This window comes from Campylobacter sp. CNRCH_2014_0184h (genome assembly GCF_025772985.1).
Lineage (GTDB): Bacteria > Campylobacterota > Campylobacteria > Campylobacterales > Campylobacteraceae > Campylobacter_D.
The window spans coordinates 56,129-113,187 of record NZ_JAKMTB010000003.1; the positions used below are offsets into that span (position 1 = coordinate 56,129).

General features: G+C 30.3%; 61 protein-coding genes (2 of these 61 running past the window's edge). 36 read left to right on the top strand and 25 right to left on the bottom strand.

Annotation, left to right across the window (positions count from 1 at the left end; translation table 11 throughout):
• Both sppA and L8X36_RS03775 read right to left on the bottom strand, forming a co-directional pair.
• A protein-coding gene (sppA, locus tag L8X36_RS03770) for a signal peptide peptidase SppA (protein WP_263682592.1) crosses the window boundary here: on the bottom strand, positions 1-416 show its beginning. It extends 478 nt beyond the left edge of the window; 416 of the gene's 894 nt are visible here — the first part of the coding sequence; it begins with the start codon at positions 414-416; its stop codon lies off the left edge, out of view.
• Positions 404-1,627, bottom strand: a complete 1,224-nt coding sequence (locus L8X36_RS03775) for a metal-dependent hydrolase (protein WP_263682593.1) — start codon at positions 1,625-1,627, stop codon at positions 404-406. The genes sppA and L8X36_RS03775 overlap by 13 nt, the downstream gene beginning before the upstream one ends.
• 88 nt (positions 1,628-1,715) lie before the next feature.
• On the opposite strand from L8X36_RS03775, the gene aroQ reads away from it, so the two are divergent.
• The 11 genes from aroQ to mnmA are packed head-to-tail and all read left to right on the top strand — an operon-like array spanning position 1,716 to position 10,517.
• The gene (gene aroQ / locus L8X36_RS03780) at positions 1,716-2,198 is read left to right on the top strand and encodes a type II 3-dehydroquinate dehydratase (RefSeq protein WP_039625266.1); all 483 of its coding nucleotides are present in this window, start codon (positions 1,716-1,718) and stop codon (positions 2,196-2,198) included.
• Positions 2,195-3,220, top strand: a complete 1,026-nt coding sequence (locus tag L8X36_RS03785) for a M24 family metallopeptidase (RefSeq protein ID WP_263682594.1) — start codon at positions 2,195-2,197, stop codon at positions 3,218-3,220. Before aroQ ends, L8X36_RS03785 begins: the two co-directional genes overlap by 4 nt.
• Position 3,221: 1 nt before the next feature.
• On the top strand, positions 3,222-3,695 hold the full coding sequence (gene folK / locus L8X36_RS03790; protein ID WP_039617423.1) for a 2-amino-4-hydroxy-6-hydroxymethyldihydropteridine diphosphokinase: 474 nt from the start codon (positions 3,222-3,224) through the stop codon (positions 3,693-3,695).
• 8 nt (positions 3,696-3,703) lie between these two features.
• Positions 3,704-5,086 (top strand): flagellar biosynthesis protein FlhF, encoded by a 1,383-nt coding sequence (flhF, locus tag L8X36_RS03795; protein ID WP_039617425.1) that lies wholly within the window; start codon positions 3,704-3,706, stop codon positions 5,084-5,086.
• Positions 5,079-5,942 (top strand): flagella biosynthesis ATPase FlhG, encoded by an 864-nt coding sequence (gene flhG, locus L8X36_RS03800; protein WP_039625269.1) that lies wholly within the window; start codon positions 5,079-5,081, stop codon positions 5,940-5,942. The genes flhF and flhG overlap by 8 nt, the downstream gene beginning before the upstream one ends.
• Positions 5,943-5,956: 14 nt before the next feature.
• The gene (locus L8X36_RS03805; RefSeq protein ID WP_039617428.1) at positions 5,957-6,313 is read left to right on the top strand and encodes a hypothetical protein; all 357 of its coding nucleotides are present in this window, start codon (positions 5,957-5,959) and stop codon (positions 6,311-6,313) included.
• Complete coding sequence (locus L8X36_RS03810) at positions 6,300-6,986, top strand: RNA polymerase sigma factor FliA (RefSeq protein ID WP_114640014.1); 687 nt, start codon at positions 6,300-6,302, stop codon at positions 6,984-6,986. Before L8X36_RS03805 ends, L8X36_RS03810 begins: the two co-directional genes overlap by 14 nt.
• Complete coding sequence (fliM, locus tag L8X36_RS03815; protein ID WP_039667962.1) at positions 6,986-8,077, top strand: flagellar motor switch protein FliM; 1,092 nt, start codon at positions 6,986-6,988, stop codon at positions 8,075-8,077. The genes L8X36_RS03810 and fliM overlap by 1 nt, the downstream gene beginning before the upstream one ends.
• Complete coding sequence (gene fliY, locus L8X36_RS03820; protein ID WP_263682595.1) at positions 8,067-8,906, top strand: flagellar motor switch protein FliY; 840 nt, start codon at positions 8,067-8,069, stop codon at positions 8,904-8,906. The genes fliM and fliY overlap by 11 nt, the downstream gene beginning before the upstream one ends.
• On the top strand, positions 8,903-9,538 hold the full coding sequence (locus L8X36_RS03825) for a TIGR00730 family Rossman fold protein (RefSeq protein WP_263682597.1): 636 nt from the start codon (positions 8,903-8,905) through the stop codon (positions 9,536-9,538). The genes fliY and L8X36_RS03825 overlap by 4 nt, the downstream gene beginning before the upstream one ends.
• The gene (gene mnmA / locus L8X36_RS03830; protein WP_263682599.1) at positions 9,501-10,517 is read left to right on the top strand and encodes a tRNA 2-thiouridine(34) synthase MnmA; all 1,017 of its coding nucleotides are present in this window, start codon (positions 9,501-9,503) and stop codon (positions 10,515-10,517) included. The genes L8X36_RS03825 and mnmA overlap by 38 nt, the downstream gene beginning before the upstream one ends.
• A 170-nt stretch (positions 10,518-10,687) precedes the next feature.
• Here the strand turns inward: mnmA and L8X36_RS03835 are convergent, their stop codons facing one another.
• From L8X36_RS03835 to L8X36_RS03855, 5 genes are all read right to left on the bottom strand, one after another.
• A complete protein-coding gene (locus L8X36_RS03835; protein WP_263682600.1) occupies positions 10,688-11,110 on the bottom strand; it encodes a hypothetical protein in 423 nt (140 codons plus the stop codon).
• 66 nt (positions 11,111-11,176) lie between these two features.
• Complete coding sequence (locus L8X36_RS03840; protein ID WP_263682602.1) at positions 11,177-11,668, bottom strand: phosphatidylglycerophosphatase A; 492 nt, start codon at positions 11,666-11,668, stop codon at positions 11,177-11,179.
• A gap of 2 nt (positions 11,669-11,670) precedes the next feature.
• On the bottom strand, positions 11,671-12,831 hold the full coding sequence (locus L8X36_RS03845; protein ID WP_263682604.1) for a sulfate adenylyltransferase: 1,161 nt from the start codon (positions 12,829-12,831) through the stop codon (positions 11,671-11,673).
• On the bottom strand, positions 12,809-13,684 hold the full coding sequence (locus tag L8X36_RS03850; protein WP_039667971.1) for a response regulator transcription factor: 876 nt from the start codon (positions 13,682-13,684) through the stop codon (positions 12,809-12,811). The genes L8X36_RS03845 and L8X36_RS03850 overlap by 23 nt, the downstream gene beginning before the upstream one ends.
• Entirely contained in the window at positions 13,681-14,796 is a 1,116-nt protein-coding gene (locus tag L8X36_RS03855) for a bifunctional 2-C-methyl-D-erythritol 4-phosphate cytidylyltransferase/2-C-methyl-D-erythritol 2,4-cyclodiphosphate synthase (protein WP_263682606.1), read from the bottom strand. Before L8X36_RS03855 ends, L8X36_RS03850 begins: the two co-directional genes overlap by 4 nt.
• A gap of 107 nt (positions 14,797-14,903) precedes the next feature.
• On the opposite strand from L8X36_RS03855, the gene L8X36_RS03860 reads away from it, so the two are divergent.
• Together L8X36_RS03860 and L8X36_RS03865 are read left to right on the top strand one after the other, a co-directional pair.
• Complete coding sequence (locus L8X36_RS03860; RefSeq protein ID WP_263663592.1) at positions 14,904-16,007, top strand: Mrp/NBP35 family ATP-binding protein; 1,104 nt, start codon at positions 14,904-14,906, stop codon at positions 16,005-16,007.
• Between the two features lie 9 nt (positions 16,008-16,016).
• Positions 16,017-17,180 carry a 2,3,4,5-tetrahydropyridine-2,6-carboxylate N-succinyltransferase gene (locus tag L8X36_RS03865; protein ID WP_263682608.1) on the top strand — a complete coding sequence of 388 codons (1,164 nt, stop codon included), beginning with the start codon at positions 16,017-16,019 and terminating at the stop codon, positions 17,178-17,180.
• Here the strand turns inward: L8X36_RS03865 and L8X36_RS03870 are convergent.
• From L8X36_RS03870 to galU, 4 genes are all read right to left on the bottom strand, one after another.
• Positions 17,161-18,072 (bottom strand): alpha/beta fold hydrolase, encoded by a 912-nt coding sequence (locus L8X36_RS03870; protein WP_263682609.1) that lies wholly within the window; start codon positions 18,070-18,072, stop codon positions 17,161-17,163. The two genes, L8X36_RS03865 and L8X36_RS03870, sit on opposite strands and share 20 nt — an antisense overlap.
• 9 nt (positions 18,073-18,081) lie before the next feature.
• Positions 18,082-18,531, bottom strand: coding sequence for a Dps family protein (locus L8X36_RS03875; RefSeq protein ID WP_039667974.1), 450 nt, complete (start codon positions 18,529-18,531; stop codon positions 18,082-18,084).
• Positions 18,532-18,659: 128 nt separating this feature from the next.
• Positions 18,660-19,883, bottom strand: coding sequence for a glucose-6-phosphate isomerase (locus tag L8X36_RS03880; protein ID WP_257905858.1), 1,224 nt, complete (start codon positions 19,881-19,883; stop codon positions 18,660-18,662).
• Positions 19,873-20,703, bottom strand: coding sequence for a UTP--glucose-1-phosphate uridylyltransferase GalU (gene galU / locus L8X36_RS03885; RefSeq protein ID WP_263682610.1), 831 nt, complete (start codon positions 20,701-20,703; stop codon positions 19,873-19,875). The genes L8X36_RS03880 and galU overlap by 11 nt, the downstream gene beginning before the upstream one ends.
• 74 nt (positions 20,704-20,777) lie before the next feature.
• Here galU and L8X36_RS03890 point away from each other — a divergent pair, with 74 nt between their 5' ends.
• Entirely contained in the window at positions 20,778-21,359 is a 582-nt protein-coding gene (locus L8X36_RS03890) for an IMPACT family protein (protein WP_263682611.1), read from the top strand.
• Positions 21,360-21,378: 19 nt separating this feature from the next.
• On the opposite strand, the gene L8X36_RS03895 is transcribed toward L8X36_RS03890, so the two are convergent.
• The 3 genes from L8X36_RS03895 to L8X36_RS03905 are packed head-to-tail and all read right to left on the bottom strand — an operon-like array spanning position 21,379 to position 23,665.
• On the bottom strand, positions 21,379-21,711 hold the full coding sequence (locus tag L8X36_RS03895; protein WP_214099013.1) for a hypothetical protein: 333 nt from the start codon (positions 21,709-21,711) through the stop codon (positions 21,379-21,381).
• A 50-nt stretch (positions 21,712-21,761) separates the two neighbouring features.
• Positions 21,762-22,094, bottom strand: a complete 333-nt coding sequence (locus tag L8X36_RS03900; RefSeq protein WP_039617462.1) for a hypothetical protein — start codon at positions 22,092-22,094, stop codon at positions 21,762-21,764.
• Entirely contained in the window at positions 22,091-23,665 is a 1,575-nt protein-coding gene (locus tag L8X36_RS03905) for an ABC-F family ATP-binding cassette domain-containing protein (RefSeq protein ID WP_263674879.1), read from the bottom strand. Before L8X36_RS03905 ends, L8X36_RS03900 begins: the two co-directional genes overlap by 4 nt.
• Positions 23,666-23,718: 53 nt before the next feature.
• On the opposite strand from L8X36_RS03905, the gene L8X36_RS03910 reads away from it, so the two are divergent.
• Both L8X36_RS03910 and L8X36_RS03915 read left to right on the top strand, forming a co-directional pair.
• On the top strand, positions 23,719-24,723 hold the full coding sequence (locus L8X36_RS03910) for a GGDEF domain-containing protein (RefSeq protein ID WP_263682612.1): 1,005 nt from the start codon (positions 23,719-23,721) through the stop codon (positions 24,721-24,723).
• Position 24,724: 1 nt separating this feature from the next.
• Positions 24,725-26,092 carry a phosphomannomutase/phosphoglucomutase gene (locus L8X36_RS03915; protein ID WP_263682613.1) on the top strand — a complete coding sequence of 456 codons (1,368 nt, stop codon included), beginning with the start codon at positions 24,725-24,727 and terminating at the stop codon, positions 26,090-26,092.
• On the opposite strand, the gene tilS is transcribed toward L8X36_RS03915, so the two are convergent.
• Both tilS and rimO read right to left on the bottom strand, forming a co-directional pair.
• Positions 26,073-27,035, bottom strand: coding sequence for a tRNA lysidine(34) synthetase TilS (tilS, locus tag L8X36_RS03920; RefSeq protein WP_263682615.1), 963 nt, complete (start codon positions 27,033-27,035; stop codon positions 26,073-26,075). The genes L8X36_RS03915 and tilS overlap by 20 nt on opposite strands.
• Positions 27,025-28,341: a 30S ribosomal protein S12 methylthiotransferase RimO gene (gene rimO, locus L8X36_RS03925; RefSeq protein WP_263682617.1), complete on the bottom strand. Its 1,317-nt coding sequence runs from the start codon at positions 28,339-28,341 to the stop codon at positions 27,025-27,027. Before rimO ends, tilS begins: the two co-directional genes overlap by 11 nt.
• 77 nt (positions 28,342-28,418) lie before the next feature.
• On the opposite strand from rimO, the gene prfB reads away from it, so the two are divergent.
• The 3 genes from prfB to L8X36_RS03940 are packed head-to-tail and all read left to right on the top strand — an operon-like array spanning position 28,419 to position 31,064.
• Positions 28,419-29,519 (top strand): peptide chain release factor 2, encoded by a 1,101-nt coding sequence (gene prfB / locus L8X36_RS03930; RefSeq protein WP_263682619.1) that lies wholly within the window; start codon positions 28,419-28,421, stop codon positions 29,517-29,519.
• 19 nt (positions 29,520-29,538) lie between these two features.
• Complete coding sequence (locus tag L8X36_RS03935) at positions 29,539-30,375, top strand: universal stress protein (protein WP_263663611.1); 837 nt, start codon at positions 29,539-29,541, stop codon at positions 30,373-30,375.
• On the top strand, positions 30,375-31,064 hold the full coding sequence (locus L8X36_RS03940; RefSeq protein ID WP_263682620.1) for an ion channel: 690 nt from the start codon (positions 30,375-30,377) through the stop codon (positions 31,062-31,064). Before L8X36_RS03935 ends, L8X36_RS03940 begins: the two co-directional genes overlap by 1 nt.
• 12 nt (positions 31,065-31,076) lie before the next feature.
• Here L8X36_RS03940 and L8X36_RS03945 read toward each other — a convergent pair whose 3' ends face one another.
• A complete protein-coding gene (locus L8X36_RS03945) occupies positions 31,077-31,679 on the bottom strand; it encodes a BspA family leucine-rich repeat surface protein (protein ID WP_263682622.1) in 603 nt (200 codons plus the stop codon).
• A 206-nt stretch (positions 31,680-31,885) separates the two neighbouring features.
• Here L8X36_RS03945 and L8X36_RS03950 point away from each other — a divergent pair, with 206 nt between their 5' ends.
• Positions 31,886-33,643, top strand: a complete 1,758-nt coding sequence (locus tag L8X36_RS03950) for a hypothetical protein (protein WP_263682624.1) — start codon at positions 31,886-31,888, stop codon at positions 33,641-33,643.
• Between the two features lie 45 nt (positions 33,644-33,688).
• Here L8X36_RS03950 and L8X36_RS03955 read toward each other — a convergent pair whose 3' ends face one another.
• Positions 33,689-34,723, bottom strand: coding sequence for a YeiH family protein (locus tag L8X36_RS03955; protein ID WP_263682626.1), 1,035 nt, complete (start codon positions 34,721-34,723; stop codon positions 33,689-33,691).
• A 105-nt stretch (positions 34,724-34,828) separates the two neighbouring features.
• Here L8X36_RS03955 and L8X36_RS03960 point away from each other — a divergent pair, with 105 nt between their 5' ends.
• On the top strand, positions 34,829-35,692 hold the full coding sequence (locus L8X36_RS03960) for a LysR family transcriptional regulator (protein ID WP_263682627.1): 864 nt from the start codon (positions 34,829-34,831) through the stop codon (positions 35,690-35,692).
• Here the strand turns inward: L8X36_RS03960 and murD are convergent.
• Positions 35,684-36,883, bottom strand: coding sequence for a UDP-N-acetylmuramoyl-L-alanine--D-glutamate ligase (gene murD, locus L8X36_RS03965; protein ID WP_263682628.1), 1,200 nt, complete (start codon positions 36,881-36,883; stop codon positions 35,684-35,686). The genes L8X36_RS03960 and murD overlap by 9 nt on opposite strands.
• Complete coding sequence (mraY, locus tag L8X36_RS03970; RefSeq protein ID WP_263682630.1) at positions 36,883-37,941, bottom strand: phospho-N-acetylmuramoyl-pentapeptide-transferase; 1,059 nt, start codon at positions 37,939-37,941, stop codon at positions 36,883-36,885. The genes murD and mraY overlap by 1 nt, the downstream gene beginning before the upstream one ends.
• 78 nt (positions 37,942-38,019) lie before the next feature.
• Here mraY and gpmI point away from each other — a divergent pair, with 78 nt between their 5' ends.
• Positions 38,020-39,498, top strand: a complete 1,479-nt coding sequence (gene gpmI / locus L8X36_RS03975; RefSeq protein WP_263682632.1) for a 2,3-bisphosphoglycerate-independent phosphoglycerate mutase — start codon at positions 38,020-38,022, stop codon at positions 39,496-39,498.
• A 14-nt stretch (positions 39,499-39,512) separates the two neighbouring features.
• Positions 39,513-40,256, top strand: coding sequence for a 3-oxoacyl-ACP reductase FabG (gene fabG, locus L8X36_RS03980; protein WP_263682634.1), 744 nt, complete (start codon positions 39,513-39,515; stop codon positions 40,254-40,256).
• An 8-nt stretch (positions 40,257-40,264) separates the two neighbouring features.
• Here fabG and acpS read toward each other — a convergent pair whose 3' ends face one another.
• The 3 genes from acpS to L8X36_RS03995 all read right to left on the bottom strand — a co-directional run bounded on the left by acpS (position 40,265) and on the right by L8X36_RS03995 (position 41,869).
• Positions 40,265-40,621, bottom strand: coding sequence for a holo-ACP synthase (acpS, locus tag L8X36_RS03985; protein WP_263682635.1), 357 nt, complete (start codon positions 40,619-40,621; stop codon positions 40,265-40,267).
• Positions 40,621-41,166, bottom strand: coding sequence for a flagellar basal body-associated protein FliL (fliL, locus tag L8X36_RS03990; RefSeq protein ID WP_404842191.1), 546 nt, complete (start codon positions 41,164-41,166; stop codon positions 40,621-40,623). The genes acpS and fliL overlap by 1 nt, the downstream gene beginning before the upstream one ends.
• Before the next feature lie 64 nt (positions 41,167-41,230).
• Positions 41,231-41,869, bottom strand: coding sequence for a transcriptional regulator (locus L8X36_RS03995; protein WP_263682637.1), 639 nt, complete (start codon positions 41,867-41,869; stop codon positions 41,231-41,233).
• A gap of 244 nt (positions 41,870-42,113) precedes the next feature.
• Here L8X36_RS03995 and L8X36_RS04000 point away from each other — a divergent pair, with 244 nt between their 5' ends.
• The 4 genes from L8X36_RS04000 to L8X36_RS04015 are packed head-to-tail and all read left to right on the top strand — an operon-like array spanning position 42,114 to position 46,856.
• Positions 42,114-43,538 carry a catalase gene (locus L8X36_RS04000; RefSeq protein WP_263682639.1) on the top strand — a complete coding sequence of 475 codons (1,425 nt, stop codon included), beginning with the start codon at positions 42,114-42,116 and terminating at the stop codon, positions 43,536-43,538.
• A gap of 52 nt (positions 43,539-43,590) precedes the next feature.
• Positions 43,591-44,061: an ankyrin repeat domain-containing protein gene (locus L8X36_RS04005; protein WP_263658635.1), complete on the top strand. Its 471-nt coding sequence runs from the start codon at positions 43,591-43,593 to the stop codon at positions 44,059-44,061.
• A 60-nt stretch (positions 44,062-44,121) separates the two neighbouring features.
• The gene (argH, locus tag L8X36_RS04010; protein WP_263682641.1) at positions 44,122-45,525 is read left to right on the top strand and encodes an argininosuccinate lyase; all 1,404 of its coding nucleotides are present in this window, start codon (positions 44,122-44,124) and stop codon (positions 45,523-45,525) included.
• Positions 45,525-46,856 (top strand): anaerobic C4-dicarboxylate transporter family protein, encoded by a 1,332-nt coding sequence (locus tag L8X36_RS04015; RefSeq protein WP_263682642.1) that lies wholly within the window; start codon positions 45,525-45,527, stop codon positions 46,854-46,856. Before argH ends, L8X36_RS04015 begins: the two co-directional genes overlap by 1 nt.
• Before the next feature lies 1 nt (position 46,857).
• Here the strand turns inward: L8X36_RS04015 and L8X36_RS04020 are convergent, their stop codons facing one another.
• Entirely contained in the window at positions 46,858-47,532 is a 675-nt protein-coding gene (locus L8X36_RS04020) for a YheO-like PAS sensor domain-containing protein (protein ID WP_039617503.1), read from the bottom strand.
• Positions 47,533-47,699: 167 nt separating this feature from the next.
• Here L8X36_RS04020 and L8X36_RS04025 point away from each other — a divergent pair, with 167 nt between their 5' ends.
• From L8X36_RS04025 to feoB, 7 genes are all read left to right on the top strand, one after another.
• Positions 47,700-48,062, top strand: a complete 363-nt coding sequence (locus tag L8X36_RS04025) for a Rid family detoxifying hydrolase (RefSeq protein ID WP_012661024.1) — start codon at positions 47,700-47,702, stop codon at positions 48,060-48,062.
• Between the two features lie 3 nt (positions 48,063-48,065).
• Positions 48,066-49,505 (top strand): C4-dicarboxylate transporter DcuC, encoded by a 1,440-nt coding sequence (dcuC, locus tag L8X36_RS04030; RefSeq protein ID WP_263682644.1) that lies wholly within the window; start codon positions 48,066-48,068, stop codon positions 49,503-49,505.
• Between the two features lie 13 nt (positions 49,506-49,518).
• Complete coding sequence (gene metC, locus L8X36_RS04035) at positions 49,519-50,688, top strand: cystathionine beta-lyase (RefSeq protein WP_263682646.1); 1,170 nt, start codon at positions 49,519-49,521, stop codon at positions 50,686-50,688.
• Between the two features lie 3 nt (positions 50,689-50,691).
• Positions 50,692-52,056: an adenylosuccinate lyase gene (purB, locus tag L8X36_RS04040; RefSeq protein ID WP_263682648.1), complete on the top strand. Its 1,365-nt coding sequence runs from the start codon at positions 50,692-50,694 to the stop codon at positions 52,054-52,056.
• Positions 52,057-52,062: 6 nt separating this feature from the next.
• On the top strand, positions 52,063-53,403 hold the full coding sequence (locus tag L8X36_RS04045) for an MmgE/PrpD family protein (protein WP_263682650.1): 1,341 nt from the start codon (positions 52,063-52,065) through the stop codon (positions 53,401-53,403).
• A 93-nt stretch (positions 53,404-53,496) separates the two neighbouring features.
• Complete coding sequence (locus L8X36_RS04050) at positions 53,497-53,724, top strand: FeoA family protein (RefSeq protein WP_039625344.1); 228 nt, start codon at positions 53,497-53,499, stop codon at positions 53,722-53,724.
• Positions 53,724-55,748 (top strand): ferrous iron transport protein B, encoded by a 2,025-nt coding sequence (feoB, locus tag L8X36_RS04055; RefSeq protein ID WP_263682652.1) that lies wholly within the window; start codon positions 53,724-53,726, stop codon positions 55,746-55,748. The genes L8X36_RS04050 and feoB overlap by 1 nt, the downstream gene beginning before the upstream one ends.
• 15 nt (positions 55,749-55,763) lie before the next feature.
• On the opposite strand, the gene tenA is transcribed toward feoB, so the two are convergent.
• Positions 55,764-56,429, bottom strand: a complete 666-nt coding sequence (gene tenA / locus L8X36_RS04060) for a thiaminase II (protein WP_263682653.1) — start codon at positions 56,427-56,429, stop codon at positions 55,764-55,766.
• A gap of 145 nt (positions 56,430-56,574) precedes the next feature.
• On the opposite strand from tenA, the gene acpP reads away from it, so the two are divergent.
• The gene (gene acpP, locus L8X36_RS04065; protein ID WP_039617517.1) at positions 56,575-56,808 is read left to right on the top strand and encodes an acyl carrier protein; all 234 of its coding nucleotides are present in this window, start codon (positions 56,575-56,577) and stop codon (positions 56,806-56,808) included.
• Positions 56,809-56,836: 28 nt separating this feature from the next.
• Positions 56,837-57,059 carry the beginning of a beta-ketoacyl-ACP synthase II gene (locus L8X36_RS04070; protein ID WP_039627924.1) on the top strand. The gene runs 992 nt beyond the window's last position, so the window shows 223 of its 1,215 coding nt (coding positions 1-223); it begins with the start codon at positions 56,837-56,839; its stop codon lies beyond the right edge, outside the window.

The window sequence follows — 57,059 nt, forward strand, 5'->3', positions numbered from 1 at the left end:
AAGCTAGCAGGATTAGCGATGATCATATCAGCTCCCACCGCACTTAAGTAGCTTCCGCTTGCTATAGTTCCACCTGCATAGACTACCACAGGCTTTTTAGCTTTAAGATCTTGTATAGCTAAAGCTATTTCCATGCTTGGTGCAAAAGCTCCACCAGGGCTATCTATAAAAAGTAAAACCCCTTTTATAGCTTTATCCTCTTTGACTTTGTAAATTTGTTCTAAAAGATTACTCGCATCGCTAATTTCGCCTTTAAGGTTAATTTGTGCTAAGTTTGCATTGGAAAGTTTAGCATTATCTCCGCTTGGAGCAAGGATTAAAAATACGATAAATAAAAACACAAAGGTTTTAAAATAAGTGTTGATATAAGAAATGATTTTTCCAATTCCTTTAAAAAATGATTTTATAATTTGCATTCTTTTCCTTCTATAAAAAGTTTTAACACTTCTTTGCTTTGTAAGATAAACTGCAAAGGAAGTTGTTTTAAATTTACACTATTTGGTAAAGCAAAAAGACTAAAATCAGCTATTTTGCTTTTTTGAATTTGGCCTAGGTTTAAATTCAAGGCTTTTGCGGCTTTGTTAGTCGCCATTAAAAGCAATATTTTAGCAAAATTTTCTAACTCTAAATCATCATGTATAAGTAAATTTGCTCTCATTTCATCAAGCATGCTTAAAGAGGTATTTGAGCTTAAGCCATCAGTTCCTAAGTGGATATTAACACTATTTTTTAAAGCAGATTTTAATTTAAAAGTGTTTTTACTCAAAAGTCTGTTTGAAAAAGCACAATGCGTGATCGAGTGTAAATTTTTATCTAGCAAATCCCATTCTTTAAAATACACACAATGTGTAAATAAAGTCCTTTGGCCTTTAAAAAGCTCTAAAAAGCTTTGTGGAGTGTAAAATGGCATAGGATTTTTGCTAAATTTAGCCAAGCTCTTTTTAAAACCACCTTTTTTAAACCTTAGCCAGTTGTTTTCATGATTGTTTTCAAGAAAATGCGTACTTAGTAAATGATTATTTTCTCTAGCAAGTTTTATAGCAAATTTGGCAAGTTCTGGGTGGGTTGAGTAGGGTGCATGCACTGAAATAGCAGGGATAAATTTAGAAGTTTTAAAACTCATGCTTTTTTCATAACGGTTTAAAAATTCTTCTTTTTTAGCTTGGATAAAATTTTCATTTGAGCCTAAAATTTCATTAAAAAATACCACTCTAGCTTGTGAATTGACACAAGGAGTTAAATCACTCCCAAAACTTGAAATTTCTCCTATGGTAGCAGTGCCACTTTTTAGCATTTTATGGATATTTTGTGAGATTAATTTTTCTTTGGCTTTTTCGTTTAATTGCTCGCGGTTATTAAAAACGCTATCAAGCCATTTTAAAAAATCTCCAAAGACTAAATTTCCATTATTTGCACTAAATTCTAAATGTGTGTGCGGGTTGATAAAAGCAGGTAAAAGTAAGGTATCTTTTGGAGTTGGTATAAGCTTAGCTTGTGGGTAGGATTTTTGTAAATTTTCTAAGCTATCAATTTCTAAAATATTATCAACAAAAAGAACTGCTTTGTTTTCTAAAATATTAAAATCATCATCGCAAGTTAAGATGATTTTAGGTGCTATTATAAACATTTTACCTCCTTTAAAAAGGGAAATTGTAGCTAAAATTTAGCTTTAAAATGCTATAATATAGTAAATTTTACTAAATAAAGGTTAGATTATGAAAGTTATGGTGATACAAGGACCAAACATCAATATGCTTGGTGTGAGAGAAACTCATATTTATGGCAATATGAAAATGGAAGATATCCATGAGCAAATGAAACAAGCTGCAAAACAAGCTAATGTAGAGATTGAGTTTTTTCAAAGCAATTTTGAAGGTGAGCTAGTTGATAAAATTCAAGAATGCTTAGGTAGTGTAGATGGAGTGATTATTAATGCAGCTGCTTATGCACACACTTCTATAGCAATCCGCGATGCGATTGCAGCGATTAATATGCCTGTGATTGAAGTGCATATTAGCAATACTTATAGAAGAGAAGAATTCAGACAAAAAAGCATGATAGCGCCAGTTTGTGCAGGTAGTGTGGTAGGTTTTGGTCCTTTTGGTTATCATATGGCTTTAATGGGACTTTTCCAAATTTTTGATCAAATCAATGCATATAAAGCAGCTCAAGCAAAAGCACAACAAGCAAATCAATGAATTTTATCTTAAAAAACGAAAATGCACTTTTTTATGAGTGCGGCTATTCTTGCGATAATGCTTTGTTTTTAAAACTTGAAGATGAAGCTTTTTTCATCACTGATGCAAGATATAGCTTTGAAGCTAGCGAAATGATAAAAAATGCTAAGGTAGTTTTAGCACAAGATCTTTTTGCTAGTGTTAGAGAGCTTTTAGAAAAAGCAGAAATTGATAGGGTGAGTTTTGACCCAAAAGACTTTAGTTATTTTGAATTTAAAGAACTTAGTAAAAGTGCAAATATCGTTTTTGAAGAAAAATTAGACTTGAGTAAAAGCAAACGCATTATAAAAAATGCTAAGGAATTACAACTTTTACAAAAGGCCGTAAATTTTGGCAAAGAATGCTTTGAAGAATTTGCTAAATTTATCAGCCAAGAAGGCTATGGAAAAAGCGAAAAAGAATTACATTTTAAAGCATGTGAAATTTTTCAAAAAAAAGGTGCTTTAGGACTTTCTTTTTCACCTATTGTGGCTATTAATGAAAATGCGGCTAAAGCACATGCTTTACCTAGTGATAAATGTTTAGAATATGGAGATTTGTTATTAGTTGATGCGGGTGTAGTTTATCAAAGGTATTGTTCTGATCGCACAAGAACGGCTTGTTTTGATGAGAGTGGCATAGTTTTTGATAAAAATAAGCCAAATTTTAAAGATAAAGAAATTATGCAAATTTATGAAGTGGTCAAGCAAGCTCAGCTTCAAGCCATAGAAAAAGCACGCGTTGGTATGAGATCAAGTGAGCTTGATTTTATCGCAAGAGAAGTGATTAAAAACGCAGGTTTTGAAAAAGAATTTATTCATAGTTTAGGACATGGAGTGGGGCTTGATATACATGAGCTGCCAAACATTAGCCCAAGAAGTGATTATGAGCTAAAAGAGGGTATGGTATTTACCATTGAACCTGGAATTTATATCAAAGATAAACTTGGTATTAGGATAGAAGACATGGTCTATCTTGATAAAGAAAAGGCAGTGGTGTTATAATTTGCTAATTAAAGGAGCTAGAAGGTTAGAAAAAATTCGTTTTTTTCCTTTTTATTCAAAGGCAGATAAAAAAGGAAAATACATAGCCATTATAGGACTTGGAAGCAATATAGAAGATGAAAAAAAACGCTTTCGGAGTTTATTTAGGCTTTTAATGCAAGATAAACGCTTGCAAGTATTGCAAACATCGCCATTTTTGATTAATAAAGCTTTTGGCTTTGAAGAACAAAAAGACTTTACTAATGCAGTGATGGTTGTAAGTACAAGTTTGCATGCAAGAGCACTTTTAAAAGTTTTGTTTTTTTATGAGTTTAAATTCAAAAGAAAAAGAACTTTTAAAAATGCTCCTAGAACGCTTGATTTGGATTTGTTGTATTTTTCAAAAAAAGCGCGTAAAGATGAGTATTGCACAGTGCCTCATGTGGGGGTAAATGATAGAATTAGTGTAACTTTGCCTTTGGGCTTGTTAAGATAAGGAAAAATATGGGACAATTGATTCATACTTTTACAGTTGAAAGCACAGATGAGATTATACCTAAGGTTAAGCAAGATTATGGCGATAAAGCTTTGATAGTAACTAATAAGCAAATTCGTCCAAAAACCATCAATCAAAAACCTTTATACGAGGTTATAGTAGCGATTGAAGAAGCTGATTATGAAGAGCATTTAAAACAAAACAATTTACCTATGCCACCAAAGAAAAAACCAAACACAGCAAGTTTTCCTGAGGCTAAAATTCAAGCTCCAAAATTTGAAGATGAAAAAAAAGAAGAAGATGTAGTGCTTGATTTTTCTTCAAAAGCTAAGCAAAAACCTATTAATCCTTATTTAAATACAAGCAAAAAAGATGATAATTTTTTAAATTTAAAAAATAAACTTTCTCAGGTTAGTTCAGAAATTAGCAAGGTTTCAAACTATCAAGATTTTTCTATGCCAAATCCAAATTATGATAAAAAAATTGAAGCCTTTGAAAAGCAAATGAATAAGCTTAATGATAAAATGAATTTGCTTGTGGATATGATGTGGGATGATAAGGCAGATTTACGCAAAGAATTAGCTATACCACCTGAGTTTGCAAGTATTTATAAGCAAGCTAAGGCAAGTGGCATGCAAGAAGCGCATTTAGAAGCTATTATGAAGGCTACTATTGAAAATATGCCAAGCACTATGAAAGCAAATCAAGAAGCAGTGCAAAGGTATTTTTACTCACTTTTGCGTAATATGCTTCCATGTCGTTTAGAAAGTGAAATTAAAAAGCAAAAAATCATGATGTTAGTAGGCCCAACAGGAGTGGGTAAAACTACTACTTTAGCTAAACTTGCTTTTCGCTATGCTTATGGAGATAGACGCTATAAAACCGGTATTATAACTCTTGATACTTATAGAATAGGCGCAGTAGAGCAACTTTTCCAATATGCTAAGATGATGAAACTTCCTATTATTGATAGTATAGAGCCAAATGACTTAGATGATGCGATTAGAAGTTTAAATACTTGTGAGGTTATTTTAGTAGATACAACCGGAAATTCACAGTATGATAAAGCAAAACTTGAAAAAACAAAAGAATTTTTGTCGCATTCTAATGCACAAATTGATGTGAATTTAGTACTTTCAGCAAATACAAAATATGAAGATTTATTAGAAACTTATAATAATTTTTCATTTTTAAATATAGACACTTTAATCATTACCAAATTTGATGAAACAAAAGTATTTGGAAATGTATTTTCTTTACTTTATGAAACTAGCACTCCGATGAGCTTTTTTTCCATAGGTCAAGAAGTGCCTGATGATATAGAAGTGGCTAATAGTGACTTTTTAGTGCGTTGTGTGTTAGAAGGTTTTAGAAGGGATGAAAATGAGTAATCAAGCAGAAAAATTAAAAGATCTAGTAAAAAATGAAAACTCAAATGTAAAACATACTCATTTTATCGCAGTTACTAGTGGTAAAGGTGGGGTTGGAAAAAGTACTTTTAGTGCAAATTTGGGCAACATCCTAGCTAAAAATGGTTATAAAGTAGGGCTTTTTGATGCAGATATAGGGCTTGCAAATTTAGATGTGATTTTAAATGTGCGTGTGGAAAAAAACCTTTTACATGTTTTAAAAGGTGAATGCTCGCTAGAAGATATTTTAATAGAGGTAAAGCCAAATTTATGGCTTATCCCAGGTGAAAGTGGCGATGAAATTTTAAAATACAATGATAAAAACATTTATGAGAGATTTTTAAATCAAACAAGTATTTTAGATGATTTAGACTTTTTAATCATTGATACAGGAGCAGGTATAGGTGGTAATATAGGAAATTTCTTAGAAATGTCTGATGAGGTTATTGTCATCACTGTGCCTGACCCTGCTGCGATTACTGATGCTTATGCTACTATAAAAACCACTTCAAAGACTAAAGAAAATTTATTAATGGTGTTTAATGTTGTAAAAAATGAAAATGAAGCTTTGAGAATTTTTGATAATATTAAAAAAGTAGCAGATATTAACATTAAGCATAATTTAAATTTAGAATTTTTAGGATTTTTAGGTCAAAGTAAAGATATTAGTTCTAGTATTAAAAAAAGAACTTTATTTAGTGATGATGACACTAATGCAAGTGATGAGCTAAAAACCATAGCTTCTAAGCTTTTATATAGGTTGGAACAAAAAGTGCTTAATAATGTGGGAGATAAAAGCATTATGAGTTTTTTCAAAAAGCTTTTGGATCGTTTTTAGATTGAGGGAAAAAGATGAGACCAGAGAATTTTGTTGCTTTTTTTACTGTTTGTGGTTTTTTTATAGGATTAATGTTTACCATAGTTAATATAGAAGATGCAGTAGAGATAGTTGTATATACTTGTTTGATTACTTTTGTATTTTATGTGTTAATCCATATAGTAATTATGATTTTTGTAGATGTTAATAAAATTAGCGGTAGAAGCTTTAATAAAGAAAAATACGAAAATGAAAATAATAGTTTTATAGCAGAATTAGCCGCAAGAGAAAAGAAAATGGATTACTTGCTTGAAAAACTTCAAGAAGAGCGTGAAGACCTTAAAAAGCTTGAAAGCTCTTCAAAAAGAAAAGTAAAACATGCAGCCGCATAATGCCTATGCTTCTACGCTAAAAAAAGAACAAGATGATTTAGTCATCTCTTATATGCCAGCATTAAGAGCTATGGCTTTTAGGCTTAAAGAGCGTTTGCCTGCAAGTATTGATGTAAATGATTTAATTAGTATTGGTGTAGAGGAAATGATCAAACTCTCACGCCGTTATGATAAAGAACAAAATGATAATTTCTGGGGTTTTGCAAGAAAAAGAGTTAATGGAGCTATGCTTGATTATCTAAGAAGCCTTGATGTAATGAGTAGAAGCAATAGAAAAATCATCAAAGATATTGATGTTATCATAGATGAGTTTTATCAAGAAAATGAAAAAGAGCCTGATGATGAATATTTAGCACAAAGACTAAATTTAGAAGTAGAAAAGGTAAAAGAAGCAAGAGCGGCTCATGCTATATCGCTTGTTATGCCTTTGGATGAACAGCTAAATTGCTTTAATGATAGTAATATTATAGAACAAATAGAAAAAGAAGAATTAATAGAAAAAATCAATGCAGTTTTGGAAGAATTCAAAGAAAGAGAGAAGCTTGTAATACAGCTTTATTATTATGAAGAATTAAATTTAAAAGAAATCGCAGAGATTTTAGAGATTAGCGAGTCAAGAATTTCACAAATTCATAAGCGTTTGCTTAAGAAGATTCGAGAAAGGCTAGTTTAATGGCTGAGATACTTTCCCAAGAAGAAATTGATGCTCTTTTAGAAGTTGTTGATGATGATAGTGATGAAAGTGCAGCTTCTTCGAAATTAGAAGAGCTAGAAGATAAAAGAGATATAGTAGTATATGATTTTAAGCGTCCAAACAGGGTTTCTAAAGAACAACTTCGTTCTATTAAAGGGATTCATGATAAATTAGCAAGAAATCTTGCTTCGCAAATTTCATCTATGATGAGAAGTATAGTTGAGATTAAACTTCACTCGGTGGATCAAATGACTTATGGTGAGTTTTTAATGTCTTTGCCTTCGCCAACAAGCTTTAACGTTTTTTCAATTAAACCTTTAGATGGAAACTGCGTTTTAGAGATTAATCCAAGCATTGCTTTTCCTATGATAGATAGACTTTTAGGTGGTCAAGGAGAGAGTTTTGACACCTTAAGAGAGCTTACAGAAATCGAGCTTAATTTGCTTGATTCTATTTTGCGTATTATTATGCAAAGACTTAAAGAAAGTTGGATGAATGTTACTGAAATTTATCCAAGTGTTGAAGCAAAAGAATCAAGTCCAAATGTTGTGCAAATAGTTTCTCAAAATGAAATTGTTATCATGGTGGTAATGGAAATTATCATCGGAAATTCAAGTGGTATGGTTAATATTTGCTATCCGGTTGTGCATTTGGAAAGTATTTTGAGTCGTTTGGCAAATCGTGATATTATGATGGGTGAAACTTCGGCTAAAAAATCAAGAAATAAAGAACTTAAAACCTTGATCGGTCGTGCTGAGGTAATTTATGAAGCTATGCTTGGTAAGACTTTTATCAATGTGAATGAATTTTTGGATTTAAAACAAGGGGATATTTTAAAGCTTGATAGAAGTGCAGACGATAAAGCTATAGTAGCTATTGATAAAAAAGAAGTATTTTTAGCTCAAGTGGGGCTTCATAGATTTAGAAAGTCAATTAAAATCTTAGAACTTATCAAAACTGATAAAGATGAGATTAAAGAAATGCTTGAAAAATATGAAGATGAAAGAAGAGCAAAAGCAAATTCGTATGATGATAATGAAGAACTAGAAGAGGAAGACGATGATCAATGATTTTTTAGGCATATTCGTCAATGAATGTGTAAGTACAATAGAAGGTTTAACAGGAAAAAGTGCTGAATTTAGTGAGTATTATGAGTATGATGTAAATTCTCAAGATTCTATGATTCCACCATTAGTTAGCGCTACTTTTAGCGTTAATAATGAAATGAAAATCAAAATCCTAGCCAGTGCGGTTTTAATGAGTGCAATTGGTGAGTGGATGATGGGAGAAGAAGAAATCTCCAAAAACAGTGAGCTAAATGAAGATGAAATGGATGCAGCCAAAGAAGCTATACAAAATATCATCTCAGCATTTTCTACAACCTTAGGCGCACAAAAAGAAATTCCAAAAATGGAGTTTAGTCTAGAAAATTGTGAATTTGTTGCAGATAGCTTAGAACTTGGTGGTTTTCATAAATTATATTTATATAATGTAAAAATAGCTGATTTAGAAGAAAAAATTTCTTTGGTTTTTGATGAAAAAATTTATAAGATTTTAACCAAAACTGACTTAGAAGAAATTGTAGCAACAAGTGAAGATCATACACAAGATCATAAAGCCTTGGCTAATGTAGAAGAGCTAAGAAATATCGGTTTGATCATGGATGTACGCTTACCTATAAGAGTGCGTATAGGTAGTAAAAAAATGCTTTTAAAAGATGTTTTAACCATGGATATAGGTTCGGTTATCGAGCTTGATCAATTAGCAAATGATCCTTTAGAAATTTTAATAGGTGATAAAAAAATCGCTTACGGGGAAGTAGTTATCGTAGATGGAAACTTTGGAGTGCAAATTACTGAGATAGGCTCTAAAAAAGAAAGATTAGAACAGCTAAGATGAAAGAATATGTCATTGAAGATATTGCCTATCTTAAAGAATTAGAAAAAATTCAAAAAGGTATAACTTTTTTTGGTTCTGCGCGTTTAAAAGAAGATAATGAGTATTGTATTTTGGCTTCAAAATTAGCCCAGAAGTTAGCAGATCTTGGTTATAGTATCATCAGTGGTGGTGGCGGTGGTATTATGCAAGCTGCAAATTATGGGGCTATGCAAAGTCAAGCTTCACATTTAAAATCTTTTGGATTTAATATACATTTACCATTTGAGCAAAAAGCAAATGACTTTTTAGAGTATAATATCACTTTTAAGAGCTTAGCCATTCGCAAAATGGCTCTTATTCAAAAGAGTCTAGCTTTTGTGATTTTCCCAGGCGGCTTTGGAACATTAGATGAATTTTTTGAAATTCTTACTCTTAAACAACTTAGTTTTAAAAAGGATGTTCCTATTATTTTAGTTGGGCAAAAATTTTGGCAACCTCTTGATGAATTTATCAAAACTTCTCTACTAGGACTTGGAACTATATCTAAAAATGATGAGTTAAAGTATAGTATAAGTGATGATTTGGATGAAATTATAAGAATGATAAAGGAAAAAGATGAAAATTCTTGTTGCAATGAGTGGGGGTGTAGATAGTACTGTAACTGCTTATAAGTTAAAACAAGCAGGACATGAGATTATAGGTTGTTATATGAAGCTTCATGGAAAAGCTAATTATCATGAAGAAAATATACAAAAAGTTGAAAAAGTTGCTAAATTTTTAGACATCAAATATCATATTTTAGACTTACAAGAAGATTTTAAAAATCAAGTTTATATGCCTTTTGTTAATACCTATAAGGAAGGTAAAACGCCAAATCCTTGCGCTTTGTGTAATCGTTTTATCAAGCTTGGCAAGCTTTTAGAATTTGCTAAGAGTTTAGGTTGTGAAAAATTAGCCACAGGTCATTATGCAAGGATAGAAAATGGTTTGATTAAAACTGCGGTTGATGAGAGTAAGGATCAAAGCTATTTTCTAGCAAATGCAGATAAAGAGGCTTTAGGGTATTTGATTTTTCCTCTTGGAGAGATGAAAAAAGAAGATGTAAAAAAATTTGCTTCTACAATCGATATTTTAAAATCTTTTGCAACACAAAAGGAAAGTTCTGAGATTTGTTTCGTGGAAGATACTTATGTGCAAGTTTTAGATCAGTTTATGGATACTAAAATTCCAGGTATTGTAAGAGATAGTAGTGGTAAAGAAGTAGGAAAACACGAAGGTTATATGCACTATACCATAGGTAAAAGAAGAGGTTTTGAGGTGCGTGGGGCTCATGAACCACATTTTGTATTAAAAATTGATCCTAAGAAAAATGAAATCATAGTGGGTAAAAAAGAAGAGCTTAAGATAAGTGAATTTAACCTTGATAATATTAATTTATTTATCGATGCTAAAGAATTAGATTGTGAAGTAAAAATACGCTATAGATCAAGATCAACCCCATGTAAAGTTTTGATTAATGAAGATAAAAGTGCAAAAATTATCTTACAAGAGCCTGTTTATGGACTTGCTAGCGGACAAATGGCAGTATTTTACGATAAAGATTTAGTGCTTGCAAGTGGATTTATAAATTAACGCTAAAGGGTTGCACCCTTTTTGGCGTTCACCCTTTATACTAACTTCTTTTTAAAAATTAAAATTATTTTATTGTAATAAAAAATAAGAAAATTGTAGTTGAGGTTTTTCTAAGATAGATTAAGTAAATCTTATCTTAGAAAAATTATATTGCATTTGATAGGTTGATTTTATTCAGTCATATCAACAATTGCTCCACGATCTTCACATCTTTCTTTATTCCATTTTCTTGTATCACATGCTCCATAAACTATTTTATGTTTATTCAAATCGCCATTTTTATAGTTGATATAAACAACATCGCCATATTCTATTTCGCCTCTTGCAACATCTCCTAGCAATCCATCTTGTTCTATTTTAATACCTTCAAAATCTTCAGCTACTTCAGGATGTTTTTCTTTTAAAGCATTTAAATCAACATCTTTAAGGTTTTTTATCACAACATTAGAGCCATAATCTTTTTTTAAAGTTTTAATGAATAAATCATAACCACCTTTAGAACCTCTACTTGGATCATATTTATAATCTACTCCATTAGCACATGCTATAAAAGAAATTAATGCTAAAGCACCAAACATTGTTTTTTTAATCATTTTTTATCCTTTTTGTTTTAGTTTATGAAGTTTATCATAAATGAAGTTAAATCAAAAAATTACGAATTAAAATATCTCCATAATACTTATATCAAACCATAAAAGATCAAATTTAAGTAAAATTCCATAAATCACAGCACTAAATAATCCTGCGAAAATTCCTGCTAAAACATCATCTAGCATTACACCTAAACCGCCTTTGGTTTTTTTGTCAATTTTACCTATGATAGAAGGTTTTGTGATATCAAAAAATCTAAATAAAACAAAAGAAAGTAAAAAAGTAAAAACACTTTGCCCGCAAATTGCCAAAGCTAAAAACACTCCTACAACTTCATCTATTACAATATGGTTATCATCGTGTATACCTGTTTGTTTTTCGTATTGATCGATGATTTTTATAGAGATTAAAAAAAGCAAAATTGCAAGTAAGATCAAGGTTCCTATGCCCAAATACCTTAAAATAAAAAAAGCAGGGATTAGCGCTGCTATTGTGCCAAAAGTTCCTGGAGCTTTATTAACACTACCTGAATAAAAAAAAGTTAAAAATAATTTTTGCATGATTACACCATATATGACATTTGATGGAGTTTTATAAGTTGCTCATAAAATTCTTTATCGCCTCTATATTCTAAAATACCATGCGTAGGGAAAAGATTGCTATAGATATTTTGTTTATTATGGAAACGATTTGGAAAAAGCTCTGATAAAATCAAAGCAGAAATTTCTCTTCTTATAAAAACTGCTGGTGGAATGATACCAAGTCTGAGTAAATTTTTTAAAGAATCGCCATGATATTTCATATGATGATGAGCTCCATGTGGGCATGATTTGGTGCTTACTATCATTTTACACTCATCACAAAATACAAATTCAGGAAGTATAGTTACTTCTATATTGTAATCTTTTGCAAAATCATCAAGTACAGTAAAGGCTCTGTTTTGATTAAAATACATTCCAAGCCCTGCGTGATTTTGTCCTACAAACAGTTTATTACAATCAAAACTTTTAGCCAAAGCACACTCAAGTACCGGATTTAAATGCGAGGCAAAAATTTTGATATTATGTAAAGGTATGAGTAAAACTCTAGAAGATGGTAAATAATTTTGCGCAAAAACATCAAAGCAACGCTTTTTAAGTTTTAGGTTTAAACCATTACTTTCATAAGATTCTATAAGGAAAATAATTACTAGATCAGATTGCTCTATAGCCCATCTTAAAATTCTTTCATGCGCTCTATGAAAAGGATCAAAACTTGAAACAATAGCAGTGATATTAGAAGGGTTTAATCTTTTTTTGATTTTTTCAAAATCTTCTTTTATAGCCTTGATACGATTGTGATAAATTTCAAATTCACCACTAATGCAAATTTCTCCAAAATCATCAATCAAGCATGTATTAGGTGTAAAAATATCATTAATGTTTTTATCGTTTTTAAATTTACTTTCTAAGATGATGTGGCCTACTATTTGATCATTGCATACAAAATCTATTTTGTCTTTAACTTTGGCATTTTCTATGATTTTTTTGTTTTCATTGTGTGGAGCAAAAGTTAAGGCATAGGGAAATTTATATCCGTTTATTGCTTCATTTTTTAAAAATTTATCTCTTTCTTGTTCGTTCATCAATTTTGTAAAAGAACCAAAAATTCCTTCTTTAATGAAACATAAAACTTCGTATTCTTCTTCTGAGATTATAATGCTATTTTTTCTTTGTAATGCCATATTTTTTCCTTTTTTCCCATAAAGATTTTCTTGAAATTCCTAATTTTTTGGATAAATCCGTATCAGGAAAGATATTTTGATAACTAATGATAATATGCTTAACATAATCATCAATGGTTAAAATTCCATTACTTTCAAAACTTTTTTCATCTTCACCTAGCTCTAAAATTTGAAAATTGCTATGCTCAATATTCGTACTTGTATGTATAATAACAGCCTTTTTTAAAGCAAGGTTTAACACCTTTTCTTTTTCTAAGGGCTTTAGGGTCTGAAAATTAACCAAATAATACAAAGAATTGTCTTTGAAAATTTTATCTAAATTTTGTTGGTGTGAAAGATCTATATAAACATTTGCGATGTTGTGCTCATTAGTATAATTAAATACAAAATGATCAGCAAAAATTTGATTATTAGTTTTTAAAATCAAAGGTAATTTGAATTTTTTATAATCAAAAGTTGGTAGTTTTGCTGTTTCAAATTTATGTTTTAAATATGCTTGATAGGTGCTATTTAGCATAGTGATTTTTTTAAATTCTTGAAAATGCTTAATCTTGCGCATTAATTCTTCTATCATGAAAGGTTTTTGTATGTAATCACTAGCACCAGATTTTAAAGGAGCTAAAACAGTATCTGAACTTATGTAAGATATGAGTAAAATAATGATTTTATGCTTAAAAATTTCTATAATATGTTCAAAATTAGCCATACTAGTAGAAAGCAAAATGATTTCATAATCATGATGAGTCAGCTCATTAACATTTGCGATAATATCACAATCATAACCTATAGAATTAAGCTTTGATCCTATGCTTTGGGCTAAATAAAATTCATTTTCTACTATTAAAACTTTCATAATTTCATCCAATCAAAATATTTTAAATTTACACTTGCTAAAACAGCAATCCCTTCTTTCCTTCCTACAAAACCTAGATGTTCTGTAGTGGTAGCTTTGATATTGATTTTATTTGGTGTGGTTTTTAATGTTTTAGCTATATTAAAAGCAATAGCTTCTTTAAAATCTTTCATTTTAGGTGTTTGGGCTATGATGGTAATATCAGCATTTACAAGCTCAAAACCATAATTTTGCACCAAAGTATAAGCGATTTGTAATAAAAGCATAGAATCAGCATTTTTATACTGCATATCATTATCTGGGAAAAGTTCACCAATATCTCCAAGCCCTGCTGCACCCAAAAGCGCATCAATTAGTGCATGAGCTAATACATCTCCATCAGAATGAGCTTTTAAACCCATACTTTCATGTACTTTTACTCCACCCAAAAGCAAGGCTCTTTGCTCTCCAAATTCATGCACATCAAAACCACTTCCATTAAAAATATCCCAAGATGGTTTTGGTAAATTTAAGCTTTTCAAATCTTCTTTAAAGGTAATTTTTTTCGCCAACTCATCACCTTGTACATACCAAATTTTACCACCAATAGCTTGTATAGCTGTACTATCATCGGTGAAGTTTGAGCTTTGTTCTAAAGCTTTTTTTAGCATACTTGTGCGCGAAAGTTGAGGGGTTTGTATGAGTTTGATTTTATCTCTATCGATAGCTTCTTGAGCATAAATTGTAGTATCACTTACTTTTAAAACAGGTGTAATACAATCAGCTTTGTCATGATTTTCTATGATATTGTTAAAAAGGTTTTTAGAAATTAAAACCCTTGCAACATCACTAACTAAAACATATTCACTCTCAACCATACTTAAAGCATTGAGTAAAGATTGTGCTCTAGTTGTACCACCTTGGACAAATTTATATTCAGGGGCAAATTTTTTCATATAAGAAATATTACCAGAAGTAACAACTATTTGTTTAAAAGGATAAAAAGAACTTAAATTTTTAGTAGCATAAAGCCATAAAGGTTGTTCACCTAGTCGTAAAAACTGCTTTTTTACCGGAGCATTAAATCTTGATGATTCTCCCGCAGATAGCATAATCAAGGAAATATCTAACATTTGTTACACCTTAATTTCTTATTAATGTTACGATATTATACACCATAAAAGCCAAAATTTATATTTATGTTAGTAGAATTAATCATTTTAAATAACAAGGAGAAAAATTGAAGGAAAAAATCGAAGAAAGACTAAAACAAGTTATATATCCAGGCTTTAAAAAAGATATAGTTAGTTTTGGTTTTGTAAAAAAAATTGAAGCAAATGAAAATCAAGCTCATATAGTAGTTGAAATCGTTTCAGCTAATGCTCAAATCGCACAAGAGCTTAGACTAAATATTGCAAATGCTTTAAAAGATTTAAATTTAGAGCTTAATTTAGAAATCATTCAACCAAAAATTCCTGAAGAAAAAAGCAATTCAAGAAGTGGTAAAAATATCGCTCCACAAATTAAAAATTTCCTTATGATTTCAAGCGGTAAAGGTGGGGTAGGTAAAAGTACTACAACTTTAAATTTAGCGATTTCTTTAGCTAAAATGGGCAAAAGAGTAGGGCTTTTAGATGCGGATATTTATGGGCCAAATATACCAAGAATGTTAGGTGAGAGTAAAAGCAAGCCTGAAATTGTAGGTCAAAAAATTCGTCCTATTTTATCTCATGGGGTTTATATGATGAGTATGGGTGTGCTAATAGAAGAAGGTAAAGGTTTGATGTGGCGTGGTTCTATGATTATGAAAGCAATTGAGCAACTTTTAGCTGATGTGCTTTGGCCTGAACTTGATGTATTATTGCTTGATATGCCTCCAGGAACTGGTGATGCGCAAATTACCCTAGCTCAAAGTGTGCCAGTGAGTGCAGGTGTGTGTGTAAGTACTCCTCAAGTAGTGTCTTTAGATGATAGCAAAAGAGCGCTAGATATGTTTGAAAAATTACACATTCCTGTTGCGGGTATTATAGAAAATATGAGTGGCTTTTTATGTCCTGATAATGGCAAAGAATATGATATCTTTGGTAAAGGCACCACAGAAGAAATGGCAAAAGCTTATAAATGTGAAGTTTTAGCTCAAATTCCTATCGAAATGAGTGTAAGAGAAGGTGGAGATAGTGGTAAGCCTGTAAGTTTTTATATGCCTGAGAGTGTAAGTTCAAAAAGATATTTGCAAGCTGCTGAAAAAATCTGGGAATTTATAGAAAAGGTTAATCAAGAAGGTAAAGTAGATAATTCAGCTATTCAACCTGTAATGAATGGCAAAAGTGCGTGCTCGCAATAAGGAGAAAATATGCCAATAGAAAGTAAAGAAGAATTTTTAAATTTAATCAAGCAAATCGAACAAAGGATTAATTATAAAAAGCCTAAAGCTTTTGCTATAGCAAGGCTTGATCTAAGTCAAGTTGATCCTAGTAAAAAACTTCAAGCTAATTTTGGTGTGATTAATTTTGAGCAAAATTATGCTGCTGCAGCTGTTATGTTTGAAGCTTTTTTTAGAAGAGGGGTTGATGTTGATTTTAATGAAAGTGAGTTTGTGGCTACTTTGATTAAAGACGATTTGGATTTTGCACTTGAATGCTTTGCACCATTTTTGCAAGAGCAAGGTCATAAAAATATAGAAGCAATCAAAGCAGCAAAGGAAAATTTTAGAGAAAATGCTTTTTCTTTTGTTTGTATTTTTGAAGATGAAGCACCAAAAAGTTTAGAAAGTGTGTATTTGAAACTTTATTTGCTTTCCAATAAAAAAGTACCTTTAAGAAGCTTAAATTTAACAGGTGCTTTTGGTATTTTACCAAATGTTGCATGGAGTGATAATAAGCCTATTGATTTAGACTTTTTAAGAGAAAATGAGATTGATTTAAAAATGAGTGGAAGATATCCAAGGATTGATTATGTAGATAAATTTCCAAGATTTTTAGCTCATGTTATTCCTGAGGATAATACTAGAATTTTAGAAAGCTCTAAAGTAAGAATGGGTGCGGTTTTAGCTGCAGGCACTACTATAATGCCAGGGGCTGCTTATGTGAATTTTAATGCAGGTACAACTGGAGCTTGTATGGTAGAAGGGCGTATTAGTTCTTCAGCTGTTGTGGGCGAAGGTAGCGATGTAGGAGGCGGTGCTTCTATACTTGGTGTTTTAAGTGGTACAAGTGGTAATGCTATTAGCATCGGTAAAGCTTGTCTTTTGGGTGCAAATTCAGTTACTGGAATTCCTTTAGGGGATAATTGTATCGTTGATGCGGGTATTGCTGTTTTAGAAGGGACTAAATTTGCTTTAAAAAATAAAGAAGAACTTCAAAAAATCAACCCTGATTTTAAATTTGATAAAGATATATACAAAGGTTTAGAATTAGCAGGATTAAATGGCTTACATTTTAGACAAGATTCTCAAAGTGGAGTGATGATAGCAGCTTTTAATAAAAAGGCTGTAAAACTTAATGAAGATTTGCATTAATTCTTAGCCCTTGTGGGTTAAGAATTTTAAATAATTCATGTAGTTTATAAATACACACGCTAGGGTGATGTTTAATGCTTCCTGTGTGTAGTAAAATTTCTTTGCTATCTTTTTTATAAAGCTTTTGCACAAAATTAAAATTCCACCATTTGTAAGTTTTGAAATTTAAATTATGGGTGGTATTTATATGAAAATTTATATAAGAAAGATTTTGAAAGTTTTGGTTTAAACCAGGTGCTTGAAAGGCATAGACTTCTTTTACCATACTAGGAAAGGTTCTTGCAAAAGCTTGAGCTAGATATCCTCCTAAAGAATGTCCTATAATGATGAGCTTTTTATCAATGGTGTATTTTTGTTTAAGTTGATTGTAAAAATACTGCATGGATTGAATTTGACCTTTTGGAGTTTTGTTAAGTAAAATCAAAAAATCACTATAAAGATCTTTAAAATCAAAACACAAAGGATTTAAATCACTCCCTGCAAAGGCTAAAATATAGTTTTTTCTTTTTTTATCATAAATAAAACTAGCCCTAAAACCCATTTTAGATTGAGGGTGTGTTTCGTTGATGTGTTCAAGTATTTCATAATTTTTTACAAATTTTAAAGCTAAAAATGCATTGTTTAAACCACCTACGGGGATTTTTTCTTTTTTATAAAAAGGATTAGTTAAAGCTTTTATAATGGCTTTGTGTTTTTGCAAACCTTCTTTTTTTAAGCTTTGATTTAAATGTACATTAGCACAATAAGCTACCAAACTATAATCATATAATTTTTGCAATAAATTGATATTTTTTTCAAAATGAGTACGAAGTTTTAATAAAAGTAGTTTTTCTTGGGAAGTTAAATTTGTTTTTTGACTTAAAGCAATAAAGCTTTGTAAGTCAAAAAACATTATAAATTCTTACATAGAGCAAGTATTTTGGATAGTTGAATTAAGCATCCAAAGAACTTTTTCATATTTTGCAATATTTTCTTGAGCAAATGCTGCTGTTGTAGTATCACTTGCTTTTTCAGCTTCTTCATTTAACTTTTTAAATTCAGCCAAAAGATACTTATAATCTTCTCTAATAAGCTCTAAAACTTCTACTGGAGTAAAGCAATCTTTTTGAGCCTTAGGTGCTTTTGCATTTTCTAGTAATGTTTTTGAACAAACGATAGCTTTTTCTCCTAGTTGTAAAGCTCTCTCAGCACAATCATCAAAAAGTTCTGCCATTTCTTCATAAGCTTTTTCTGTATATTCATGAATTGAGAAAAATTGTAAACCTTTTACATTCCAGTGATAATTATGAAATTTAATCCATAAACTATGAGCATCCGCTTGTAATTGTAATAATTGTTTTGTTACTGACATGTTATCTCCTTTTTTATTTTTAAAATTATAACATAAAATTCTTATATAATAATAATTATTATATAATAAATTTTAATGTTAGTAATTATTGTATTTTCATTATACTCTTTTTTTACAATAAAGCAAATTTATTTACTTAACATATTTTTGAGTATTAATTTTCCTACCTCTACACCAGGTTGATCATAAGTATTAATTCCAAGCATAATGCCACATGCAGAAGTAAATAACTCATAATAATACATCAAATACCCACAATGATAAGCATCTAATTTCTCAAGTTCTATTACATCAACACTTAAATTTTCAGCAATTAATGCATGCATGGTTGCATCGCATTGCGCGTTTAAAAGATCATGTAAATTAACTTCATTAGTAAAATCACAATTTTGTAAATGATTAAAGCTTATATTTGGGATACTAGGAGATTTTTGACTATCTTTGATTTTTAAAAAAGTAACAGTTTTATCTTTGGGTCCATCCATGATAAGTTGTAAAAAGCTATGCTGATCTCTAGCGCCAATTAAAGCAATAGGAGTTAAACCTATACGTTTAAAGCCTTGTTTTTTACCTAGACTTTCAGCAATTAGTTGAATATACCATTCATTAAAACCTTTAAAAGCATCTCCATAAGAAAAAAGCACATTAATATGCGCACTTTTATGTGTGCAGTAATGATAAGCCTTTTGTAAAATTTGATCACATTTTTTCTCAAAAAAATCCACATAACAAGCTTTTGCACCTTCTAATAAGGCTTTAGTATCATAGCCACAAAAGCTCAAGGGAACAATACCAATAGCAGATAAAACACTAAATCTACCACCGACATTTTTAGGTATAAAAAAGCATTTTATGTTTAATTCTTCACCTAGTTTATGAAGTTTTGATTCAAAATCAGTAATAAACACAAAGTTTTCGTGTAAATTTTCATTTTTAAAATCAAAATGAGCAATGATGAGTTTAAATAAAGAAATCACCTCTATAGTTGTACCTGATTTACTTGCTATAATGAAAAGTGTTTTTTGGGGATTTATTTTTTGCATAGTTTGGGTAAAAGTATGCGAGGAAGTATTGTCAATAATAAAAAGTTTTTTTTCTTCTATTTGATCAAATAAAAGCTCTTTTAAAGCTTTAACCCCGCAACTTGATCCACCCATGCCCACTAAAACGATATTTTCTATATGAGTTTTAGTAGCGATAAATTCTTTACTTTCTTTGATTAAATCAAAGCTCGTATCTACTAAGTGATAATACCCTATATCGCCACTTTCTAACTCATCATTCATTCTATTTGCATAAGCGGTGATTTTTTTAAAATCTTGGGTTTTAAAAAATAAAGTATTATTTAGCATTTTTACTTTTCTCATAAAAATAATTTGTCGCTTCCACAAAGCCTTCTACGCTTCCACAATCAAACCTTTTTCCTTTAAATTTATAAGCTAAAACCATATTATTAGTTGCTTGTGAAAGTAAGGCATCAGTTAGTTGAATTTCTCCATTTTTACCTGCTTTGGTATTTTCTAAAATGCCAAAAATATCAGGTGTTAGAATGTATCTTCCTATGATGGCTAAGTTACTTGGAGCATCTTTTGGATCAGGTTTTTCTATCATAGAATTTACCATGATTAAATCCTCTTCCACAGCATTTCCAGCTATAACTCCATAGTTTGAGACTTGATCAGCTTCAACCTCCATCACAGCTATAATAGAGCAGCGGTATTTTTCATAAATTTTTACCATTTGAGCTAGGACATTTACCCCATCTTCATTTACGCATAAATCATCTGCTAAAATTACCCCAAAAGCTTCATCTTGCACTAAAGGCTTTGCTTTTAAAACCGCATCTCCTAAGCCTCTCATTTCATTTTGTCTTGTAAAAGTAAAAGTGCAGCGATCTATGAGTGTTCTTATTTCACTTAAAAGATATTCTTTTTTAGTGCCTGCGATTTGGTGTTCAAGTTCATAAGAAATATCAAAATAATCCTCCAAAGCTCTTTTTCCACGCCCTGTAACAAAACCCATAGTTTCCATACCAGCTTCTAAAGCTTCATCCACACCATAGTGAATTAAAGGTTTAGTTAGTATAGGCAACATTTCTTTAGGTAGGGTTTTTGTAGCAGGTAAAAATCTAGTACCATAACCTGCTGCAGGAAAAATACAAGTTTGAAGCATAGTTTATCCTTAAATTTTTATAAGTTGTTTTGATTATAATTTTATTTAAATATTATAGCTAAATTAAGGAAAATATGAAAACCATTGATCAAATTTATCAAGCAAAAATAGAAATCAAAAAATCAACTTTTTTGTCTTTTTTATGTCCTTTTGAAGATTTTCAAACTTTAATGCAAAAGCTAAGAAACGAGCATTTAAAAGCTGTGCATTTTGTATATGCTTATAGGTATTTAAATGAATTTGATCAAATCATAGAAGATAAAAGCGATGATGGTGAACCAAAAGGAACTTCTGCAATGCCTTGTTTGAATGTTTTAAGAGGGTCTTTGCTTGTTAATTGTGCGGTGATTGTGGTGCGTTATTTTGGAGGGATTAAACTTGGTACAGGTGGTCTTGTAAGAGCTTATAGTGAAGCTACAAATGAAGCTATTTTAAATGCAACGCTTTTAGAATTTGAAGCTAAAAATATTTTAATTTTAAACATTCCTTTTCATCTTTATGCAAGATTTGAGCATTTTTTAAATAAAAATAACATTTCTTATGAAAAAAAATTTCAAGAAAATGTTGAATTGATTTTAAGTGTTAATGCAAAAGAAGAGGAGGAATTTAAAAAATTTGCAAAAGAGTTTGAATTTAGCGGGCTTGTTTGGAAGTAAGCGTTTGCTTACTTCATTTTTATAAAGAACTTAAAAGATCTTTTACCATATCTTTTTGTGGTTCTTGTTTGTCTTCTATATTAGCTTGCATAGGAGTTTCGTTTTGTCCTCTAAAACGATAATTATAAATATTTGACATATTTGAGCTAAAAATTCCTGTGCTAAATTGATCTTGACTCATAGCTTTTGAAAAAAGCTCATCAAGTTTTATACTTTGCTCGTTTAAATTTTCACTATTGTTTTGACTAAGTAAAGACATAAAGTCTTCATTAGCTCCTTGAGTGCTTTTATAAGCACTACTTTGACCATACCCATATTCTTTAACCGATAAATTATCATGGTTAACTTGCATGCTTTCTCCTTTCAAAATATTACAAGGAAAAAACAAGCAAAAATCATTCCTTAATCGCCATGAGTTGGATAGTATTCAGCTTCTATTTCATTGTTTTTAATAAACTCTTCTCTAGCTTTATTACAGCGTTCATCTCTTAGTTTTCTATAGGCATTTCTACTTTCTAATTCTTGAGAAGTTAAAGGGCGATCTTCTAAAAATGAAATGTGAAAATAAGTATCATCTTCTTTGCTGAATTTTTCATAAAATTCAACATAGTCAAAATAATCTTTTTCACTTTGAAAATCAATACTTTCTTCTACATAAATAGTTGGGCCAAAACCTCTGTGATTTTGAGTAAAATGTCCAAAACCAGCTGCATATTTTATCTTAAACGAATTCATTCTAAACCTCCTAAAAATTCGTCATAACTTCCTTTAAAGTCTGTTAATTTCCCATCTTCTAAAAACCATATACGATTGGCAAAAGCACTAATTAGCTCTCTATCGTGGCTTATGCATATCACACAACCTTTGAAATTATACAAGGCTTCACCTAATGCAATGATACTTTCAAGATCTAAATGATTATCCGGTTCATCTAAAAGTAAGAAATTTCCACGTTCTAACATTAATTTTGAAAGCATTAAGCGGTGTTTTTCGCCCCCACTTAAACTAGAAGCCATTTTTTCTTGATCACTTCCACTAAAGAGCATTCTACCAAGACATTTGCGAATTTCATCTAAATCTTTGAATTTTTCACTCATTAACCATTCATAAAGTTTCAAATTTTCATTGATTAAATTTGTCGTATCTTGTGAAAAATATCCCATTTCTATGGTAGCACCAAGGTGAATATGACCACTATCAGGTTCTAATTTTGATGCAATGATTTTGGCTAAAGTGCTTTTTCCAACACCATTTGCTCCGATTAAGGCTATTTTATCACCTTTTTCTAATTTTAATTCTAAATTCTCAAATAAAGTTTTATCATAAGCTTTGCTAATACCTTTTAATTCTAAAACTTCATTTCCTATTTCTCTATTTGTTCTAAAAACTATACTAGGATCACGCCTACTTGAAGTTTTAATCTCTTCAAGCTCAAGTTTTTCTAAAGCTTTAGCTCTACTTGTAGCTTGTTTGGCTTTTGAAGCATTAGCGCTAAAACGGCGTATGAAATTTTCTAATTCTTCTCTTTCTTTTAAGGTTTTATCACGTTTGAGTTCAGCTTGTTTAGCAAGTAAGGTTGAGGCCATGTACCAATCATCATAATTTCCAGCAAAATCGCGTATTTGTTTAAAATCCACATCTAAAATTCTTGTACAAACTTTATTTAGAAAATGTCTATCATGGCTAATTACTACTAAAGTTCCCTCATGTCTTAAAAGTTCATTTTCAAGCCAAGAAATAGCTTCTAAGTCAAGGTTATTTGTAGGCTCATCTAAAAATAATACATCAGCACCTAAAAATAATACTTGTGCTAATAAAACTTTAAATTTATCCGCACTTTGCAAAGTACTCATAAGAGCATTAAAATCTTTAATATTTAAAGAACTAAGAATTTTTTCACATCTAAGTTCACAATCATAGTTTGGATCTTCTTCTGCTGTTATGATTTCAAGCTCGCTTAATCTATCATTGATTTCATCGGTAAATTCTTCACTCATATAAAGTTTTTCTTTTTCTTTTAGTGCATCATATAATCTTTTATTTGCACACATTACCGCATCTTTGATAGTGTAGTTTTCAAAAGCAAATTGATCTTGTCCTAATACAGCGATTTTTAAATTTGGATCTATACAAATTTCTCCACTGCTTGATTCTATTTCGCCTGAGAGAATTTTTAAAAAGGTTGATTTTCCTGCGCCATTTGCGCCTATAAGTCCATATCTTTCACCACGGTTTAATTTTAAATTTACATCTTCAAATAAAAGCTGGTTCGCAAAACGCATAGTGAGATTTTTTACTTCTACCATTAATATCCTTAAAATATTTTTGCTATAATTTTAACAAAAAAAGGTTTATTATTTTGGATTTTTCGTATTTATTGTTAAAAACATTGCCTAGTATGACTTTGGTTTTTAATATCTTAGCTTTATTTTTAGCTTATTTTTTTAAGCAAAATAAGATTTTTTTCTTACTTTTGTTGATTTTATGTGCTAGAGCTTTATCTTTAGTAGCAAGTGAGTATCAAGCGCATTTGTTTATCTCGGTATTTTTACCTTTTTCTTTTGTGCTTTTTGTGTTTTTGCAAGATAGCAAGCTTGTGTTTGAAAGAATTAATCTCATTAAATTTGCGTATTTAGTCTTTATGGGTTTTGTAGCGTTAATACTTAGCACAAGTACTAATTTTAATGCAAGCATTACAAGTGAGATTTTTGGCCTTTCAACACAATTTTTTAAGCCTATTAGTGAGTTAAGCTTTTGTGTGTTTTGGGCGGGAATGATATTTTTATTATTTTCATATTTTAAAAATAATGATTTTCATTTTTTACTAGCTTATATGGGCTTGAGTGTGCAGTTTTTATTTTACAATAGTGTTGATTTGGGTTATTATGAATTTGCTTCTTTAGTGTTGATAGGATTTTTAGCGTATAAAGCTTATAAAATAGCCTTTTTTGACACTTTAACCAATTTGCCAAATTTAAAAGCCTTAAGAAGATATGCACAAGGACTTGAAAATTTTCATTTAGCCTTGATTGAAGTAAAAAATATCAATGAAATTTATCATCAAAAAGGCTCAAAAATGGGCGAGTTTGTAATGTATGAGTTTGCTAGGATTTTAAAAAAAGCCTTACATACTAGGGTTTTTAAAGATGATAAGGATTATTTTATCATTGTATTTGAAAATGAAAACATGGCCTTTGTGCAAAGTAAGCTTCAAATGCTTGAAAATTTTATGCAAAAATATAGTTTTGAATTGAAAGAGCAAAATGCAAAATTAGAAATTAAACTTTGTTTATCAAGCAAAAATGAAAACATAGAAGAAAGTTTAAAACAAGCAAAATTAGAACTTAGAAGACAAAAGGATTAAAATGTTAGATTTGATTTTTAGAGAGTATGATATAAGAGGGCTTTACCCAAGTGAGTTAAATGAAAAAAGTGTAAAAGCTATAGGTTATGCTTTGGGTTTAGAAATGAAATCAAGAGGTTGTGAGAAAGTAAGTGTGGGCTATGATGCAAGATATAGTGCAAATGAACTTTTTAACTATTTAATTAGCGGTTTAAATAAAGCTAATATGCAAGTTTTCAATATAGGCTTAGCACCAACTCCTATGGGGTATTTTAGTTTATTTTTTGATGATATTTTTGATGCAAATATCATGATAACAGGCTCGCATAATCCAAAAGAATACAATGGCTTTAAAATCACGATTAACAAAGAAAGTTTTTTTGGTGCTGATTTGAAAAAGCTTTCTTTAAAAGTGCAAGAGTATTTAGAACTTGAAATCAATGATGATTTAAGATATGAAAATTATGATGCTAAAAGCTTATATATAGACTTTTTAGCTAAGCATTTTTCACATCTTAAGGGCTATAAAGAAAAAATCATTATTGATTGTGCAAATGGAGCTACTGGAGTGATTATAAAGCCTTTGGTGGAAAAATTAAATCTTAATGCACAAATTTTATTTGAAAATCCTGATGGAAATTTCCCAAATCACGCGCCCGATCCAACAGAGCTTGAAAATTTACACGCATTGCAAGTTGCGCTAAAAGAAAATGAAAATGCAAAAATGGGCTTTGCTTTTGACGGAGATGGAGATCGCTTGGTGGTTGCAAGTAAAGATTATGTATTTAAGGGCGATGAACTTTGCTATTTATTTGCTAAAAATATAAAAAATCCTAGAGTTTTAGGTGAAGTAAAATGTTCTAAAAACCTTTTTGATGAGGTAGCTAAATTTGGTTTTATCATGATGGGTAAGACCGGGCATTCTAACATTAAAAAAATGATGAAAGAGCAAAATATCGACATAGCAGCAGAGCTTAGCGGGCATATTTTCTTTAAAGATAGATATTTTGGTTATGATGATGGAATTTATGCATTTTTAAGAACCTTAGAGCTTTTAGTAAATGGTTTTGATATAGAAAAATTAGTTAAAGAATTACCAAAACTTTATGCAAGTGAAGAGATTAAGCTTAAGGTTAGTGAAGAAAATAAATTTCAAATCATAGAAAAATTTAAAGAAAAAGTAAAAGCAAATGCTTTTGAAAATGTGCTTGATTGTAATGAAATTGACGGAGTTAGAATCACCTTTAAAGAAGGTTGGGCGCTTTTGCGTGCTTCTAATACAAGTCCATATCTTATCATGCGTGCTGAAGCTACAAGTGCTGGATTTAAAGACTTTTTAGAAGCAAGAGTAAAAGAACTTTTTGAAGAAATCATAAAAGAGCTTGCATAAGCTCTTTTACATCAATATCTTTTGTGTATAAATATGCTCTTAAGAGTTTAGGGATTTTTGCTTTTCTATAAATTTCTTTAAATTCTTTTGGTATTTTCTCACAACTTATAAAAGGAAAAATCAAAACTTTTTCTTGTATATAAACAATGCCTATTTTATGCGAAATTACTCCATCGCCTTTTAATGTTTCTTGTCTTTGTTTGGCGCTTAAAAGTACTCCAAGTTTTTTAAAGCATTTTGCGATTAAACTTTCATCTTTATGAGTAATGTAAATATTTTTAAATTCACAAATATTTTCTTCTTTTAAGTCTTTTTCTAGGTATTTAAAGCTTTTTTTTACTCCATTTGGATAAAGCTTTAAAAACTCATTAGCAAAATTTTTGCGTATAAAATTTCTAAAATATTTTTCATCATCATTACTCTCATCATGAAAACAAGTGATATTGTTTTCTTTTAGGTAGATTGAAATTTCTTCTTTTGGAATTTCAAGCAAGGGTCTTATGATGGTAAAATATTTTCTTTTTTCAATATCTTTAAAACCAAGTAATTCTCTAAGCCCTGCACCTTTAGAAAATTGCATTAAAAACCATTCTAGTTTATCATTTAAATGATGAGCTAGTAAAAGATTATCATAAGAGTGATTTTTGCAAAGCTCTTCAAAAAACTCATAACGCAAAGCTCTTGCGCAAGCTTCGAAATTTTTTGTTATTTTGGGTGCGGTTTTGATATAAATTTTTTTATGAAAACGCTTGGCTAATTCTTTAGCACTTTGTTCTTCTTTATCACAATTTTCACGAGTTTTGTAGTTTATAAAAGCAAGGTCAAAATCTATGTTTTTTTCTAAAAGCATGAAAAATAAAGCACTAGAATCACTCCCATGAGAAAATGCTAAAAGATTTTTCCCTTGCTTTAAATGATTTAAATATTTGCTATCAATCATCAAACTTTCTTAAGGCTTTTGCAATGAGTTTTTTATCTAAGCTCTGCGTGATTTCACACTCATAAAGCTCACCCATTTCTAAATCTCCGCAATCACTTTCATTGATGAGAATTTCTCCATCTATATTTCTATCCCAACGCAAATCTTTTGCACCGATGAAAAATTCTCCTTCAGAGCTTTGACCTTCACAAAATGCTAAAGTCTTTTTACCAACTTGTTGATTAAAGCTTTTTTCTATGCATTCATCGACTATTTTTTCTATCACTTTTAATCTTGCATTGATGATTTTACTAGGAATTTGTTCCATGTCAAAAGCTGCGGTATCTTCTTCTTTAGAATAAGCAAAAACACTAATTCTATCAAAACCAAATTCTTTTATAAAAGTGCATAATTCTTCAAAATCCTCATCACTCTCTCCTGGGTGTCCTACTATAAAACCTGTGCGTAAAAATGAATTTGGAGCTTGTTTCATTAAATTTAAAAGCTCGATTAATTTAGCTTTATTAGCTCCGCGTTTCATGATTTTAAGCATATTATCACTGATGTGTTGCAAAGGCATGTCAAAGTAATTTACAAAAACTTTTGATTGAATGATTTTTTCTATCACTTCTTTGCTAATGCTTGTTGGATATAGATATAAAATTCTAGCAGCCTTTACACCTTGGATATTTTCTATAGCTTCAATAAGCTTTAAAAGTCCATCTTTTTGATCTTGATCAAATAAATACGAACTTGTATCTTGAGCGATAAAAGAAAAGTCTTTATAACCTTTTTTAACAAGTTCTTTTACTTCATTTATAATACTTTCTAAGCTTCTTGATTTAAGTTTGCCTTTAAAACTTGGTATAGCGCAAAATGAACATTTTTGATTACATCCTTCAGCTATTTTGATAAAAGCGTGATAATTTGATCCTGTGATCACACGATTTGTATTTTTATCTTGCAAGTAAGTAGAATTTGAAAAAAGATTAGTTTTTTTAAGTATCATTTCATCAATTTTTTCATAATCTCCCACACCGGTAAAAAGATCAACTTCAGGTAGTTCTTTCATTAATTCCTCGCGGTAGCGTTGCATTAAACAACCTGTTACAACTAACAATGAATCTTTTTTTCTTTGCTCGTGTAAGTCTAAAATCGCATTTATGCTTTCTTTTTTAGCACTATCTATAAAGCCACAGGTATTTACAATCAAAACATCAGCTATGCTTGGCTCATCACAAATTTCATAATCACTTAATCTTCCAAGCATGATTTCACTATCAACTAAATTTTTATTACAACCTAAAGACATTAAAAAAAGTTTTGGCATATTTCTCACTTTAAATGTTTTATTTTTTTGCTAAAATTATAAGATTAAATTATATCAAAATTAGAAAGAAAATTTTTATGGATAATTACGAATACAGCGAACTTTTAAAAAAATTAAAAAACAAAGTTGGAAATATCGCTTCTATTATTAAGCCTGAAGAGATAAAAACAAGATTAAAGGAAATAGAAAATTTAGAAAATTCCCCTTCTTTTTGGAGTGATGTAAAACAAGCAGGCGTTATAGGTAAAGAAAAAACTAAAATTTCAAATTTATTAAAAAACTACGAGAACGCTTTCAATGCTTTAAATGATGCAAGCGAGCTTTTTGATCTAGCAAATAGTGAAAATGATTTAGATACTATAGAAGCTTTATTTGAAGATGCAAATAAGCTAGAAGATCTTATTGTAAATCTTGAAATTTCTATGCTTTTAAGTGGGGAAAATGATGGTAAAAACGCCATAGTTTCCATTCATCCAGGAGCAGGTGGAACGGAGAGTAATGACTGGGCTAGCATGCTTTATAGGATGTATTTGAGATTTTGCGAAAGAGAAGGTTTTAAAGTAGAAACGCTTGACTTTCAAGAAGGCGAAGAAGCAGGGCTTAAAGATGTTAGCTTTTTAGTAAAAGGTGAAAATGCTTATGGGTATTTAAAAGCTGAAAATGGCATTCATCGTTTAGTAAGAACTTCTCCATTTGATAGTGCAGGGCGTCGCCATACGAGTTTTTCTAGTGTGATGGTTTCTCCTGAACTTGATGATGATATAGAAATAGAAATTGAAGAAAAAGATATAAGGATTGATTATTATAGAGCAAGCGGAGCAGGTGGACAACATGTTAATAAAACTGAATCAGCAGTGCGCATAACTCATATGCCAAGTGGTATAGTAGTGCAATGTCAAAACGATAGAAGCCAACACAAAAACAAAGCCACAGCCTTTAAAATGCTAAAATCACGCCTTTATGAGCTTGAGCTTATGAAACAACAAGATGAAGCAAATTCAAGCGAAAAAAGTGAGATAGGTTGGGGGCATCAAATCCGCTCTTATGTGCTTTTTCCTTATCAACAAGTCAAAGACACACGCTCAAATGAAGCTTTTTCGCAGGTTGATAATATCTTAGATGGGGATATTAAAAAAATCATAGAAGGTGTTTTAATAGCGCAAAAAGCACAAGATTAATACTACAAAAGGATATTAAATGGAAAAAATTCTAGTTTGTGTGGATGTTTTAGAGCCTTGTAGGGAAAGTTTGCATTATGGGGTGTATTTAGCTAAAAAGCTAGATTTACCTTTAATGTTTTTATATACCATAGAACCAAATTTTACTAATGCTGAATTAGCTTGTAGTTTTGGTATAGGTGCTAGCGGGTGCGTGATTGAAGATTTAGTAGAAGAGCAAAGCCAAAAAAATGAAAATCTTTGCAAAAAAGGGCAAAGAATTTTAGAAGAATTTTGCACTTATGCAAAAGAACAAGGTGTAAAAGAATGCTTTAGTGTACAAAGAGATGGAGATTTAGAAGAAGTTTTAAAAGAATATAATGATCAAATAAGATTAGCTATAGCAGGTTTAAAAGGCGGAGGTAAGAAAAACAAAATAGGCATTCATACAGAAGAATTAGTAAGAGCTTTAAATGTGCCTATTTTGCTTGTAAATTCTGCTTTTAAAGAGATTAAAAGTGTGATGATGGCTTACGATGGGAGTAATTTAGCTAAAAAGGCTATAGAACAAGCCATTAAAAGACCTATTTTTAAAGAAGCAAAACGTTATGTAGTAAATGTATCTAAAGATGAAAAAGCTTCTTATGAGTTATTAACTCAAGTAAGTCAAATTTTTAAAGAAGCAAATTTAAATGTGCAAACTCAGCATTTAAATGGAGAGATTACTCAGGCTTTATTTGATTTTGGTGAGCAAAATGATATAGATTTATTGATTATGGGAGCTTATTCACATCACTGGTTAAAAAGTATTTTATTTGGTAGTTTGACAAATGATATTTTAACTAAGGCTAAAAAACCTTTATTGCTGATTCGCTAATGTTGCACCATAGACTTTTAAATCATTATATTAGCATTTATCACAAAAGTACCAAACAATTTCTTTTTGTTTGGACTTTGCTTGCTATGGTGCCTTTGTTTTGTAGTTTTTTATTTGATGAACTTGCTATTTATGCAACAGGTAAAATTACTTCTGAAATTTTATTTTTAATTTTAAATATTATTCCTATTATGGTGGCTGTGGCATTGATGGTTTTTTTGCTTATTAGTATTTGGGCTGCTTTTAGTGGAAAGATTAATATTAAAGAAAAATTTTTTATTATTTTATATGCATATGTTTTGATATGGTTTGCGTATGGAAATTTGTATTATTTTTCTTGTGATGTAGATAATTACAATAGAATGTTAATTGCTACTCAAAAAAATGAAAATCTAGATATTGCGGATTTGCAAGAAAAAGTTATAGAAGTGCAATTTCAAACACCTATAAGAGGAATTCATAATTTTTGGTCTTTAAATGATGAGTTAAAACCTCAAATTCAAAATAGAATAAAAGGTTTGGTTGATTGTTATTATTTTAGCGGAGTTACTATGCTAACGATAGGCTTTGGCGATGTAACGCCTGTTAGTTCTTTGTTAAGATTATTTAGCGTATTTCAAGGATTTTTAGGGCAGGTTATTGTTGTGATTGCTATGGGGCTTTGGATTAATCAAGTAGGTAAGCAATAGCTTACCTTGTGATTAATGTTTTATAGCATATTTATTTTGTATTTCTTCATGTCCTAGTATTTTTTGGATATTACAATTTTTATCAATATCTAATTTTTTAACATCATAGTGAAAATTAGTACAATTGTGCAATAAAAACGCCATTGTTTTAGCATTATGTACATCCCATCTTGACAAATCTTGATCAAATTGTTTGCAATTTTCAAACATATGTGCCATTGTAATGGCATTATGCACATCCCAATTTTCTACTTTATGGTTGAATTTAAGACAATTACAAAACATGTATTTAGTATCTTTTACATTTGACATATTCCAAGAAGATAAGTCTTGATCAAAAGATTCACAATCAAAAAACATTCCTTCCATGTTTTCAACATTTTTAACATTCCATTTAGAAATATCATGATTAAAGCTTTTGCAGCAATAAAACATATAAGACATATCTTTAACATTTGACACATCCCATTTTTCTATACCATCAAAGTTGGTTCTAGTGGAATAATAGAATAAATAAGACATATCCGTAATTAAGCTTACATCGATTTCATCTAAGGCAATAAGCTCTTCTCTAACAAGAGCAACTAATTCACATTTAGTTTTAGGCGTAAACATGTTAGCTCCTTTTTGGATGTTTATTCCAATATAATTATAATATTATTTAAATATAAAGTAGTAAAAATAAATATTAAATTAATAAAAAAGTATAAAATACTATAATATGTTTCATTATGAAACATATTATAAATTTAATAGGAAAATTAAGATTAATTCGATATAGTAAAAATTTAAAAATGTAGCATAAAGAAGGTTGATAAATAATGAAAAAATATAATATTGTTTTACTTGGTGGTAGTAATTCTGTCATGGTTAATGGTCTGCAAAAAGGACTAAGGCAAGATAATGTAAATTTGACAAATTTAGCTTTAGGATCTACAACTTCAATTCAAAATTTATATGAACTGAAAAGAAAAAGAAATCAAAAAAGTATCAATGAAGCAGATTTGATTATTACAGAATCCAATGTGAATGAAATTGGTCAGAATATAAATAAGTATGAAAAATTATCACTAAATCTGATTTATAGTAATTTATATAATTATTATAGCGAGTTAAGTTGTTTGAATAAAAAAATTTTAGTAATTTTACTTCCAATAACTAGAGGAAATTATAAAATTATCAATAATATTCACTTGAGTTTAATTAAGCAATTTAAATTTAACTATATAGATATGAATTGTTATTACAATATAAACAGATTATATGATTTTCATAATGCAATAGATGCAGGTCATCCGCTGAGCACTATAATGAAAATTCTTGGCCGAAATATCATCAATAGTATTGAGTATTTTCAATATAGCATTAAAACAGCAAATAAGCAAAATAAATTTATAATTTGTCATGCTGGTGAATTAGAGGTATATTCAGGTAAAACATCATATGAAACTTATAAAAATTCAATGTATGAAGAAGAAGTTGTAAAAATCGATAACAGTGTTGTGTTAAAATTTCCAAAAAAATATTATGGTTGTAAAATATTAGCCATCCATACATGGAATAAACACGATTCCTTTAATTTTAATCAATGTTTAAACAATATTGTAGATTATTGCATTCAAAACAAAGATAAATATATTTTAAAATCAACTAATTTTTTAAATTCTGTAGTGGAATTACAAGCAGATATAATAATAAGTAATAATACAAAAGTTTTGCTTTGTCAAGACAAAAGAAAAAATTATACAGAGTTTTACCATGCTGCTCAAAATTGGAGTTCAGAAGTTTTATTTCATAACAATTTAAGTTTAGTAGGTTTTTTCTTGATGAAAGGTAATATGACGCCAAAGCAAATTGATTTTGAATCCTTGGCTAGTGAGATTATAGAAATTCCAAAAGAATATAATTTCAATCATTTAATACCTCCAGTAGAATTATATAAAGAAATAATAGATGAGTATTGTAAAAAAATAGATCCAAGAAAATTAGCTCCTTTGCAAACTCAAATCACAAATTTAACTAACGAAAAGCAAAGTCTAATCAATGAAAAAACAAATTTACAAAATCAATTAAGTCAATTTCAAAATACTATAAATTCCCTACCTATGAAAAAACAACAACTTGAAATTTCTAATTTAGAACAAGATTTAATCAATAAAAAATTACAAACTAAACAATTATCAAAAAAGCTTGGTATTAAAATGAATGATTTTATGCCTAAAATAATTATGATTAATCCAAATTCAGCAAAAGTTAGAATTCAAAACCAACTCTCATATAAACTAGGTCAAGCTATGATAATAAATTCTAAATCATTCTTAGGTTATATAAGAATGCCTTTTGTTTTATCTTATATCAAAGATAAACATAAACTTGAACAAAAAATCTATCAAGAAAAAATAAAAAAAGACCCATCATTAACTTTACCTCCATTAAAAAACTATCCTGATTATCAAGAAGCCTTAAAAGAAAAAGAATGTTTTACCTATAAACTCGGACAAGCTCTTATACAAGCTAACAAAAATTGGCGTGGGGGGGGGGGAGGTATATCAAGTTGCTATATGAAATTAGGAAGTTGAAAAGAGAATTTAAGAATAGATAATTTCCTAGAAAAAACTAGGAGATCACATGAGAAATTTTACAAGAATAATATTTGAAAATATAAGCCATGTAAATAACAACAATGCCATTAAAAATGGTTTAAAACCTGCATTTTTTAAAACATTTTTATGGATATTTACTCCCAAAGCTACCATAGCCATAGAAAGCAAAAGTGTATCTATAGTTTGTATGCTTGGTTTTATATAATTAAGTGCAAAATCTGTATTTAATATTTCAAGTGAGCTAATACCACAAGCAAATAAAAACCACAAAGCAAAATAAGGAATATTTGCTTTAATGGAAATTTTTTCATTATTTTTGCTTAGAAATTTCAATGAAAAAAGACTTAAAAAAATCAAAAAAGGTACTAGCATTAAAACACGCATCATTTTTTCTATGACAGCACCATCTCCTGCTTGCACAGCTTCACCTGCTGCAACAGCATGTGCAACTTCATGCAAGCTTGCTCCCATGAAATACCCCATTTGCTTTAAACTAAAAAAATCAAACCAGCCTAAATTCCAAGCCAAAGGATATAAAAACATCCCCAAAGTTCCAAACACAACCACAGTGCAAACTGCCACGCCAACTTTAGCAGAGCCACCTTTAACAATGCTTTCACTAGCCATCACAGCAGCTGCTCCACAAATGCTTGAGCCACTACTTATAAGTATGCTTTCTTTAAGATCAAGTTTAAATAATTTTCCCAGTAAAAGTCCCATAAAAAAGGTAGAAAATACCACTAAAAATGCTAGCAAAATCCCATTTAATCCAACTTTTTCTAAATCATTAAAAGTAATTCTAAAACCATAAAGTATAATCCCAAGTCTTAAAATTTCTTTTGTTGCTATGCCTAAAACTCCTGATTTTTTGAGTAAATTTGCATTTTGATGAGCTAAATTTCCTATTAAAGCTCCTAAAATCACGGCTATGATTAAAGCTGAAATTCCAAGATTTTTAAAAAAATTAAGCTCAGAAATAGCAAAAGCACAAAAAGCAAGAGTAAAAAGCAGTAAAAAAGCTTCAAATTTTCTATGTTTATATATATTTTTATGCATGAATTTTCCTTTTTTTGTTTTTTGTAATATTAATGATTTTTTTATGATAAGTAAAATTAATTTTATTTGATATAATGATTAAAAATATTTATCAAAAGAGTGCTTATGACTTTTAAACAAATAAAATATTTTCAAGTCTTGTGTAGAAATTTAAATTTAAGAGCTTGTGCTAAAGAATTAAATATAACTCAATCTGCTTTGTCTTTAGCTATATTTGAACTTGAAAAAAGTTTAAACACCAAGCTTTTTGATAGAAATGCTAAATTTTTAAGCTTAAATGAAAAAGGAAAGGTTTTTTTAAAACAAATTACACCTTTGATTTTAGAATTTGAACGCATTGAAAAAGCAATGCAAGATGATCAAAGCTATGAAATAAGTATGAAAGTTAGTCAAAATGTAGGCACTTATTTACTAGGAACTTTTTTAGATCAAAAGGCGGAAAATATCAAGTTAAATTTGTCTTTGGATAATAGTCAAAATATCATCAAAGATATTTTAGATAAAGAAATCGATATAGGTTTGATTGAAGGTATTTGCAAAGATAAGGATATAAAAAAGATTAAAATTTGTGATGATGAGCTTATTGTGGTGAGTAAAAATGACTTCAAAAAAGAATTTTTCATAGATGAGTTAAAGGATTTTAAATGGCTAAGTCGTGAGCAAGGTTCAGGTGCAAAAGAAGTATTTTTAAGTGCTTTACCTAAAGATGTAAAGCTTAATTTAGTTTATGAGCTAAACTCAACTGCTATGATAAAAGAGTTAGTTAAAAAAGGTAAATTTTTAGCAGTTTTACCTAAATTTAGCGTTAAAGAAGAACTTGAAGCTAAAAGTTTATTCGAAGTGAGATTAAAAAATTTTAAAATTTCAAGAGAGCTTTGTTTGATTTATCATAAAAATAAAGAGCCAAGCAAGGAATTTATAAATTTATGTGAGTTTTTAAAACTTTGCGTTCAAAAAGATTTAGTTTAACTCTTGAATGCATTTTTTAAAAAGCTCTCCTCTTTCTTCATAAGACTTAAACTGATCTAAGCTTGCACAAGCAGGGCTTAGTAGGGCTACTTCATCATTAGTTAAGTTTTGATTGATTTTTTCTACCGCTTTAGGTAAAAACTCACAAAAATGTGCTTTTAAATTAGCATTTTTAGCGTATTCAAGCATTTTATTAGTGCTTTTTCCTATGGCATAAAGCTCTATATTAAGCTCTTTCATAAAAGTAAATAAAGCACTTAAATCCACCCCCTTATCATCCCCACCTATGATAAGATGAATTTTTTTATCCTTATAGCGTTTAAGAGCAGCTAAACTAGCATCCAGATTAGTCGCTTTGGTGTCATTTACCCAAAGTCTATTTTTATGATCAAATATTTCTTCAAGTTTGTTTTTTTCTATCTTAAACTCGTTTAAAAGCTCATAAGAGCAACGATCTAGTATAATTTTTTCTATACTTAAGGCAATAAGTGCATCAAGTAAAAATGGGGTTTTAAAATGAATTTTTTCTAAGTCAATTTGCATTTTTTTAGCTAAATCTTGCTCATCTTCATAGCTTATAACATAAGCATGAGTTGGATAAGCCTCATACTTTTTAGGTAAAATTACCACATCATTTTCATTCATTCTTTCAAGCACGCTAAGCTTGGCTTGCTCATAATTTTCAAAGCTTTTATGCCAAGAAAGATGATCAGGTGTGATAGGTAAAAGTGCATAAATTTCAGGTTTAGCTACTTTGGTGTAAAAAAGCGAAAAAGATGAACTTTCCAAAATCCATAATTTAGCACTAATATCCATTTGTGCTAAAGGAGTTCCTATGTTTGCTCCCATTTGTGCATTGATGTGTTTTAAAAGATGGTGTGTCATTTGGGTGGTGGTGGTTTTGCCATTTGTTCCGCTTATCCAAACACTTTTTGGCATGCCATCATAAAAAAAATCATACTCACTGCTTAAATTTTTTGCTTGCTGTATGAGAGAATGATCATTTGGAAAGCCAGGACTTGGAATTTCTAAGTCACTTTTTAAAGGATCAAATTCACAAGGCGGTAAAAGTGTATTATTAAATTTATCTTTACTTATACTTGCAAAATGATCATCATAAATATCGCAATTTCCAAAACGCTGTGCAAAAGCTTTAGTTGTTTTTCCGTATCCAAAAAGTGAAATTTTCATTATCTTAACTTTATACTAATTAATGCAATAATATTTGCAAGTAAGGCTATCATCCAAAAACGCACAATGATTTTATTTTCCACCCAGCCTATTTTTTCAAAATGATGATGAATGGGTGCCATTTTAAATACTCTTTTGTTAAAGATTTTAAAACTTCCTACTTGTAAAATTACTGAAATAGTTTCTAAAACAAATACAAAACCTATAAGCAAAAGCAAAATTTCATTTTTACTTACTATACCAAGATAGCCTAAAAACGCCCCTATGCTTAAACTCCCACTATCTCCCATAAAAACTTGTGCAGGATAGCAGTTATACCACAAAAATCCCATAAGCGCACCAACTAAAGCCGCACTTATTACAACAAGTTCTCCTAGACCTTGAATTTTAGGTAAGAATAAATAAGAACTATAAATAGCATTTCCGCTCAAATACAAAAAAGCACCAAGACTTAAAAGAGAAAATATAGAAGGCACGGTTGCAAGACCATCAAGCCCATCGGTTAAATTTACAGCATTGGAGCTTGATACAATAACTAAAATCCATAAAAACAACATAAACATACCGCCATCAAAAATAGCATGTTTGTAAAAAGGTAAATAAAATTCAGTATTTATATCAAATAAATATAATAATCCAACACAAATAAAAGCAGCGCTAAATTGCCCTAGTAGTTTCATTTTTGGGCTTAATCCTGCGTGATTGTTTTTTTTTAAAATTTTCCCTAAATCATCTACTAAGCCTATAGTACAAAATAGTACTAAACATAATAATCCAACGATTACAAAACTATTATTTAAATCAGCGCTTAAAACACTTGCTATGATAGTAGCAAAGATAAAAACAAGCCCACCCATAGTAGGAGTGTGAGATTTAGCTTGGTGTGATTGTGGAGCGTATTCATAAATAGGTTGATTTGCTTTTTTATTTTGAGCCCATTTGATAAATTTTGGCATTAAATACAAACTCAAAAATAAAGCGATAAAAAATGCAAAACCAGCACGTACGCTAATATAAGAAAAAAACATATGATTTGTATATTCTGTAAGATAAAGCAAAATTTTAACCTTGTATTTGTTTTTTAAAAGCATAATTTTAGTAAAATCACATAAATAAATTATAAAAAAGAGTAAAAAATGAGTCAAAAATGTATTTTGATAATCACAGATGGTATAGGACATAATACAAATTCAAACTATAATGCTTTTTTTCATGCTAAAAAGCCAACTTATGATAAGCTTTTTGAAAATACTCCTAATGTTTTGATAAAAACAAGTGGTTTGGCAGTTGGCTTACCTGAAGGTCAAATGGGTAATAGCGAAGTAGGGCATATGTGTATAGGTAGTGGACGCATAATCTATCAAAATTTAGTTAAGATAAATAAAGCCATAGAAAATGATACTTTAAAAGATAATAAGGCTTTAAAAGAGTTATTACAAAAATGCAAAAGAGTGCATATTATAGGGCTTTATAGTGATGGTGGGGTGCATTCTATGCATACACATTTTAATGCGCTTTTAAAAATTTGTAAGCAAGAAAATAAAGAAGTTTTTGCGCATGCAATTAGTGATGGTAGGGATTGTCCTCCAAATTCAGGTTTAGAATTTATAAAATCTTTACAGGAATTTTGCGAAAAAGAAAGGATTAACTTTGCTTCTTTATCAGGAAGATTTTATGCTATGGATAGAGATAAGCGCTATGATAGGGTTAAGTCTTATTATGATGCTTTATTTGCTAAGGCACCAAAGTGTGATGATTTTGTGCAATTTATACAAAAAAGCTATGATGAAAATATTACAGATGAGTTTTTAACCCCAGTTATTAGTCAAAACTTTGATGGAATTAAGGCTGAAGATGGTGTGATTTTTATCAATTTTAGAAATGATAGAATGCGTCAATTAGTTGCTTCTTTAACCCAAGAAAGTTTTAATGAATTTTCAAAAGAAGTGCTTATAAAAAATGCTATTACTATGAGTTTGTATGATGAGAGTTTTAAACTGCCTGTGATGTTTGAAAAAGAAGAATTAGATAATACTTTAGCTTCTGTAATAGCTAATGCAAATTTAAGCCAACTTCACACAGCTGAGACAGAAAAATACGCTCATGTAACCTTTTTCTTTAATGGGGGAAAAGAAGAATTAGAGTGTAATGAAACAAGAGTTTTAATCCCAAGTCCTAAAGTAAAAACATACGATGAAAAACCTCAAATGAGTGCTAAAGAAGTCGCAGATGAAGTGCTTAAGGGTATAGAAAATGGTATGGATTTTATCATAGTAAATTTTGCAAATGGTGATATGGTAGGACATACGGGTGATTTTGAAGCTGCAGTTAGTGCGGTTGAATGTGTGGATGAGTGTTTGGGTAGGGTTATTGCTAAAGCAAGAGAGTATGAATATGCTTTTATTATTACTTCAGATCATGGAAATTGTGAAGCAATGAGGGATGAAAAAGAAAATATGCTCACTAACCACACAACCTTTGATGTTTTTGCTTTTGTAGAAGCTAAAGGAGTAGAAAAGCTTAAAGAAGGCATGGGGCTTAGTAATATAGCACCAAGCGTGCTTAAAATTTTAAACTTACCTATCCCAAAAGAAATGGATGAGGCTTTATTTTAATTTAAAGGAGAACAATGAAATTTAGTGGAAAAAATGTTTTAATAACAGGTGCAAGTAAAGGTATAGGTGCAGCAATAGCTAAAGAATTAGCAAGTCATGGTTTAAAAGTTTGGATTAATTATAGAAGTAAGCCTGAGCTTGCTGATGCGTTAAAAGAAGAGATAGAAAAAAGTGGTGGCACTGCAGCTGTAATTAAATTTGATGCAAGCATTGAAGAAGAATTTACAAGCGCTATTGCAACTATAGTAGAAAGTGATGGTGAACTTAGTTACTTGGTTAATAATGCGGGTATTACTAATGATAAATTAGCGCTTAGAATGAGTATGGATGATTTTTCTTCAGTGATTAATGCTAATTTAAATTCAAGCTTTTTAGGTTGTAGAGAGGCATTAAAAACTATGAGTAAAAAGCGTTTTGGCGCGGTTGTAAATATTGCTTCTATAGTTGGAGAAATGGGAAATGCAGGCCAAACTAATTATAGTGCTAGTAAAGGCGGTATGATAGCATTAACAAAATCTTTTGCTAAAGAAGGTGCAGCAAGAAATATAAGATATAACTGTATTACCCCAGGTTTTATAAAAAGTGATATGACTGAAGTTTTAAGTGATGAAATAAAACAAAATTATATTAACAATATCCCTTTAAAGCGTTTTGCAGATGCAAGCGAGGTAGCTCAAGCTGTGGCGTTTTTATTAAGTGATTATTCTTCTTATATCACAGGAGAAATTTTAAAAGTCAACGGTGGGCTTTATATGTAAGCAAGGTTTTAACCTTGCTTGGTTTCTATAGTCACTACTGCTATAGCAAAACCCCCATCATGTGCTACGCTTACACTTGCTGATTTGATTTTAAATTCTTGCATGACTTTTTGAGAAAAACTAATATGTGGGGCATTTTTATCATCTTTAGAGATGATGATGTCAAAAAAAGAACATTCTTTAGAAATTCCAACCCCCAAAGCCTTAGAAGCAGCTTCTTTAATAGCCCAAAATCCTGCTAGAGTGTTGGTATTTTTTATATAACTTTGCTCTTGCTTGGATAAAAATTTATCCAAGAAAAGCGTTTTATGTCTTTCATAAATTTTTTCTATGCGAGAGCATACAACTATGTCACAGCCTATCATTAAGATACTACAAAGTCAGTAAAATAAATATTTTTGATAAAACCATCAGTTAAAACCTCATTGATTTTACCAGTTAATTCATCTTTTAATCTTTCTTTGCCTTTTGTGGTGCTTACTTCTTCAAAGGTTTTTGAAGTTAAAGTTCTAATGATAATATCTCTAATAATAGCAACTTTTTTATCAAGTTCTGGGGTTAGAGTTTCAACATTTTGTTCAAGTTGAATGGTGCATTTTACATATCTTGATCCACCATCACTTAACAAATTTAGTGTAAAAGGTGCTAAAGGATACATCACTCCAATATTTGCATAATCACTTCCTCTAGCTGCTACTGCATTTGTTTTCTTAGGAGCTTGTGCAACTTGTGCGCTTTCTTCAGCTTGTGGAGCAGGATTTTCTTCAGAACCACCGCTAAACATTAAATAAGCAATCGCTCCTACAATCACAAGTAAAAATACAAATAAAAATACAACGATAATAATTACTAAAGTATTGCCACCTTTTTTCTTTGATTCGCCTTGTTCATCCATCATATCATCAGCCATATTTTTCCTTTTATAAAATTTAAAGTGTTATTGTATCAAAAATTACAATTTTTTTAAATTATGATTATTTAATCTTTTGTAAATGTCTATAAACACTAGGCTCAGAAATACCTAAAAGCTCAGCAACCTTAGGAATAACACCTTTTACATTAAACACACCTTTTTCATATAAACTAGCTATCATTTTTTGCTTTTCTTTTGGTTTTAAGCTTTTATTTTTAAAACTTTCTATATCCATACCCGAAATATCTTCGACAATTTCTTCTAAATCAAGTTTAATATATTCTTTGTTTTCTTGCTCAGGACTTTCATAAGAATTATCATAAATATTTCCAAGATTTAAAATTTCATCAGAGATTTTTTTAAACGCTGAGGTATCATGATTAATACAAAGCAAACCTTCGAGTTTTTCATCTTTTTTAATAAAAAAAGTAGAGCCTGACATTACTTGTGAGCTTTTAGCTGAAGTTTTATAATGTGTTATATAATCACGCTCTAAATAGATTTTATTTTTAATCATTTCAATGGCAAAACCAGTTAGAGGTGAGTTTATAGTTCTTTTACTAATATGGTTATTAGCAATTTCTGCTATATTGGCTCCATCTTCGCTTACATCGTGCAATACTATTTCATAATTTCTACCCAAGGCTTCTGCAAGAAATTTAACTAATTTAATATAGTAAGTTCTTGTTTCTTTATCCATAAGCTCTCCTTTTTTTATTAATTTTGTAGTAAAAATATTTAAAATAAGAATGCTTATTCTTATTTTTTAACAATTTTATTACAAAATAAAAATATTTATGCTTAAAAAAAGATTATTTTTTTAAAAATAAGAATTTTATAATCATTTTTTAAATAATGATAATTTTTATCGTTTAATTTTATTTTAATAATATAGGAATATAATTTATCAAATAATAAAAATTATTATTTAAAAAGGAGACACAATGAAAAAACTAACAAATGATTTTGGAAATATCATAGCTGATAATCAAAATTCTCTAAGTGCAGGTGCTAAAGGTCCACTTTTAATGCAAGATTATATTTTGCTTGAAAAACTTGCTCATCAAAATAGAGAAAGAATTCCAGAAAGAACAGTACATGCAAAAGGAAGTGGTGCTTATGGAAAACTTAAAATCACAAAAGATATCTCTCAATATACCAAAGCAAAAGTTTTACAGCTTGGAGAAAATACACCTTTATTTATAAGATTTTCAACCGTTGCAGGTGAAGCAGGTGCAGCTGATGCAGAAAGAGATGTAAGAGGTTTTGCTATTAAATTTTATACTAAAGAAGGAAATTGGGATTTAGTAGGTAATAATACTCCGACATTTTTTATAAGAGATGCATATAAATTTCCTGATTTTATCCATACTCAAAAAAGAGATCCAAGAACTCATTTAAGAAGTAATAATGCTGCATGGGATTTTTGGAGCCTTTGTCCTGAAAGCTTACACCAAGTTACTATTTTAATGAGTGATAGGGGAATTCCTGCAAGTTATCGTCATATGCATGGTTTTGGAAGTCACACTTATAGTTTAATTAATGATAAAAATGAAAGATTTTGGGTGAAATTTCATTTTAAAACCAAGCAAGGTATTAAAAATTTAACCAACGAAGAAGCGGCGAATTTAATAGCAAATGATAGAGAAAGTCATCAAAGAGATTTATATGAGGCTATTGAAAAAGGAGATTTTCCAAAATGGACTTTCCAAATTCAAGTTTTAAAAGAAGATGAAGCAGAAAAATTAGGTTTTAATCCTTTTGATTTAACTAAAGTTTGGCCACATAGCATTGTGTCTTTAATAGAAGTAGGTGAATTAGTACTTAATAAAAATGTACAAAATTACTTTAATGAAGTAGAACAAGCTGCATTTAGTCCAAGCAATATCGTTCCTGGTATTGGTTTTAGTCCTGATAAAATGTTGCAAGCTAGAATCTTTTCTTATCCTGATGCACACAGATATCGCATAGGAACAAATTATCATTTATTGCCAGTTAATCGTGCAAAAAGTGAAGTAAATACTTATAATGTAGCAGGAGCTATGAATTTTGACACTTATAAAAATGGCGCAGCTTACTATGAGCCAAATAGTTATGATGATAGTCCAAAAGAAGATAAAAGCTATCTTGAGCCTGACTTAGCACTTGAAGGTAGTGCGCAAAGATATGCTCCACTTGATGATGATTTTTATACTCAACCAAGAGCTTTGTTTGATATAATGAACCAAGATCAAAAAGAGCAGTTATTTAAAAATATAGCAACTTCTATGAGCGGGGTTGATGAAAAAATTATTGCTAGAGCATTAAGTCATTTTGAAAAAATTTCAAGTGAATATGCAAATGGTGTTAAAAAAGCTTTGAAAATGTAATTTTTACTTGCCACTTTAAAAGTGGCAAACTAAAGATTATAAAAGGAAAAATATGTTTAGCAACGAAGAAGAAAAAAGAATTCAAGAACTTTGTACTATGGCTTTTGATTATGCAAGAAAAAATGATTTGCAAAATTTAAAGATTATGATAGAAGCAGGTTTGAGTGTGAATTTAAAAAATCATAAAGGCGATAGTCTTTTAATGCTTGCAAGTTATCATAATGCTTATGAATGTGCTAAGTTTTTACTAGAAAATAATGCTAGGGTAGATGAGAAAAATGACAGAGGACAAACTCCATTAGCAGGGGTGTGTTTTAAAGGATATTTGCCTATGTGTAAGCTTTTGGTAGAATATGGGGCAAATATTGATGAAAACAACGGTCTTGGTATGACACCTTTTACTTTTGCACTAATGTTTGGACATAGAGATATAGTAGAGTTTTTAACAAAGCATTCTAAAAAAAGTTTTCTTAAAAAAATAGCTTTTGCTGTATTAAAAATTTTTAAAAGAAAGAAAAGTTAAACTCTTTGAAAAAATAAAAATTATAAAATTATCCTTTTATTTGTAAATAGAAGGATAAATATGTCACAAAAAGCAGAGAAATTATGGGGTGGACGTTTTGATTTGCCTACAAATAAATTAGTTGAAGAATACACTGCTTCATTATTAGTTGAGCCAAGACTTGCTCCTTTTGATATACAAGGAAGTATAATTCATTGCACTATGCTTGCAAAACAAGGCATTATAAAAGAAGATGAAGCAAAAACTATCATCAAGGGTTTAGAACAAGTTAGAGAAGAAATTCAAAATGGAACCTTTGTTTTTGATATAGCTGATGAGGATATTCATATGGCTGTAGAAAAAAGAATGACGCAAATTGTAGGCCCAGTAGGTGGAAAGCTTCACACTGCAAGAAGTAGAAATGATCAAACTACGCTTGATTCAAAAATGCATATGAGAGCCATTATAAAAGAAATTTTAAATCAAATTATTGCTTTGCAAGAAGAGATTATAAATCAAGCTCAAAAAAATATCAAAGCTATTATGCCAGGTTATACACATTTACAAACTGGTCAACCGGTGCTTTTTTCACATTGGATTATGGCATATTTTTGGATGTTAAGTAGGGATTATTCTCGTTTTGAAGATTTATATAAAAGAATGGATGAGTGTCCTTTAGGAGCAGCTGCGCTTGGTGGAACCACATTTAATATAGACAGACATTTTTGTGCCAAAGAACTAGGTTTTGCAAAACCAACAGAAAATAGCATTGATAGCGTTAGTGATAGAGATCATATGGTTGAATTTACTTCTGTGGCTGCAATGTGCTTTATGCACCTTAGTCGTTTTTGTGAAGAGCTTATACTTTTTTCAAGTCAAGATTTTAAATTTATAGAATTAAGTGATGATTTTTGTACCGGCTCAAGCATAATGCCTCAAAAGAAAAATCCTGATGTGGCTGAAAAAATGCGTGGTAAGACAGGTAGAATGTATGGCAATGTTATGGCAATGCTAACTATTATGAAAGGTATTCCACTAGCTTATAATACTGACATGAGTGAAGATAAGGCTCAAGTTTATGATTCTATGGATACTCTAATGGCAAGTTTGAAAATTATAACTCCTATGATAGAAAAAATGCAAGTAAATGCTAATAATACAAGAGCAGCAGCTGCAAAAGGCTTTTCAAATGCTACGGATATGGCTGATTATTTAGTAAGAAAAAATATACCATTTAGAGAAGCTCATAGTATAGTTGGCGGGGCTGTGAATTATTGTATTAAACATAACAAAATGCTTGAAGAACTTAGCATGGAGGAATTTCATCAATTTAATGAAAATATCCAAGAAGATATTTATGAGGCAATTGCTTTAGAAACTTGTATAGACGCAAGAGTATCTTATGGTGGTACAGGAACTAAAGTGGTATTAGAGCAAATTAAACATGCAAAAGAGCTTTTGGAGCAATATAAGGCACAAGATTAATGGATGTTATTTTTATATTAGAATTTTTCATCATTTTTTCTATGATAGCCATAGGTGGTAGATATGGCGGTATAGGACTTGGGGTTGCAGGTGGGCTTGGTATGTGTATTTTGGTTTTGGTCTTTGGTATGCAACCAGCTTCACTTCCTGTGAGTGTTGTGTTTATTATACTTGCTGTGATTACTTGTGTGAGTGTTTTACAAAGCGCAGGTGGGCTTGATTTACTAGTAAAAATAGCAGAGAAAATTCTAAAGAAAAAACCTCAAGCTATTGTTTTTATGGGACCTTTGATTAGCTCTGCTTTTACGATTTTTTGCGGTACTACTTATGTGGCTTTTTCTATTTATCCAGTGATTGCTGAAGTGGCAGCTGATGCTAAAATTCGCCCCGAAAGAGCGCTTTCGGTTTCAGTTGTAGCAGCAGGTATTGGTGTTATAGCTTCACCTATGAGTGCAGCTACTGCTGCTATGGTGGCTGTTTTAGCTTTTAGTGGTACAACAATAGTGCAAATTTTAATGGTAAGTTTGCCAGCCTTTTTTATAGGTGTGTTTCTTGCTTGTTTGAGTGTTTTAAAAAGAGGAAAAGAGCTTGAGCAAGATGAGGAATTTCAAAAAAGAGTAAGAGCAGGAGAATATCATTTTTTAAGTGAAGATTTGCAAAATAAAGATAGCGAACATGATCCTATGGCTAGAAGGTCTTTGTATATTTTTGCTTTAGGGATTTTAACTATTATTTTCTTTGGAACTTTTACGAATTTATTGCCTCATTATGAGCTTGCAAATGGTAAAATAGAAAGACTTTCTACTCCAAATTTAATCCAAATGATCATGCTTGCAACGGCTTGTTTGATTATGCTTTTTGCTAAAGTTCCTGCTAATAAGCTTGGTGAAGCTTCGGTATTTAGATCAGGACTTATAGGAGTTGTAGGGGTTTTTGGTATAGCTTGGATGACAGGAACATTTTTTGAAACTTATAAGCCTTTATTTAGTGATTCTTTATCGCATATTGTAGAGGATTATCCGTATTTATTTGGGGTGGCTTTATTTGCCTTTTCTATGGTGATTTTTTCTCCTTCAGCAACAGTGGCTGCTTTGATGCCTTTGGGTGTGAGTTTGGGAATTCCTCCTCAAATTCTTATTGTGCTTTATCCTTGTGTGAGTGGAGATTTTATAGTGCCAGGAGCTAATCAAATAGCATGTGTGGCTTTTGATAGAACAGGCACAACAAAAATAGGTAAATTCGTGATCAATCACTCTTATTTAAGACCAGGTTTTGTTTTGATTATTAGTGCGACTATTGCAGGTTATTTTATCTCTAAGCTTGTATTTTAGCTTAGAGATTGTTTTTAAGTTTTTGTAAATACCTATAGACACTAGGTTCTGATATATTAAGCGACTTAGCAACTATAGGTATGCTTCCTTTGATGTTAAAAATTCCTTTTGAATGAAGCTTTTTAATAATCTCATCTTTTTGCTCAGTGCTTAAGCTATATCCTGAATTTAAATATTTTAAGTCTATGTTTTCAGCTAAAATATCTTCTATAGAATGGCTAAGTGTTTCTATATTACTCACATTGTGTAAATTTACATTGTTTTGATTATGAATATCTAACAAATCACTAAAATCATTGATTTTTTCAAGTTCTATGATTTTGCTAATAGCATTTCTAAGCTCTGTGGTATCGTGATTTATACATAAAATTCCCACGATTTTATTTTGATTTTTAATGAAAAAAGTTGATCCAGTAACGATCTTAGACTTTCCAACCTTTGCTTTATAATCACATAAAAAATCTTTGTTTAAATACTCTTTTTCTTGTACAAGCTCACTTGCAAAAGAAGTTAATGGAGAATTAATGGTTCTTCCACTAATGTGGTTATTTGCAATGGCTGCAATATATGAACCCTCAGGTGCAATCACATGAAAAACTATTTCATATTGATCCCCAAGCACCTGTCCTAAAAACTGAGTAAGTTTGATAAATAATTCTTTTTGTTGCTCATCCATGATCTAGACCTTTTTGTTGTTTTTTGTTATTTTACATAATATTTTCATCAAAGTTGTTAATAATTATAACAATAAAAAAAATTATTATTATGATAAAAAAATATTGACAATTTATTATTATGATGATAATATTATATTATGATTTCATTTAAACACAAGGAGTATACATGGCAAATTATCCAAAGGCTATAGGACCATATTCAGCTTATAGAGAAGCTAATGGTTTGTTATTTATTTCAGGACAACTTCCTATTAATCCAGAAAGTGGAAATATAGAAAGTGAAGATGTAAAAGAACAAACAAGACAATCATTGTTAAATATTAAGGCTATATTAGAAGAAAATAATCTTTATTTTAATAATGTAGTTAAAACAACTTGCTTTTTAGCAAATATTGATGATTTTGTGGCTTTCAATGAGGTTTATTCTGAATTTTTCGCAGCTCCATATCCTGCAAGAAGTGCTTTTGCGGTAAAAGATCTTCCTAAGGGTGCTAAAGTGGAGATAGAGGTTATTGCTCATAAAGGATAGAGCATGTTGGGTTTATTTTTTGCAGGATGTTCTGTATTTTTACTTGTATTTATGCTCTATAAAAAAATCAACGCTCATATGGCGTTGCTTTTAAGTGGTTTATTCTTGCTAGCTTTAGCAGGAATTTTTGGACTTTCTCCTATTATTAGTGAAAAGCAATCTTTACATTTAGGTCTTTTTGATATTTTCCAAGTAGTAAATACCAAAATGTCAAGTACTTTAGCAGGTCTTGGACTTACTTTGATGTGTATAGCAGGATTTTCTGCTTATATGGATCATGTGGGTGCAAGTTATGCTTTATTTAAAGTATTTGAAAGACCTTTAAAGGCAGTAAAATCACCTTATATTTTATTGCTAGTTTCATATTTTGTAATCCAGTTTTTAGTGCTTTTTATACCTTCACATGCAGGTTTAGCACTTTTGCTTATGGTTACAATGTATCCTATTTTAGTGCGCTCAGGTGTTTCTAAACTTTCTGCACTTTCAATTATTGCTATTTGTCAATACATTGACCATGGCCCAGGTAGTGGTAATGTTATTTTGGCCGCAAAAACAGCTGAAATTGATCCTGCGGTATATTTTGTGCATTATCAGCTTCCTACAACTGTGCCTATTATCATAGCAGTAGGTATTGCGATTTATTTTTGCTCAAAATATTTTGATAAAAAAGAAAATTTCACATTTAACCGCGATGATGTTGAAAAAGAATTAGCAGAACATGATGGCAAAAGTGAAGAGCTTAAAAAGCCACCTAGAATTTATGCGATTTTACCTATTATACCTTTAGTGTTAATTTTGGGCTTTAGTAGTGTATTAGATAGCATTATGGTGCTAATGGGGCTTACCACTATGGAAGAGGTTAAAGCAGCTTCATCTACTGCTATTAGAATGAATGTACCAGTTGCTATGATGATTTCAACCTTTATAGCGATTATTTTTGAAATCATTCGTTATAGAAGTTTGATTGATACTTTAAATTCTATCATGGTATTTTTCAAAGGTATGGGACATTTGTTTGTAATCACAGTTTCTTTGATCGTTTGTGGACAAGTTTTTGCAAGCGGACTTTTATCAGTTGGCTTTGTGGATACTTTAATAGGTTTTGCAAAAGATGCAGGTTTTGGAGTGCTTGCTATTATTATAGCAGTTTCTATTTTGCTTGCTGTATGTGCATTTTTAATGGGTTCAGGAAATGCAGCATTTTTCTCTTTTGCGCCACTTATCCCAAATATAGCAAAATCTTTTGGCGTTGATACCATAGCTATGATAGCACCTATTCAAATCATGACAGGTTTTGGTAGATGTGTTTCACCTATTGCACCTGCTATTTTGGCGATTTCAGCTATGGCTAAAGTAAATCCATTACAAGTTGTAAAAAGAACGGCTATTCCTATGCTTGTAGCTGCTATTGTTAATGTGATTATGACTTATATTTATCTATAAAAAGGAGTACAAAATGAACAACAAAACTAAATTAATCCATCTAGGAAGAGGCGATCAAAATGCTGAAGTAAGATCAGTTAATCCAACCCTAATGCGTGCATCAACTATACTTTTTAAAGATCATGCAACTTGGCAAAAATACCGCGAGCTAAGAAAAACAGATCGTGTTTTAAGTTATGGCGCTAGAGGAACAGCTACAAATTTTGAACTTGAAAAACTAATTTGTGCACTTGAAGGAGGCCATAGAGCGCAACTTTTCCCAACAGGACTTGCAGCGCTAGCTATGGTGCTTTTAAATTATGCTAGCAAAGATGCTCATTTTTTAATCACTGATGCTATTTATGGACCTGTTAGAACAATTTGTGATTTATTTTTAACTAAAATGGGTGTAGAAATTGACTTTTTAAAAGCTGATGCTTCTGATGTAGAAGAAAAAATCAAACCAAACACAAAATTAATCCTTTGTGAAAGCCCAGGTTCTATACTTTATGAAATCATAGACTTGCCAAAACTTTGTGAAATTGCACACAAACATAACATACCAGTAGCGATTGATAATACTTATTCAAGCGGGTATTTTTTAAATCCGCTTGAGCTTGGCGTGGATATTTCAGTGATTGCCGCAACTAAGTACTTAAGTGGGCATTCAGATGTTACTATGGGTATAGTGGTAATTAATGAAAAAGAATGGAAAAATTTTGACAAATTGCCAGAAGCTTTAGGATTTACTACAAGTCCTGATGATGCTTATTTAGTGCTTCGTGGTATGAGAACTTTAGATGTAAGAATGAAAGCTCATGAAAAAAGTGCAGATGAGGTAGTAGAGTTTTTACAAAGTAGAAAAGAAGTTAAAACAATTTTTTATCCAAAATTAAAAACCCATCCAAACCATGAAGTTTTTATGCGCGATCATAAAGGTGCTAATGGTATGGTAACGATTGAATTTGCAGATGGTATTTCAAAAGAACAAGCCATTGAGTTTGTAGATAATTTAGAGTATTTTTCAATCGGTGCAAGCTGGGGTGGATATGAGAGTTTAGCTACTGTTACTACTCCACCAAGAACGGCAACAGATTGGAGTGCTAGAGGGCCTTTTGTGAGATTTCATATAGGTCTTGAAGATAGTAAGGATTTGATTGCTGATTTAAAACAAGCATTTGAAAAAATAAATTTTAAAGGATAAAACATGGGTGTGAGTGTATTTGATATGAGGTTGCTTCAAGATTCTTGGAGTACCCCTGCAATGAGAGCTATTTTTAGTGAAGAAAATAGAATTCAAAAATGGCTTGATGTAGAAGCTGCTTTGGCAAAAGCCCAAGCAAAACTTGGCATTATCCCTAATGAAGCAGCTATAGAAATAGCTAAAAAAGCGCATTATAAATTTATGGATATGGATTTTATTTTTGCTGAGTTTAAAAAGACTAAACACCCTTTAGTGCCTACTGTGCGTGGTTTGGAAAAAGCTTGTGAAAATGGTCTTGGTGAATATGTACATTTTGGTGTAACAACACAAGATATCATTGATACAGGTATAGTTTTACAATTTAAAGAAGCTATGGCTTTAATCAAGCAAGATTTAAAAGATATAGCTAAAAATTTAGCAAAAATCGCAAAAGAGCATAAAAACACTGCGATGATGGGAAGAACCTTAGCTTTGCAAGCTTTACCTATAACTTTTGGACACAAAGTTGCAATTTGGCTTAGTGAGCTTAATCGCCACTATGAAAGAATTATTGAGCTTGAAAAAAGATTATATGTGGGATTAATCGTAGGTGCAGTGGGAACTAAAGCAAGTTTAAGTGACAAAGCTAATGAAGTAGAAAAACTTACTTTAGAAAGCTTAGGTTTAGAAGTTCCTGATATCTCATGGCAGCCAGCAAGAGATCGTTTTATTGAGCTTGGTTATGTTTTAGGTAATATCAATGCAACCTTTAACAAAATCGCACATCAGCTTTTAATCTTAGCTCATAATGAAATTGATGAAATTGCTGAGCCTTTTGGAAAAGGTCAAGTAGGAAGTTCTACTATGCCTCATAAAAGAAATCCTGCAGTAAGTGAAAACGCAGTGACTGTAAGTAATGCCCTAAGAGCTAATATTGCAATTTTAAGCGATATAGAAAGACATGAGCATGAAAGAGATGGTCAAGTTTGGAAAATGGAATGGAAGCTTTTGCCAGAAGCGTTTTTAATGCTTTCAGTGGTATTAGCAAATATGAAATTTGTCTTTGATGATTTAGAAGTTAAAAAAGACAAAATGCTAAAAAATCTTGATACGCTTAATGGCTTTGTATTAGCAGAACGTGTGATGTTTGCTTTGAGTGATCATTATGGTAAGCAACATGCGCATGAAATTGTTTATGAAGATGCTATGAGAGGCATAGAAAATCATAAAACTTTCAAAGAAGTTTTACTCGAAGATGAGCGTGTGAGCAAGGTTTTAAGTGAAAAAGATATTGATGTTTTAATGGATGCTACAACTTATGTAGGTTATGCACCAAAATTAGTTGATGAGTTCTTAGAAAAAATCGCTAATGCGCCAATTCTAAAGTAGGAAAAAATGTATTTAAGTGAAAAACTAGCCGAATTTATCGTAAATTTAGACTATGAAGCTATTCCTAGTGAAGTAAAGCAAAGAGCAAAAGATCTTATGCTTGATGCACTAGGAACAGCTCTAGCTGCTAAAAATGAAGCTTGTGTTTTAAATGCAACTAAGGCTTTTGAAACTTTAAGCGTAAATCCTAGTAAAAAAATTTGGAGTGGGGATAAAAAGCTTGATGTAATTTATGCTGCGATGGTAAATGCTATTGCAGCACATGCCCTTGATTTTGATGATACTCATACTGAAGCTATTTTGCACGCTAGCGCTATTTTAACTCCACTTTGTTTAACTTATGGATTTAGCGTAAGTAAAGATGGGAAAAAAGTTTTAAAAGCCTTTATTGTTGGTTGGGAAATTGCTGCTAGAGTGGGTATAGCAAGCAAAGGAAGTTTCCATAAACGCGGCTTTCATACTACAGCTATAGCAGGAATTTTTGGTAGTGTAGCTGCAAGTTGTGTTTTACTTGATTTAAACAAAGAACAAATCATCAATGCACTAGGTTTAGCAGGAAGTTTTGCAAGTGGGGTAAATGAGTTTTTATCTAATGGTTCTAATTCTAAAGTTTTACACATAGCTAATGCTTTGAAAAATGGAATTTTAGTAGCAAATTTTGCAAAAGCTAATATGAGTGGTCCTTTGAGTATATTTGAAGGAAGGGATAATATCTTTAGAACTTTTGGCTTAGAAGATGAGTGTGATAAAAATGAACTTTGTAAGGGCTTGAATGAAATTTGGCAAGTAATGCAAGTTTCGTTAAAACCTTATCCAAGCTGTCATTTTGCACATGGGCTTATTGATTGTGCTATGAGTTTAAGAAATGATGGCTTAAAAGCACAAGATATCAAAAGTTTGCATTGTTTTGTAGATGAGGTGCCAATTTCATTTATCTGTGATCCAATAGAAGCAAAATACACTCCACAAAGTGCTTATGCTGCTAAATTTTCCATGCCTTTTTTAATGGCTTTGGCATTTTTTGATGGTAAGATCACTTTAAAATCTTATGAAAATTTAAATAGAGCTGAACTAATAGAATTTGCTAAAAAAATTAGCTATGAAAAGAAAAAATCTAGTGGTTTCCCTAAATACTTTCCAGGACATTTAGAAGCTGTTTTAAATGATGGAAGAGTAATTAAAAAAGATGTACTGATTAATAAAGGAAATTTTGATAATCCTTTAAGTTTTGATGAATTAAAAGATAAATTTCTTTCTAATGCTAGTATAGCACTTTCTTTAGAAAAGGCTGAGGAATTAGTCAAAAAGCTTCAAAATTTAGAAAATCTAAATGATTTTGATTTCTAGCAATCTCATTTTTTGAGATTGCTTATTATTTTAAAAAATAAATTAATTTAATTTTTTATATAATGTTTTATCTTAGTTTTTGTAAGGAAAAACATGACTTTAGATACATTAAAAGATAATGAAGAAGCTATTATAGTAGGCTTTGAAGCAGACAAACAACTCCAAGCAAGACTTTTTAGTTTTGGTTTTGCAAAAAACAAAAAAGTTAAAAAAATTCGCTCTTCTATAGCAAATTCTACTATCATGGTAGAACTTGATACAACTTGCGTGATTTTACGCTCAAGTGAAGCAAAAATAATACAAATTTCAAAAGAGTTTTAATGAAAGAAATCATTGTTGCTTTAGTAGGTCAGCCAAATGTTGGTAAAAGTTTATTAATTAATGCACTTTGCAAAGCTAATATGAAAGTTGGCAATTTTAGCGGTGTTACGGTTGAAAAAGCTGAGGCTAGATTAGTTTATAAAAATTATGAGTTTAAATTTATAGATTTACCAGGAACTTATGCATTAGATGGTTATAGCGAAGAAGAAAAAATTACAAAAGATTTTTTAAAAAAAGGTGAATTTGATCTTGTAGTAAATGTGCTTGATTCTACAAATTTAGAGCGTAATTTGATTTTGAGCGCATCTTTAATAGAAGCTAAAATCAAAATGATTATGGCTTTAAATATGCAAGATGAAGCTAAAAATGAGGGTTTTAGTATAGATTTTAAAATTTTATCCCAACTTCTAAATACACCTTGTCTTGGCGTGTGCGCTAAAACTAAAGAAAATTTAAATGCACTTTTGGATTTAATCATTTCAACCCATGAAGCTAAATTTGAAGCTAAAGAGCGTGTTTATAGCGATATCATAGAAGAAGAACTTGCAAAAATAAGTGAAGTTTTAAATCAAAATGAAATTACATATTTAGATTTTTCTACAAAAGATTTAGCACTTGCTTTACTTAAAAATGAAGCTAATATAGTCATTTCACACGCTTTGAGAAAAATACTTGATGAGGCTTTAGAAAAAATTTATATGGCATATAATAGCAAAGATATGGAAAGTATTTTTAAAGAAGAGCTAATTGCTTTTGCAAATGGTATATGTGCTAAGGTTTTAAGTAAGGGCGTTAAGTATAAAAATCATACCAAAGAAATAGATTCTATTTTAATTAATAAATTTTTAGGAATTCCTATATTTTTGTTTTTTATGTGGGCTTTATTTCAACTAACCTTTACTTTAGGGCAAATTCCTATGGATTATATAGAAATGTTTTTTGCTAATTTAGGTGATATGGTAAAAAATAATATTAGCAATGAATTTATCGCTTCAGCCTTAGCTGATGGTGTTTTAGGTGGGGTTGGTGCGGTTATAACTTTTTTACCAAATATTATGATTTTGTTTTTTGGTATAGCCTTGCTTGAAACAACTGGATATATGGCTAGGGTTGCATTTTTGCTAGATGGAATTTTATATAAATTTGGCTTACATGGTAAAAGTTTTATTCCTTTAATCACGGGTTTTGGTTGCTCAGTACCTGCATTTATGGCTACAAGAACTTTAAAAAATAAAAAAGATAGACTATTAACTCTTTTTATTATTAATTTTATGAGTTGTGGTGCAAGGCTTCCTGTGTATGTGCTTTTTGTTGGAGTGTTTTTTCCTGCTGATGTGGCGGGAAATTATCTTTTTGGGATTTATCTTCTAGGTGCGTTTTTGGGTTTGATTGCAGCTAAAATTTTAAGAATGAGTGCTTTTAGGGGACAAGATGAACCTTTTGTAATGGAAATGCCAAAATATAGAATGCCAAATTGGAATTTGGTATGGTTTATGGTGTTAAATAAAGCCAAAATGTATTTAAAAAAAGCAGGAACATTTATTTTGATAGCTTCTTTGCTTATTTGGTTTGCGAGTAATTTTCCTGCACAAGAAAATAATACTCAAAATGCTTTAACTCAAGAACTTCAGATAGAAAATAGTTATCTTGGACAATTTGGTAAAGCAATAGAACCTATTTTTGCACCACTTGGCTTTGATTGGAAACTTAGTGTATCTTTGGTAAGTGGTTTAGCTGCTAAAGAAGTGATGATTTCTACTATGGGTGTGCTTTATTCTTTAGGTGATGAAGTTGATGAGACAAGTTTAAATTTACAAGAAGCCATAAAAGAAAACATCCCTTTTAATACAGCAGTAGCTTTTATACTTTTTGTTATGATTTATAATCCTTGCTTTGCAGCAACCATAGTTTTTGCTAAAGAAGCAGGAAATAAAAAATATGCATGGTATCTTTTTATATTTACATCTTTATGTGCGTATTTGGTTGCTTTTGTAGGGATTAATATTGCTAAATTGATAATTTAATCATCTTTATGATGATTAAATTTCCATTTTTTGCTCTAAAGAATGTTGCCAAAAGGCTGTTTCAAGTCTTACAGTAGTATAAAAAATTTCGTTTAATTTTTTAAATTTTTCTTCGCTAATGCTATTTGCATAAGAATTAAAAAAATCTTTAAATTCTTTAATTTCATCTTGAAATTCTTTTCCCGCATAGGTTAAAATCCACTCTTTGTAAGGATGATTTTCTAAGTTTTGTTTATCAAGTCCTTTATAAATTTCTTCTCCTATATATGCATAGCCTATAGCACAAGCACTCAAAGCACATAGCATATCTAAATAATCTCCATTTTGTCCCACACTTAGTAAGTACCTTGTATAAGCAATATTGGTTAAACTTTCATCTTTATAGTCTAGTTTTTCTACATCAATACCTAGCTTTAAAATACTTCTATGAAGTTCCAATTCTCCTTCTAAAGTGTAGTTTTGATTTTTAATGGCAAATTGAATTTCTTTAGCATTATTTGCATTTAAAGCAAGCAGGGCATAGCATTTTGCGTAATTGTTTAAAAAGATATAATCTTGTTTAAGATAAAATAAAAATACATCTTTTTCTAAAGTGCCATTTTGAAGTTTTTTTACAAATTCATGATGGATGTATTGATCCCAAGTTTTTTTATTTTCTTTTATAAGTCTATCTAAAAGCATTAATTTCCTTTGTTAAAAATTAAGCTTTTATTTAAACACAGATAATTAAATTTTTCGTAATAATCTTTAATTTTTAACTTTTTAAACAAGAAATTTATTTTTTTATTGTAAAATGTGGTTTAATTTTTTAAACTAGGAGATAAAAATGGCAATTTTTGATGATGTAAAAAAAGTAGTTGTTGAGCAACTTAGTGTTGATGAAGATGCAGTTAAAATGGAATCTAAAATCATTGAAGATTTAGGTGCTGACTCTTTGGATGTTGTTGAATTAGTTATGGCTTTAGAAGAAAAATTTGATGTAGAAATTCCAGACAGTGATGCTGAAAAACTAGTAAAAATCGAAGATGTTGTTAATTATATAGAAAATCTTCAAAAATAATTTTAATTTTTAAAATAAGGAGTGCGGTTTGAAACGCGTTGTAGTAACAGGTATAGGAATGATCAATGCCCTTGGCTTAGACAAAGATAGCTCATTTAAAGCGATTTGTGATGGTAAAAGTGGCGTTGATAAAATCACTCTTTTTGATACCACTGATTTTCCAGTGCAAATTGCTGCTGAAGTAAAAAATTTTGATCCTTTAAGTGTTTGTGATGCTAAAGAGGTTAAAAAAATAGATCGTTTTATACAAC

Coding starts and splice junctions, on each gene's coding strand:
- L8X36_RS03775 (WP_263682593.1), bottom strand. CDS start 1,627: ATGTTTATAATAGCACCTAAAATCATCTTAACTTGCGATGATGATTTT.
- aroQ (WP_039625266.1), top strand. CDS start 1,716: ATGAAAGTTATGGTGATACAAGGACCAAACATCAATATGCTTGGTGTG.
- L8X36_RS03785 (WP_263682594.1), top strand. CDS start 2,195: ATGAATTTTATCTTAAAAAACGAAAATGCACTTTTTTATGAGTGCGGC.
- flhF (WP_039617425.1), top strand. CDS start 3,704: ATGGGACAATTGATTCATACTTTTACAGTTGAAAGCACAGATGAGATT.
- flhG (WP_039625269.1), top strand. CDS start 5,079: ATGAGTAATCAAGCAGAAAAATTAAAAGATCTAGTAAAAAATGAAAAC.
- L8X36_RS03805 (WP_039617428.1), top strand. CDS start 5,957: ATGAGACCAGAGAATTTTGTTGCTTTTTTTACTGTTTGTGGTTTTTTT.
- L8X36_RS03810 (WP_114640014.1), top strand. CDS start 6,300: ATGCAGCCGCATAATGCCTATGCTTCTACGCTAAAAAAAGAACAAGAT.
- fliM (WP_039667962.1), top strand. CDS start 6,986: ATGGCTGAGATACTTTCCCAAGAAGAAATTGATGCTCTTTTAGAAGTT.
- fliY (WP_263682595.1), top strand. CDS start 8,067: ATGATCAATGATTTTTTAGGCATATTCGTCAATGAATGTGTAAGTACA.
- L8X36_RS03825 (WP_263682597.1), top strand. CDS start 8,903: ATGAAAGAATATGTCATTGAAGATATTGCCTATCTTAAAGAATTAGAA.
- mnmA (WP_263682599.1), top strand. CDS start 9,501: ATGAAAATTCTTGTTGCAATGAGTGGGGGTGTAGATAGTACTGTAACT.
- L8X36_RS03835 (WP_263682600.1), bottom strand. CDS start 11,110: ATGATTAAAAAAACAATGTTTGGTGCTTTAGCATTAATTTCTTTTATA.
- L8X36_RS03840 (WP_263682602.1), bottom strand. CDS start 11,668: ATGCAAAAATTATTTTTAACTTTTTTTTATTCAGGTAGTGTTAATAAA.
- L8X36_RS03845 (WP_263682604.1), bottom strand. CDS start 12,831: ATGGCATTACAAAGAAAAAATAGCATTATAATCTCAGAAGAAGAATAC.
- L8X36_RS03850 (WP_039667971.1), bottom strand. CDS start 13,684: ATGAAAGTTTTAATAGTAGAAAATGAATTTTATTTAGCCCAAAGCATA.
- L8X36_RS03855 (WP_263682606.1), bottom strand. CDS start 14,796: ATGTTAGATATTTCCTTGATTATGCTATCTGCGGGAGAATCATCAAGA.
- L8X36_RS03865 (WP_263682608.1), top strand. CDS start 16,017: ATGCCAATAGAAAGTAAAGAAGAATTTTTAAATTTAATCAAGCAAATC.
- L8X36_RS03870 (WP_263682609.1), bottom strand. CDS start 18,072: ATGTTTTTTGACTTACAAAGCTTTATTGCTTTAAGTCAAAAAACAAAT.
- L8X36_RS03875 (WP_039667974.1), bottom strand. CDS start 18,531: ATGTCAGTAACAAAACAATTATTACAATTACAAGCGGATGCTCATAGT.
- L8X36_RS03880 (WP_257905858.1), bottom strand. CDS start 19,883: ATGCTAAATAATACTTTATTTTTTAAAACCCAAGATTTTAAAAAAATC.
- galU (WP_263682610.1), bottom strand. CDS start 20,703: ATGCTTCAAACTTGTATTTTTCCTGCAGCAGGTTATGGTACTAGATTT.
- L8X36_RS03890 (WP_263682611.1), top strand. CDS start 20,778: ATGAAAACCATTGATCAAATTTATCAAGCAAAAATAGAAATCAAAAAA.
- L8X36_RS03895 (WP_214099013.1), bottom strand. CDS start 21,711: ATGCAAGTTAACCATGATAATTTATCGGTTAAAGAATATGGGTATGGT.
- L8X36_RS03900 (WP_039617462.1), bottom strand. CDS start 22,094: ATGAATTCGTTTAAGATAAAATATGCAGCTGGTTTTGGACATTTTACT.
- L8X36_RS03905 (WP_263674879.1), bottom strand. CDS start 23,665: ATGGTAGAAGTAAAAAATCTCACTATGCGTTTTGCGAACCAGCTTTTA.
- L8X36_RS03915 (WP_263682613.1), top strand. CDS start 24,725: ATGTTAGATTTGATTTTTAGAGAGTATGATATAAGAGGGCTTTACCCA.
- rimO (WP_263682617.1), bottom strand. CDS start 28,341: ATGCCAAAACTTTTTTTAATGTCTTTAGGTTGTAATAAAAATTTAGTT.
- prfB (WP_263682619.1), top strand. CDS start 28,419: ATGGATAATTACGAATACAGCGAACTTTTAAAAAAATTAAAAAACAAA.
- L8X36_RS03935 (WP_263663611.1), top strand. CDS start 29,539: ATGGAAAAAATTCTAGTTTGTGTGGATGTTTTAGAGCCTTGTAGGGAA.
- L8X36_RS03940 (WP_263682620.1), top strand. CDS start 30,375: ATGTTGCACCATAGACTTTTAAATCATTATATTAGCATTTATCACAAA.
- L8X36_RS03945 (WP_263682622.1), bottom strand. CDS start 31,679: ATGTTTACGCCTAAAACTAAATGTGAATTAGTTGCTCTTGTTAGAGAA.
- L8X36_RS03950 (WP_263682624.1), top strand. CDS start 31,886: ATGAAAAAATATAATATTGTTTTACTTGGTGGTAGTAATTCTGTCATG.
- L8X36_RS03955 (WP_263682626.1), bottom strand. CDS start 34,723: ATGCATAAAAATATATATAAACATAGAAAATTTGAAGCTTTTTTACTG.
- L8X36_RS03960 (WP_263682627.1), top strand. CDS start 34,829: ATGACTTTTAAACAAATAAAATATTTTCAAGTCTTGTGTAGAAATTTA.
- murD (WP_263682628.1), bottom strand. CDS start 36,883: ATGAAAATTTCACTTTTTGGATACGGAAAAACAACTAAAGCTTTTGCA.
- gpmI (WP_263682632.1), top strand. CDS start 38,020: ATGAGTCAAAAATGTATTTTGATAATCACAGATGGTATAGGACATAAT.
- fabG (WP_263682634.1), top strand. CDS start 39,513: ATGAAATTTAGTGGAAAAAATGTTTTAATAACAGGTGCAAGTAAAGGT.
- acpS (WP_263682635.1), bottom strand. CDS start 40,621: ATGATAGGCTGTGACATAGTTGTATGCTCTCGCATAGAAAAAATTTAT.
- fliL (WP_404842191.1), bottom strand. CDS start 41,166: ATGGCTGATGATATGATGGATGAACAAGGCGAATCAAAGAAAAAAGGT.
- L8X36_RS03995 (WP_263682637.1), bottom strand. CDS start 41,869: ATGGATAAAGAAACAAGAACTTACTATATTAAATTAGTTAAATTTCTT.
- L8X36_RS04000 (WP_263682639.1), top strand. CDS start 42,114: ATGAAAAAACTAACAAATGATTTTGGAAATATCATAGCTGATAATCAA.
- L8X36_RS04005 (WP_263658635.1), top strand. CDS start 43,591: ATGTTTAGCAACGAAGAAGAAAAAAGAATTCAAGAACTTTGTACTATG.
- argH (WP_263682641.1), top strand. CDS start 44,122: ATGTCACAAAAAGCAGAGAAATTATGGGGTGGACGTTTTGATTTGCCT.
- L8X36_RS04015 (WP_263682642.1), top strand. CDS start 45,525: ATGGATGTTATTTTTATATTAGAATTTTTCATCATTTTTTCTATGATA.
- L8X36_RS04020 (WP_039617503.1), bottom strand. CDS start 47,532: ATGGATGAGCAACAAAAAGAATTATTTATCAAACTTACTCAGTTTTTA.
- L8X36_RS04025 (WP_012661024.1), top strand. CDS start 47,700: ATGGCAAATTATCCAAAGGCTATAGGACCATATTCAGCTTATAGAGAA.
- dcuC (WP_263682644.1), top strand. CDS start 48,066: ATGTTGGGTTTATTTTTTGCAGGATGTTCTGTATTTTTACTTGTATTT.
- metC (WP_263682646.1), top strand. CDS start 49,519: ATGAACAACAAAACTAAATTAATCCATCTAGGAAGAGGCGATCAAAAT.
- purB (WP_263682648.1), top strand. CDS start 50,692: ATGGGTGTGAGTGTATTTGATATGAGGTTGCTTCAAGATTCTTGGAGT.
- L8X36_RS04045 (WP_263682650.1), top strand. CDS start 52,063: ATGTATTTAAGTGAAAAACTAGCCGAATTTATCGTAAATTTAGACTAT.
- L8X36_RS04050 (WP_039625344.1), top strand. CDS start 53,497: ATGACTTTAGATACATTAAAAGATAATGAAGAAGCTATTATAGTAGGC.
- feoB (WP_263682652.1), top strand. CDS start 53,724: ATGAAAGAAATCATTGTTGCTTTAGTAGGTCAGCCAAATGTTGGTAAA.
- tenA (WP_263682653.1), bottom strand. CDS start 56,429: ATGCTTTTAGATAGACTTATAAAAGAAAATAAAAAAACTTGGGATCAA.
- acpP (WP_039617517.1), top strand. CDS start 56,575: ATGGCAATTTTTGATGATGTAAAAAAAGTAGTTGTTGAGCAACTTAGT.